This window comes from Citrobacter sp. RHBSTW-00859, assembly GCF_013729795.1.
Lineage (GTDB): Bacteria > Pseudomonadota > Gammaproteobacteria > Enterobacterales > Enterobacteriaceae > Citrobacter > Citrobacter braakii.
Genome location: NZ_CP056284.1, coordinates 2,977,245 through 3,034,915, shown reverse-complemented (window position 1 = coordinate 3,034,915; position 57,671 = coordinate 2,977,245). Strand labels below are relative to the sequence as shown.

The 57,671-nt window shown below is 51.6% G+C and carries 50 protein-coding genes, 3 tRNA genes and 2 pseudogenes (1 of these 55 only partly in view); 33 read left to right on the top strand and 22 right to left on the bottom strand.

Going from position 1 to position 57,671, the window contains the following annotated elements:
* Positions 1-492, bottom strand: partial view of a fimbria/pilus periplasmic chaperone gene (locus HV302_RS15245; protein WP_181598346.1) — the 5' portion only. 207 nt of this gene lie to the left of the window's left edge; only the first 492 of its 699 coding nucleotides appear in the window; the start codon lies at positions 490-492; its stop codon lies beyond the left edge, outside the window.
* A 110-nt stretch (positions 493-602) separates the two neighbouring features.
* Positions 603-1,178, bottom strand: a complete 576-nt coding sequence (locus tag HV302_RS15240) for a fimbrial protein (protein WP_181598345.1) — start codon at positions 1,176-1,178, stop codon at positions 603-605.
* 540 nt (positions 1,179-1,718) lie between these two features.
* On the opposite strand from HV302_RS15240, the gene pabC reads away from it, so the two are divergent.
* The 6 genes from pabC (at position 1,719) to ptsG (ending at position 7,719) form a co-directional block, all read left to right on the top strand.
* Positions 1,719-2,528, top strand: a complete 810-nt coding sequence (gene pabC, locus HV302_RS15235) for an aminodeoxychorismate lyase (protein WP_181626230.1) — start codon at positions 1,719-1,721, stop codon at positions 2,526-2,528.
* A 1-nt stretch (position 2,529) separates the two neighbouring features.
* Positions 2,530-3,552, top strand: coding sequence for a cell division protein YceG (gene yceG / locus HV302_RS15230; RefSeq protein ID WP_046274793.1), 1,023 nt, complete (start codon positions 2,530-2,532; stop codon positions 3,550-3,552).
* Positions 3,542-4,183 carry a dTMP kinase gene (gene tmk, locus HV302_RS15225; RefSeq protein WP_016156195.1) on the top strand — a complete coding sequence of 214 codons (642 nt, stop codon included), beginning with the start codon at positions 3,542-3,544 and terminating at the stop codon, positions 4,181-4,183. The genes yceG and tmk overlap by 11 nt, the downstream gene beginning before the upstream one ends.
* Positions 4,180-5,184, top strand: a complete 1,005-nt coding sequence (gene holB, locus HV302_RS15220) for a DNA polymerase III subunit delta' (RefSeq protein WP_016152653.1) — start codon at positions 4,180-4,182, stop codon at positions 5,182-5,184. Before tmk ends, holB begins: the two co-directional genes overlap by 4 nt.
* 10 nt (positions 5,185-5,194) lie before the next feature.
* Positions 5,195-5,992, top strand: coding sequence for a metal-dependent hydrolase (locus HV302_RS15215; protein WP_016156196.1), 798 nt, complete (start codon positions 5,195-5,197; stop codon positions 5,990-5,992).
* Positions 5,993-6,285: 293 nt separating this feature from the next.
* On the top strand, positions 6,286-7,719 hold the full coding sequence (gene ptsG / locus HV302_RS15210; RefSeq protein ID WP_016152655.1) for a PTS glucose transporter subunit IIBC: 1,434 nt from the start codon (positions 6,286-6,288) through the stop codon (positions 7,717-7,719).
* Between the two features lie 55 nt (positions 7,720-7,774).
* Here the strand turns inward: ptsG and HV302_RS15205 are convergent, their stop codons facing one another.
* The 5 genes from HV302_RS15205 to HV302_RS15185 form a co-directional block, all read right to left on the bottom strand.
* Positions 7,775-9,553, bottom strand: a complete 1,779-nt coding sequence (locus HV302_RS15205; RefSeq protein ID WP_181626228.1) for an aminopeptidase P family protein — start codon at positions 9,551-9,553, stop codon at positions 7,775-7,777.
* Positions 9,554-9,568: 15 nt separating this feature from the next.
* Positions 9,569-11,023 (bottom strand): AMP nucleosidase, encoded by a 1,455-nt coding sequence (locus tag HV302_RS15200; RefSeq protein ID WP_016152657.1) that lies wholly within the window; start codon positions 11,021-11,023, stop codon positions 9,569-9,571.
* Positions 11,024-11,141: 118 nt separating this feature from the next.
* Positions 11,142-12,458, bottom strand: a complete 1,317-nt coding sequence (gene shiA, locus HV302_RS15195; RefSeq protein ID WP_016156198.1) for a shikimate transporter — start codon at positions 12,456-12,458, stop codon at positions 11,142-11,144.
* A gap of 208 nt (positions 12,459-12,666) precedes the next feature.
* A tRNA-Asn gene (locus HV302_RS15190) sits at positions 12,667-12,742 on the bottom strand.
* A 113-nt stretch (positions 12,743-12,855) separates the two neighbouring features.
* Positions 12,856-13,008 carry a hypothetical protein gene (locus HV302_RS15185; protein WP_016156199.1) on the bottom strand — a complete coding sequence of 51 codons (153 nt, stop codon included), beginning with the start codon at positions 13,006-13,008 and terminating at the stop codon, positions 12,856-12,858.
* A gap of 60 nt (positions 13,009-13,068) precedes the next feature.
* On the opposite strand from HV302_RS15185, the gene nac reads away from it, so the two are divergent.
* Complete coding sequence (nac, locus tag HV302_RS15180; protein ID WP_016156200.1) at positions 13,069-13,986, top strand: nitrogen assimilation transcriptional regulator NAC; 918 nt, start codon at positions 13,069-13,071, stop codon at positions 13,984-13,986.
* Positions 13,987-14,087: 101 nt separating this feature from the next.
* Entirely contained in the window at positions 14,088-15,038 is a 951-nt protein-coding gene (gene cbl, locus HV302_RS15175) for an HTH-type transcriptional regulator Cbl (protein ID WP_016152661.1), read from the top strand.
* 42 nt (positions 15,039-15,080) lie between these two features.
* Here cbl and HV302_RS15170 read toward each other — a convergent pair.
* The 3 genes from HV302_RS15170 to HV302_RS28620 form a co-directional block, all read right to left on the bottom strand.
* Positions 15,081-15,156: transfer RNA gene (locus tag HV302_RS15170), tRNA-Asn, on the bottom strand.
* 99 nt (positions 15,157-15,255) lie between these two features.
* Positions 15,256-16,743, bottom strand: coding sequence for an EmmdR/YeeO family multidrug/toxin efflux MATE transporter (locus HV302_RS15165; RefSeq protein WP_049040618.1), 1,488 nt, complete (start codon positions 16,741-16,743; stop codon positions 15,256-15,258).
* Between the two features lie 46 nt (positions 16,744-16,789).
* Positions 16,790-16,897, bottom strand: coding sequence for a DUF5951 family protein (locus tag HV302_RS28620; protein WP_353622525.1), 108 nt, complete (start codon positions 16,895-16,897; stop codon positions 16,790-16,792).
* A gap of 6 nt (positions 16,898-16,903) precedes the next feature.
* On the opposite strand from HV302_RS28620, the gene HV302_RS15160 reads away from it, so the two are divergent.
* Positions 16,904-16,979 (top strand) — tRNA-Asn (locus HV302_RS15160).
* 98 nt (positions 16,980-17,077) lie between these two features.
* Here HV302_RS15160 and fhuE read toward each other — a convergent pair.
* Positions 17,078-19,264, bottom strand: a complete 2,187-nt coding sequence (gene fhuE / locus HV302_RS15155) for a ferric-rhodotorulic acid/ferric-coprogen receptor FhuE (RefSeq protein WP_181626221.1) — start codon at positions 19,262-19,264, stop codon at positions 17,078-17,080.
* Positions 19,265-19,612: 348 nt separating this feature from the next.
* Between fhuE and hinT the strand changes: the two genes are divergently transcribed.
* The 8 genes from hinT (at position 19,613) to HV302_RS15115 (ending at position 25,656) form a co-directional block, all read left to right on the top strand.
* The gene (gene hinT / locus HV302_RS15150; protein ID WP_016156204.1) at positions 19,613-19,972 is read left to right on the top strand and encodes a purine nucleoside phosphoramidase; all 360 of its coding nucleotides are present in this window, start codon (positions 19,613-19,615) and stop codon (positions 19,970-19,972) included.
* Between the two features lie 2 nt (positions 19,973-19,974).
* Entirely contained in the window at positions 19,975-20,349 is a 375-nt protein-coding gene (locus HV302_RS15145; protein ID WP_016152672.1) for a YcfL family protein, read from the top strand.
* 13 nt (positions 20,350-20,362) lie between these two features.
* Positions 20,363-21,004 (top strand): penicillin-binding protein activator LpoB, encoded by a 642-nt coding sequence (lpoB, locus tag HV302_RS15140; RefSeq protein WP_016152673.1) that lies wholly within the window; start codon positions 20,363-20,365, stop codon positions 21,002-21,004.
* Positions 20,985-21,809, top strand: coding sequence for a thiamine kinase (gene thiK, locus HV302_RS15135; protein WP_053390188.1), 825 nt, complete (start codon positions 20,985-20,987; stop codon positions 21,807-21,809). Before lpoB ends, thiK begins: the two co-directional genes overlap by 20 nt.
* A 10-nt stretch (positions 21,810-21,819) precedes the next feature.
* Positions 21,820-22,845: a beta-N-acetylhexosaminidase gene (gene nagZ, locus HV302_RS15130; protein WP_016152675.1), complete on the top strand. Its 1,026-nt coding sequence runs from the start codon at positions 21,820-21,822 to the stop codon at positions 22,843-22,845.
* Between the two features lie 21 nt (positions 22,846-22,866).
* Positions 22,867-23,409, top strand: coding sequence for an alpha/beta hydrolase YcfP (gene ycfP, locus HV302_RS15125; protein WP_003030817.1), 543 nt, complete (start codon positions 22,867-22,869; stop codon positions 23,407-23,409).
* 235 nt (positions 23,410-23,644) lie between these two features.
* Positions 23,645-24,949 (top strand): NADH-quinone dehydrogenase, encoded by a 1,305-nt coding sequence (gene ndh, locus HV302_RS15120; protein ID WP_181626219.1) that lies wholly within the window; start codon positions 23,645-23,647, stop codon positions 24,947-24,949.
* 167 nt (positions 24,950-25,116) lie between these two features.
* Positions 25,117-25,656 (top strand): glycine zipper 2TM domain-containing protein, encoded by a 540-nt coding sequence (locus HV302_RS15115; protein ID WP_003030814.1) that lies wholly within the window; start codon positions 25,117-25,119, stop codon positions 25,654-25,656.
* A 57-nt stretch (positions 25,657-25,713) separates the two neighbouring features.
* Here HV302_RS15115 and HV302_RS15110 read toward each other — a convergent pair.
* Both HV302_RS15110 and comR read right to left on the bottom strand, forming a co-directional pair.
* Positions 25,714-27,894 (bottom strand): annotated as a pseudogene (locus HV302_RS15110) (TonB-dependent siderophore receptor).
* Positions 27,895-28,149: 255 nt separating this feature from the next.
* A complete protein-coding gene (gene comR, locus HV302_RS15105; protein WP_016156207.1) occupies positions 28,150-28,785 on the bottom strand; it encodes a TetR family copper-responsive transcriptional repressor ComR in 636 nt (211 codons plus the stop codon).
* A gap of 243 nt (positions 28,786-29,028) precedes the next feature.
* On the opposite strand from comR, the gene bhsA reads away from it, so the two are divergent.
* Positions 29,029-29,286, top strand: coding sequence for a multiple stress resistance protein BhsA (gene bhsA, locus HV302_RS15100; protein ID WP_029139491.1), 258 nt, complete (start codon positions 29,029-29,031; stop codon positions 29,284-29,286).
* Between the two features lie 84 nt (positions 29,287-29,370).
* Here bhsA and ldtC read toward each other — a convergent pair whose 3' ends face one another.
* The 3 genes from ldtC to HV302_RS15085 all read right to left on the bottom strand — a co-directional run bounded on the left by ldtC (position 29,371) and on the right by HV302_RS15085 (position 35,113).
* A complete protein-coding gene (gene ldtC / locus HV302_RS15095; protein WP_016156209.1) occupies positions 29,371-30,336 on the bottom strand; it encodes a L,D-transpeptidase LdtC in 966 nt (321 codons plus the stop codon).
* Between the two features lie 148 nt (positions 30,337-30,484).
* Positions 30,485-33,931 carry a transcription-repair coupling factor gene (gene mfd, locus HV302_RS15090; RefSeq protein ID WP_191212326.1) on the bottom strand — a complete coding sequence of 1,149 codons (3,447 nt, stop codon included), beginning with the start codon at positions 33,929-33,931 and terminating at the stop codon, positions 30,485-30,487.
* Positions 33,932-34,048: 117 nt separating this feature from the next.
* Positions 34,049-35,113: an acyltransferase family protein gene (locus tag HV302_RS15085; protein WP_181626214.1), complete on the bottom strand. Its 1,065-nt coding sequence runs from the start codon at positions 35,111-35,113 to the stop codon at positions 34,049-34,051.
* Positions 35,114-35,374: 261 nt separating this feature from the next.
* On the opposite strand from HV302_RS15085, the gene lolC reads away from it, so the two are divergent.
* The 5 genes from lolC to cobB all read left to right on the top strand — a co-directional run bounded on the left by lolC (position 35,375) and on the right by cobB (position 40,402).
* The gene (gene lolC, locus HV302_RS15080; protein ID WP_003030806.1) at positions 35,375-36,574 is read left to right on the top strand and encodes a lipoprotein-releasing ABC transporter permease subunit LolC; all 1,200 of its coding nucleotides are present in this window, start codon (positions 35,375-35,377) and stop codon (positions 36,572-36,574) included.
* On the top strand, positions 36,567-37,268 hold the full coding sequence (lolD, locus tag HV302_RS15075; RefSeq protein WP_003832278.1) for a lipoprotein-releasing ABC transporter ATP-binding protein LolD: 702 nt from the start codon (positions 36,567-36,569) through the stop codon (positions 37,266-37,268). Before lolC ends, lolD begins: the two co-directional genes overlap by 8 nt.
* Positions 37,268-38,512, top strand: a complete 1,245-nt coding sequence (gene lolE, locus HV302_RS15070) for a lipoprotein-releasing ABC transporter permease subunit LolE (protein ID WP_016152683.1) — start codon at positions 37,268-37,270, stop codon at positions 38,510-38,512. Before lolD ends, lolE begins: the two co-directional genes overlap by 1 nt.
* A gap of 141 nt (positions 38,513-38,653) precedes the next feature.
* Positions 38,654-39,565 carry an N-acetylglucosamine kinase gene (gene nagK / locus HV302_RS15065; protein WP_181626212.1) on the top strand — a complete coding sequence of 304 codons (912 nt, stop codon included), beginning with the start codon at positions 38,654-38,656 and terminating at the stop codon, positions 39,563-39,565.
* Between the two features lie 15 nt (positions 39,566-39,580).
* Entirely contained in the window at positions 39,581-40,402 is an 822-nt protein-coding gene (gene cobB / locus HV302_RS15060) for a Sir2 family NAD+-dependent deacetylase (protein WP_181626210.1), read from the top strand.
* Between the two features lie 51 nt (positions 40,403-40,453).
* Here cobB and potD read toward each other — a convergent pair whose 3' ends face one another.
* The 3 genes from potD to HV302_RS15045 are packed head-to-tail and all read right to left on the bottom strand — an operon-like array spanning position 40,454 to position 42,512.
* Positions 40,454-41,500: a spermidine/putrescine ABC transporter substrate-binding protein PotD gene (gene potD, locus HV302_RS15055; RefSeq protein ID WP_046274797.1), complete on the bottom strand. Its 1,047-nt coding sequence runs from the start codon at positions 41,498-41,500 to the stop codon at positions 40,454-40,456.
* Between the two features lie 27 nt (positions 41,501-41,527).
* A complete protein-coding gene (gene potC, locus HV302_RS15050; RefSeq protein WP_003030794.1) occupies positions 41,528-42,307 on the bottom strand; it encodes a spermidine/putrescine ABC transporter permease PotC in 780 nt (259 codons plus the stop codon).
* A 55-nt stretch (positions 42,308-42,362) separates the two neighbouring features.
* Positions 42,363-42,512: a hypothetical protein gene (locus tag HV302_RS15045; RefSeq protein ID WP_181626208.1), complete on the bottom strand. Its 150-nt coding sequence runs from the start codon at positions 42,510-42,512 to the stop codon at positions 42,363-42,365.
* Positions 42,513-42,545: 33 nt separating this feature from the next.
* On the opposite strand from HV302_RS15045, the pseudogene HV302_RS15040 reads away from it, so the two are divergent.
* Positions 42,546-42,653 (top strand): annotated as a pseudogene (locus tag HV302_RS15040) (antitermination protein Q); the annotation flags it as partial.
* A gap of 139 nt (positions 42,654-42,792) precedes the next feature.
* On the opposite strand, the gene HV302_RS15035 reads toward HV302_RS15040, so the two are convergent.
* The gene (locus tag HV302_RS15035) at positions 42,793-43,005 is read right to left on the bottom strand and encodes a KTSC domain-containing protein (protein WP_016152687.1); all 213 of its coding nucleotides are present in this window, start codon (positions 43,003-43,005) and stop codon (positions 42,793-42,795) included.
* 552 nt (positions 43,006-43,557) lie between these two features.
* Between HV302_RS15035 and cspE the strand changes: the two genes are divergently transcribed.
* From cspE to HV302_RS15020, 3 genes are all read left to right on the top strand, one after another.
* Entirely contained in the window at positions 43,558-43,770 is a 213-nt protein-coding gene (gene cspE, locus HV302_RS15030) for a transcription antiterminator/RNA stability regulator CspE (RefSeq protein WP_005127641.1), read from the top strand.
* Between the two features lie 428 nt (positions 43,771-44,198).
* Positions 44,199-44,387, top strand: coding sequence for a cold shock small protein YmcF (gene ymcF / locus HV302_RS15025; protein ID WP_071600303.1), 189 nt, complete (start codon positions 44,199-44,201; stop codon positions 44,385-44,387).
* A 342-nt stretch (positions 44,388-44,729) separates the two neighbouring features.
* Positions 44,730-44,900 (top strand): hypothetical protein, encoded by a 171-nt coding sequence (locus tag HV302_RS15020; protein WP_223949811.1) that lies wholly within the window; start codon positions 44,730-44,732, stop codon positions 44,898-44,900.
* A 203-nt stretch (positions 44,901-45,103) separates the two neighbouring features.
* Here HV302_RS15020 and HV302_RS15015 read toward each other — a convergent pair whose 3' ends face one another.
* A complete protein-coding gene (locus HV302_RS15015; RefSeq protein WP_181626205.1) occupies positions 45,104-46,189 on the bottom strand; it encodes an FUSC family protein in 1,086 nt (361 codons plus the stop codon).
* Positions 46,190-46,408: 219 nt separating this feature from the next.
* Between HV302_RS15015 and HV302_RS15010 the strand changes: the two genes are divergently transcribed.
* The 4 genes from HV302_RS15010 to HV302_RS14990 all read left to right on the top strand — a co-directional run bounded on the left by HV302_RS15010 (position 46,409) and on the right by HV302_RS14990 (position 48,068).
* Positions 46,409-47,106 (top strand): IS1 family transposase gene (locus tag HV302_RS15010; RefSeq protein ID WP_223429336.1). Its coding sequence is split into 2 segments (ribosomal slippage): positions 46,409-46,658 and positions 46,658-47,106, totalling 699 coding nucleotides; the frame shifts between segments, so codons are not numbered across the junction.
* Positions 47,107-47,195: 89 nt separating this feature from the next.
* The gene (ymcF, locus tag HV302_RS15000) at positions 47,196-47,384 is read left to right on the top strand and encodes a cold shock small protein YmcF (RefSeq protein ID WP_181627471.1); all 189 of its coding nucleotides are present in this window, start codon (positions 47,196-47,198) and stop codon (positions 47,382-47,384) included.
* 73 nt (positions 47,385-47,457) lie between these two features.
* Positions 47,458-47,688 (top strand): hypothetical protein, encoded by a 231-nt coding sequence (locus tag HV302_RS14995; protein ID WP_019076503.1) that lies wholly within the window; start codon positions 47,458-47,460, stop codon positions 47,686-47,688.
* Between the two features lie 206 nt (positions 47,689-47,894).
* On the top strand, positions 47,895-48,068 hold the full coding sequence (locus HV302_RS14990) for a GnsA/GnsB family addiction module toxin (protein ID WP_016152691.1): 174 nt from the start codon (positions 47,895-47,897) through the stop codon (positions 48,066-48,068).
* Between the two features lie 262 nt (positions 48,069-48,330).
* Here the strand turns inward: HV302_RS14990 and HV302_RS28615 are convergent, their stop codons facing one another.
* Positions 48,331-48,396, bottom strand: a complete 66-nt coding sequence (locus HV302_RS28615; RefSeq protein ID WP_367397984.1) for a hypothetical protein — start codon at positions 48,394-48,396, stop codon at positions 48,331-48,333.
* 369 nt (positions 48,397-48,765) lie between these two features.
* Here HV302_RS28615 and HV302_RS28045 point away from each other — a divergent pair, with 369 nt between their 5' ends.
* Positions 48,766-48,930, top strand: coding sequence for a YnfU family zinc-binding protein (locus HV302_RS28045; RefSeq protein WP_175299807.1), 165 nt, complete (start codon positions 48,766-48,768; stop codon positions 48,928-48,930).
* A gap of 156 nt (positions 48,931-49,086) precedes the next feature.
* Positions 49,087-57,669, top strand: coding sequence for a GH36-type glycosyl hydrolase domain-containing protein (locus HV302_RS14985; protein ID WP_181626204.1), 8,583 nt, complete (start codon positions 49,087-49,089; stop codon positions 57,667-57,669).
* Positions 57,670-57,671: the final 2 nt, after the last annotated feature.

Genomic DNA, 57,671 nt, shown 5'->3' with positions numbered 1-57,671 from the left:
GTTGTCGCGGCGGAACTGCAACATCCCCGGCGCATCGCTAAACTTCACTGACAGATCATGTGGACGAACTAGCAGACGAATACGGTTCTGAATGGCAATTTTCAGTGAGTTTCCCTGTTTTTCGCTTTCAGAGGAGGGAATTGCTTTTACATTAATCCAGTAAAGCGTTTCGCGATCGTCCGGGAGTTTTTTCCCGGTATAAATGATGCGTAAACTGTTTTCATCTTGCGGATTCATAACAAATAAAGGCGGTGTGATAATAAAATCATTAACTTTATTTCTGGAAAAGTCTTCAATAAAGGATTGCACCAGGAAGTGTTGTTTGGGGCTGGTATTACGCACTCCGAGCATTGTTTGTTTTTCACCCGACGCGATGACAATTCGTGAACTATTTAACCCAATGCCGCCGACGAGTGATGTATCCGCTGAACTGGCATTTGGGAGAGAGAACAAAATAAATAGGAAAATGAGAAGGCGATGTAAAATAAGCATAGTCCTGTGCCTTAATATATGTAATCCGTTACTTAACAGTTGAGGGTGATGAAATAAATCCCCCTTCGCAACAAGTGGCCCTCTGATGCTCTGTCATGAAGGGGGGGGCGTTAGTTAAACGTTACGTCGAAAGTGGCGGTAGCTAATACATCTCCGATACTTACCGTTGATTCCGTTGCAATATAGTCGGCTTTAAAGGTTTGCTCGCCAGTTGCTGCTCCCACTGGAATAATGAGCGGGGTTGTAGTGCTTTCGTTAATTTTAACGGGAGTTGTGCCATCGTTTTCGAAGAGCGCCACGCCGACGCCAGTTGCTGCATCGCTGGCCGCGATATTTTTCAGCACCTCGCTATTACTGGTATCAGTCTCGCCTTTAAATTTAAAGGTTACATCTTGCGCCTGACTGGTATCACACTGCTCCAGATGAATCGTAAACTCAGCCGGTTGGCTGCCGACCTGTCCTACAGAGGCAATTGAAGCGCCAGAGCCATAGAACTGGTTTTTTGCAACGTCATTCAGTGTAACGTTTTTGCTATTATCGCTCTGTGCTACTACGCAAGGTGGAGAGACAACTTTACCATTAAAATTAATGGTTCCGGCATTTACTTCAGTAACCGAAGCATTTGCTAGTGACGCAGAACCAATTAAAGCGATACCTAATAAACTATTTAAATGTTTCATTTCCATTTGACTAATCCTTATCGAGTGGAGTAATAGGTTCGGTTTTGAGCATAACAATACATGGCTTACATATAGGCATGGTAGGTGCTAATGATAATATTATATATCGTGCTGCTTCGGTAATACTATAGTGACTTGTTTTTTTGTTTTCAATTTGTTTTTTTCTTTCTGAATGTTAATGACTTGGATTGTATTTGTCGTGATTATATCTTGTTGTTTGATTATTAGTTGTTTGGATTAATTTTAATTATTAATTGGTTCTGCAAATGTGATTTGGAATGCCTTGTTTTCATTCAAATAAAAAGCGGGGATCTGGGGTGTTTGATTTAAATGGAGAGTCGTTTTGCTTTATGATTTTTAGCGAGATAGGGAGAAATATAAAGGGGGGTTTTTAATGTTCATAATTTTTGTGAATGTATATTTATGGTTCTTGCATGCCAAAATCAGTCTTTCCTATTAGGTCAGTCACGATGCGCAATGGACCAGGCGATGCTTGCATAAAATGGTCATGAAAGGCACTCTTGACGAAGAGAACGAGGAGAAAGCATGTTTGTAATTAACGGCCAGCCTGCTGAAAATCTTGCTGTAACTGATAGGAGCATTCAGTTTGGTGACGGGTGCTTCACCACGGCTCGCGTGGTGAACGGGCGTGTTCAGTTGCTGGAAATGCATCTGCAAAGGCTGCAGAAAACGTGCGACGTACTGATGATCCCTTTTACGGCATGGTCTGATTTGCGCCAGGAGATGCAGACGATTGCCAGGGCTGATAATACCGGAGTGGTCAAGGTCATCCTAACCCGCGGAGCCGGATCACGGGGCTACGGCCTGGCGGGATGCCATACCCCTACGCGAATTGTTAGCGGAACCCCTGCTCCGACGCATTATGCCACCTGGCGTCAGCACGGAATAACTCTGTCGCAAAGCTTGGTGCGATTAGGACGAAATCCGTTACTTGCTGGCCTGAAACACCTTAATCGACTGGAGCAGGTGCTGATCCGCGCTCATCTTGAGCAGACAAACGCCGATGAGGCGCTGGTCCTTGACAGCGAAGGGTGGCTTACGGAATGCTGTGCCGCGAATTTATTCTGGCGCCGGGGAATGGATGTGTTTACCCCGTGTCTTGATCAGGCGGGCGTTAACGGTATTATGCGCCAGCACATTATCAGGCAGCTCGCCGCTTCGCCATATCGGGTGGCGGAAGTTACCGCTCGCCTTGAGACGCTGGTCGATGCGGACGAAGTTTTTATCTGCAATGCACTGATGCCGATTGTTCCGGTGCAAAAATTTGAGGGCCAACGCTGGCCGTCGCGCGAACTTTACCAATATTTAGCCCCACTGTGTGAGTTGTCTGATTAGCATGAAGAAATTGTTAGGCGTTTTATTATTGTTGCTGGTAGTGATGGGTATCGCTGCCGGGTTCGGCGCGTGGAAAGTTCGCCAACTGGCGAACAGTACGCTACTCATCAAAGAAGAGGCTATTTTTTCCCTGAAGGCAGGCACCGGGCGTCTGGTGCTGGGCGAGCAACTTTATCGCGAAAAAATCATCAATCGTCCGCGTGTGTTCCAGTGGCTGCTGCGTGTGGAGCCCGAACTGTCGCATTTTAAAGCCGGAACCTACCGTTTTACGCCCGACATGACGGTACGGGACATGTTGCAGTTGCTGGAAAGCGGTAAAGAGGCGCAGTTCCCGTTACGTCTGGTTGAAGGGATGCGTCTGAGCGACTACCTCAAACAGCTGCGTGATGCGCCGTACATCAAACATACGCTGAGCGATGATAATTACGAGACCGTTGCTCAGGCGCTGAAGCTGGAAAACCCGCAATGGGTGGAAGGCTGGTTCTGGCCAGATACCTGGATGTATACCGCCAATACAACTGACGTGGCGTTACTAAAACGCGCACATCAGAAAATGGTTAAAGCGGTAGACTCCGTCTGGGAAGGGCGCGCTGAAGGCCTGCCTTATCAGGACAAAAATCAGCTGGTAACCATGGCCTCTATTATCGAAAAAGAGACTGCGGTTGCCAGCGAGCGTGACCAGGTGGCTTCCGTCTTTATTAACCGCTTACGGATTGGCATGCGTTTACAGACCGATCCGACGGTGATTTACGGGATGGGGTCACGGTATAATGGCAAGTTGTCGCGTGTGGATTTAGATACCCCGACCGCCTATAACACCTATACCATTACAGGGCTGCCGCCTGGCCCGATTGCCATGCCGGGAGAGGCCTCATTGCAGGCCGCGGCGCATCCGGCAAAAACGCCGTACCTCTATTTCGTGGCTGACGGTAAAGGCGGTCACACGTTTAACACCAATCTTGCCAGCCACAACCGGTCCGTGCAGGATTACCTGAAAGTGCTTAAGGAAAAAAATGGGCAGTAACTATATCGTCATCGAGGGCCTGGAAGGCGCCGGAAAAACCACTGCGCGTAACGTGGTGGTAGAGACACTTGAGCAACTCGGTATTCGTGACATGGTTTTTACCCGCGAACCGGGGGGAACTCAGCTCGCTGAGAAACTAAGAAGTCTGGTGCTGGACATTAAGTCGGTGGGTGACGAGGTCATCACTGACAAAGCTGAAGTTCTGATGTTTTACGCCGCGCGCGTACAGCTGGTCGAAACCGTTATTAAACCTGCGCTGGCAAAAGGCGCATGGGTAATTGGCGACCGTCACGATTTGTCGACCCAGGCGTATCAGGGGGGCGGACGCGGCATCGATCAAAACATGCTGGCAACCCTGCGCGATGCTGTGCTCGGTGATTTTCGCCCGGACCTGACGCTCTATCTGGACGTGACTCCAGAAGTCGGATTGAAGCGTGCCCGTGCGCGCGGCGAGCTGGATCGTATTGAGCAGGAATCTTTCGATTTCTTTAATCGCACCCGCGCGCGCTATCTTGAACTGGCTGCCAAAGATGCCAGCATTCGTACCATCGACGCTACGCAGCCGCTGGAAGCTGTGATGGCTGATATCCGCAATACCATCACTCAGTGGGTGCAGGAGCAGGGCGCATGAAATGGTACCCATGGTTACGACCAGATTTTGAAAAACTGGTAGCCAGCTACCAGGCGGGTCGTGGTCACCATGCGTTACTGATTCAGGCATTACCCGGAATGGGTGACGACGCGCTGATTTACGCGCTCAGTCGCTATTTAATGTGCCAGCAGCCGGAAGGGCATAAAAGCTGCGGACACTGCCGGGGCTGTCAATTGATGCAGGCGGGGACGCATCCTGATTACTATTCGCTGCTGCCGGAAAAAGGCAAAAGCACGCTGGGGGTTGATGCGGTACGTGAAGTGAGTGAAAAGCTGTACGAGCATTCACGCCTTGGCGGTGCGAAAGTGGTGTGGATCCCTGATGCTGCCCAGTTAACTGATGCTGCTGCCAATGCTCTGCTAAAAACGCTGGAAGAACCGCCAGCACAAACCTGGTTTTTCCTCGCCAGCACAGAGCCTGCGCGATTGCTGGCGACATTGCGCAGCCGCTGCCGGTTACACCATCTTGCGCCGCCGGCTGAGTCGTACGCAATCTCCTGGCTCGCCCGCGAAGTGACCGCATCTCCAGAAGCTCTGTTGAGCGCATTACGCCTGAGCGCGGGTTCGCCTGGTGCGGCACTCTCGTTGTTACAGGCTGAAAGCTGGGCGCATCGCACAGATTTTTGTGCGGCACTGGCAAACACATTAAACGCAGGTGACTGGTATATCCTGCTCGCGGCGTTAAACCACGATCAGGCCGCCGCCCGTTTACACTGGCTGGCAACGTTGTTAACGGATGCCTTGAAGCGTCCGTATGGGGTTTCCCATTTAACCAATCCTGACGCGCTGGACCTGATATCTTCTATCGCAGAACGGTTATCCGTCGCCCGGATACAGGCGATACTCGGTGACGTTTGTCATTGCCGTCAGCAGTTGCTGAACGTAACAGGCGTAAACCGTGAACTGGTGTTAACCGATCTTATCCTGCGTATTGAGCATTACCTGCAACCAGGCACCGTACTGCCTGTTCCCCATCTTTGAGAGAGACATTATGTTTTTAGTCGACTCACACTGCCATCTTGATGGCCTGGATTATCAATCTCTGCATAAGGACGTGGATGACGTGCTGGCGAAAGCAGCCGCACGCGATGTGAAATTCTGTCTTGCCGTCGCGACCACTCTGCCAGGATACCGCAGTATGCGCGAACTGGTCGGTGAACGTGACAATGTGGTGTTCTCCTGCGGCGTGCATCCGTTAAATCAGGATGAAGCCTATGATGTTGAAGACCTGCGCCGTTTTGCCGCCGAAGAGGGCGTTGTGGCGATGGGGGAAACCGGGCTGGACTATTTCTATACGCCGGAAACAAAGGTGCGCCAGCAGGAATCTTTTATCCATCATATTCAGATTGGTCGTGAGTTACAAAAGCCAGTTATCGTACATACCCGCGATGCGCGGGCCGATACGCTGTCTATTCTGCGCGAAGAAAAAGTGACGGATTGTGGTGGCGTACTACACTGTTTTACAGAAGACAGAGAAACGGCGGGCAAATTGCTGGACCTCGGATTTTATATCTCGTTTTCCGGCATCGTCACGTTCCGTAACGCAGATCAGCTCCGTGATGCCGCCCGCTATGTTCCTCTGGATAGGTTGCTGGTTGAGACGGATTCTCCCTACCTTGCGCCTGTTCCGCATCGTGGAAAAGAGAACCAGCCTGCCATGACCCGTGACGTTGCGGAGTATATGGCCGTAGTGAAAGGTGTTGCCGTTGAAGAACTGGCGCAGGCAACCACTGATAACTTTGCCCGCCTGTTTCACATCGACGCTTCTCGCCTGCAATCCGTTCGTTAACTGACTTTTTTTAAAGCTCGTAATTAATAAGCAAAGCGAGTAAAGTTCACCGCCTCAAAATGGGCGGTGGATAACAGGTTTGACACATTCAGATACGCATTTTATCGGAATGTGCGGATTTTACGGCCATCCACGACTGAATTGTGATAGCCGTCAAACAAAAACAAACTGAATTATTTTACTCTGTGTAATAAATAAAGGGTACTTAGATGCCCTGTACACGGCGAGGTTCTCCCCCCTCGCTAATGCGTGAGAACGTAGAAAAGCACAAATACTCAGGAGCACTCTCAATTATGTTTAAGAATGCATTTGCTAACCTGCAAAAGGTCGGTAAATCGCTGATGCTGCCGGTATCCGTACTCCCGATTGCAGGTATCCTGCTGGGTGTCGGTTCCGCTAACTTCAGCTGGCTGCCAGCCGTTGTATCGCACGTAATGGCAGAAGCAGGCGGTTCTGTTTTTGCAAACATGCCGCTGATTTTTGCCATCGGTGTCGCGTTAGGCTTCACCAATAACGACGGCGTATCTGCACTGGCATCCGTTGTTGCCTACGGCATTATGGTTAAGACCATGGCTGTTGTTGCGCCGCTGGTTCTGCATTTACCTGCTGAAGAGATCGCAGCTAAACACCTTGCTGATACGGGTGTTCTCGGGGGGATTATCTCCGGTGCGATTGCAGCGTATATGTTCAACCGTTTCTACCGTATCAAATTGCCTGAGTATCTTGGCTTCTTTGCGGGTAAGCGCTTCGTTCCTATCATTTCTGGTCTGGCCGCTATCTTCACCGGTGTGGTTCTGTCCTTCATTTGGCCGCCGATCGGGACTGCTATTCAGACGTTTTCCCAGTGGGCTGCATACCAGAACCCGGTCGTAGCCTTCGGTATCTATGGCTTCATTGAACGCTGCCTGGTGCCGTTTGGTCTGCACCATATCTGGAACGTTCCATTCCAGATGCAGATCGGTGAATACACCAACGCTGCGGGCCAGGTATTCCACGGCGATATCCCTCGCTATATGGCGGGTGACCCGACTGCGGGCAAACTGTCTGGTGGCTTCCTGTTCAAAATGTACGGTCTGCCGGCTGCCGCTATCGCTATCTGGCACTCTGCTAAACCAGAAAACCGCGCGAAAGTGGGCGGTATCATGATCTCCGCGGCGCTGACCTCGTTCCTGACCGGTATTACCGAACCGATCGAGTTCTCGTTCATGTTCGTGGCACCGATCCTGTACATCATCCACGCAATTCTGGCTGGTCTGGCATTCCCGATCTGTATCCTGCTGGGTATGCGTGACGGTACGTCGTTCTCCCACGGTTTGATCGACTTTATCGTTCTGTCCGGTAACAGCAGCAAACTGTGGCTGTTCCCGATTGTCGGTATCGGTTATGCGATTGTTTACTACACCATCTTCCGTGTGCTGATCAAAGCGCTGGACCTGAAAACTCCGGGTCGTGAAGATGCTACCGAAGACACCAAAGCGGGTGCGTCCGGCGAAATGGCTCCGGCCCTGGTTGCGGCATTCGGCGGTAAAGAAAACATCACTAACCTCGATGCGTGCATCACTCGTCTGCGTGTCAGCGTCGCTGACGTTGCCAAAGTGGATCAGGCTGGCCTGAAGAAACTGGGTGCGGCGGGCGTTGTAGTGGCGGGTTCCGGTGTTCAGGCTATCTTCGGTACTAAGTCCGATAACCTGAAAACTGAAATGGATGAGTACATCCGTCACAGCTAAGCAGTAAAAAGTTGGGGAGAATTAAGGCAGCCTGCGGGCTGCCTTTTTTAATGCATTAATTGGCCTGAACGCGAATCGGCGCAGTGGCGGCGAACAACCACGGACGAGCCTCTGCGTTCACGCGTGGGGATAACGTCTCTCTGACCTGCTGGTGGTAATCATCAATCCACTGCTTTTCAGCCTCACTTAGCAGATGCAGTTCAACCAGACTTAAATCAATTGGCACCAGCGTCAGCGTTGAGAAGCGACAGAAGCCAGGACGACTGTTGATAATCTCCACCTGATTCTCAATACGGATCCCATATTCTCCGGCCAGATAATAACCCGGCTCGATGGTAATGATATTGCCAGCAACCAGAGGCCAGGGGTTTACTTTTTTGGCAATGCGATGGGGCTGCTCATGGATCAGGAGCTGATGGCCTACGCCGTGTCCCGTACCGTGATCAAAATCCAGACCCAGATCCCACAGCGCTCGACGGCTAAAGGCATCCAGTTGATGACCCTGAGTGCCGCTGGGAAATTGCAGCGAGATAAGCGACAAAAAGCCTTTCAACACAGCGGTGTAATGCAGACGACGCTGCGGATCCTGTGGACCAAACGCGAGGGTGCGCGTTGTATCCGTCGTACCATTATGGTACTGGCCGCCGGAATCATTCAGATACATGGCCTGAGAGGTAATGGGCGTATTGGTTTTTTCGCTGGAATGGTAATGGCACATTGCGGCATTGCTGGCTGAGGCCGAAATCGTGTTGAAGCTTTGCTCGATAAATCCCGGCTGCTGCTGGCGAAATTCCAGTTGCCTGGCCTGCGCTTCCAGCTCAGTGACCGGATTGCCTGCCGCTTCGCGCAAGGGAACTTCATGCGTAAGCCATGCCAGAAAGTTAACCCAGGCCGCGCCATCTTGTTCATGGCATTCCCGATAGCCCGCCAGTTCAACGTCATTCTTGTGCGCTTTCATCAAGGTGATGGGATCGGGTGCCCATAAGACTTCGCCACCGTGTTCTACAATGGCAAAATGCAGCGCGACCGGGGCGTAGTCTTTATCGACCAAAAAGCGTTTCCCTTTGGCCAACTGCTGGCAGCGGGCAAGAAAACTCTCTTGTGGGGCCAGCGTGAGCGTATTCAGCAGTGCAGCAGGGAGCTGCTGGGTTTTGTTGCTATCCACAAACCATTCCAGCTCGCCGCTGCGATGGAGCAGGGCGAACGAAAACGGCACTGGCACCATTGGCAGATCGGAACCGCGCACATTCAGCAGCCAGGCAATGTTATCCGGCAGCGTGATCGCCAGAACGTCGGCCTGTTGTTGCGTGAGCAGATCCACGACGCGGGCTCGTTTTTGTGTGCTGCTTTCCCCGCTGATTTCAATGGGCATTTCACGAATGATGCCGCAGGGTGCTGCCGGGCGGTCAAGCCAAACCTGGTCGAAAGGATCTTGCTCAAGAGACACCAGCTCGCAATGGGTCGCCGACAGTGCTTCAAACTGGCTGTTGACCATCAGCAACGGTTCAAAACCGATACGCGCGCCCGCAGCAACGTGAGACTGCAAATAGTCGGCCAGCGGTTCGTCATGTAAATGGTGAATTTCAAAATCATCCAGCGAGACTTCATTGCGCACCTGGACCTGATAGCGTCCATCGACAAACATTAATGCGCGGTCGCGCAGGACCAACGCGAGACCAGCGGAGCCGCTAAAACCGGTCAGCCAGGCCAGCTTATTGTCATGCGGTGTACAATCTTCGCTTTGGTGAGCGTCGGCGCGCGGAACAATCATGCCATCCAGCCCTTGCGCTAACAGCAGGTTGCGCAGAGCGGAAAGAGGAGTTGAGTTGTGCATAGTTACCTTCAGGCCTTAACGGAACGGCGGTTCGTTGAACGTACGTAATTTACGGGAGTGCAGTCGATCGCCTTCAGCACGCAGACGATCGATTGCCCGGATACCTATTTGCAGGTGCTCGGAAATGGCACCTTCATAAAAACGGTTGGCCTGACCAGGCAGTTTGATCTCGCCGTGCAGCGGTTTATCGGAAACGCACAGCAGCGTGCCGTAAGGGACGCGGAAGCGGTAGCCCTGGGCGGCGATAGTGGCGCTTTCCATATCAATAGCCACCGCGCGACTGAGGTTAAAACGCAGCGCAGAAGCGGAATAGCGTAACTCCCAGTTGCGATCGTCGGTGGTGACGACGGTACCGGTACGCAGGCGCTGTTTAACCTCTTCGCCGGGCATGCCGCTGACTTCTTTGGTGGCGTCATACAGTGCGCGTTGTACTTCCGCAATGCTCGGAATCGGAATATCCGGTGGTAGTACGGCATCCAGCACATGGTCGTCACGCAGATAAGCGTGGGCCAGAACATAGTCGCCAATCGCCTGACTTTCACGCAGGCCGCCACAGTGTCCAATCATCAGCCAGACGTCAGGGCGCAGGACGGCCAGATGATCGCAAATGGTTTTGGCGTTAGACGGGCCAACGCCGATATTGACCAGCGTGATCCCCTGACCGTCGGCGGTGATTAAATGCCAGGCGGGCATCTGATGTTTCTTCCAGGCGAGATCGGAGATGGCCTCTTCCGGAGCTTCCGTTTCAGCGGTGATCCAGATCCCGCCCGCGCATGACAGCGCGATATAGGGGCTGTTCGGATCGAGGATCTGGCTGCAACCCCAGCGCACGAACTCATCGACATAGCGGGTGTAGTTGGTGAACAGCACAAATGGCTGGAAATGTTCAACCGGCGTTCCCGTGTAGTGACGCAGTCGTGCGAGCGAAAAATCTACTCGTCGGGCGTCGAAGTGCGACAACGGGGAGAATTCCGCCGGATGATAGGTACCATCGGCTGTTTCATCGCCAATTTGTGACAACTCGGTAGTGGGGAAATGGCGCGTTAATCCGGCGCTCATTGAGCGGTCGAGCGTCAGTTCAGAACCGTCGATCACATAGGGATAAGGGATTTCATGCTGCGACGGTTCGACGGAGATATGCGCATCATAATCCTGATACAGCAGCGTGAGTTGTTCTTCAAGATAGGGACGAAAAAGCGACGGACGGGTGATCGTAGTGGTATAGCTGCCCGCATGGGTAAAACGGCCATAGGCGCGGGTTTTCGGGGGATTGGTGGCGCTGCCATCCCAGGTGACACAAAGCGATGGGTAAACAAAAAGACCATTATGGCGGGCGATTATGTCAGGGAGCGTCCCTGTTTCAATGTACTTACCAATGGCGCTACGCAGTGCTTTAACCGACTGCTCGTACAGTGCGTCCAGTTTATCCAGAGCCTGAGTTGGGGTCAGGCTGGAGCCCTTATTGTTCATGTCTGTCTCCTTGTTCCACAGATGTACTGCTCTCCCGATAGTATGTCACAGGAATATGAAACAAAAGTCAGACGTTGAGGAAGATTGTGCGAAGGCCGAATGACCTTCGCATCAGGGCTTAACTGTGCTGCTTATCCCGCATCAGCAATGCAGTGGCGGCGGAAATAAGACACCCGGCCATCAGATAAATGGCCACGCTGTGCCAGTCTCCGCCCGAGAATGTCACCAGTGCCGCAGCAATGAAGGGGGTAAAACCACCGCCAACCACACTTGCCACCTGATAGCCAACGCCTGCGCCGCTGTAGCGATAACTTGCGCCAAACAAACCGGTAAACATAGGCTGCTGTACGCAGACCACCATATCGTGCGCAATATTGGCCAACATAATCGCGAAGAACACGATCCAGAAAATAGACTGTGCTTCCAGCGCCATAAAGAACGGGAAGGCGCTCAGCGTACCGACCAGTGCACCGGTAATGTACACGCGCCGTCGACCAAAGCGGTCGGCAAGCCAGGCAAAGCAGGGGATGGTCAGACAGCTCAGTCCTCCCACTAACAAACCGATATTCAGAAACAGCTCGCGCGGTAGGCCCAGGTTCTGCGTAGAGTAATTAAGGGCAAACGCGGTGACGATATACATCGTCAGCAGTTCACATAAGCGCAAGCCGATAATTTTTAAGAATGCGCCCGGATGACGGATTAACGCCTCGACCACCGGTAACCGCTTTTTCTCTGGTTGCGCTGCCTGTTGCTGCTGTTCGAATTCGGCTGATTCATCCATTCTGTTACGCATCCACAACGCGCCCAAAACCAGTACGATGCTGAACAGGAACGGAATACGCCAGCCCCAGCTCAGGAACTGCTCATCGGTAGTTTGCGAGCTAATCAGTGAGACCAGACCGGTAGAAAGCAGCAGTCCGACGCCGTAACCGACCTGAACGCCACTGCTGTAGAAGGCTTTTTTATTTTTCGGCGCGCTTTCGACCGAGAGCAACGCCGCGCCGCCCCATTCACCACCAACGGCGAATCCCTGAATGGCGCGTAGCGTCACCAGCAGCACAGGGGCCCACCAGCCAATAGTGTCAAAAGAAGGAATAATCCCTATCAGCGCAGTGGCAATCCCCATCATCCAGACGGTGAGCATCAGCATGCGTTTACGGCCAAGGCGATCGCCAAAGTGGCCGAAGATAACCCCGCCTAACGGACGGAACAAAAATCCGACGCCAAAGGTGGCAAATGCGGCAAGTGTTCCCATTGCCGGGCTAACCTGCGGGAAGAACTCGCGATTAAAGACCAGTGCGGCGGTGATGCCATAAAGCAGAAAATCATACCAGTCGACCACGGCGCCAGCGAAGCTACCAAGCGCAGCGCGTCGGGCACGATGAAGCGAAGAGACGTCCTCTTGGGGACCCGCGGAGGTGAGAGTGGAATCCATAGTTATCCTGTCTGTACTGTCTTTTAGTTATTAGTATTTGAATTGGGCTACACACATTGCAGTCGATATATTAACGACCGTTATGAGATTACCGCGACAGACGGGAAGAGAAAACGATTATCTCCCTCACCAGAGGGTTACATGAAAAATAAGACGAATGAAAAACAGAAAAGCAAAAAGCCCGCTTAAAAGCGGGCTTCTCTAAATTTGGCTCCTCTGACTGGACTCGAACCAGTGACATACGGATTAACAGTCCGCCGTTCTACCGACTGAACTACAGAGGAATCGTTTGAACGAGGCGCATATTAGCGAGGGCGATGAGGCTTGTCAAAGGGGGAAATACATTTGTGCGTTCGTTTGCTGACAAAATCAGCAAAGCGGCGATCTTTCCGTCTTTTTATGCTTTTGCCCCATTCTGGTGCGCGTCTACCTCTTCCAGGGCAGCCAGAATGAGAGATTCAGGTGTGCAAAAAGTCCATTCTTCACCTTTGAGCCTGACTTTACGCGGTTTTAACCGTAAAACACGGCTGCTGACTAAACTGGCAAGCATCTTGCAATCCTGAATTTAATGACTGCCAGCACGGGTTCTGGTATTCCGACAGGAGGCAAAATGAACTTCAGACGACTGAAATATTTCGTGAAAATCGTCGATATTGGTAGCCTGACCCAGGCAGCGGAAGTGTTGCATATCGCGCAACCCGCGCTGAGCCAGCAGGTTGCTACGCTGGAAGGCGAACTGGATCAGCAACTGCTGATTCGCACCAAACGCGGCGTCACACCGACGGAAGCGGGGAAAGTGTTGTATGCCCATGCGCGGACGATTTTACGTCAGTGCGAGCAGGCGCAACTTGCGGTCAATAACGTGGGTCAGACCCTGGGGGGACAGGTCTCTATTGGCCTGGCACCGGGGACGGCGGCGTCAGCCATCACTATGCCGTTATTACAGACAGTACGAGCAGAGCTGCCCGATGTGCTGGTCTATTTGCATGAAAACAGTGGGGCGGTGCTGAATGACAAGCTGCTCAGCGGGCATTTAGACATGGCGGTGCTCTACGAGCGCTCACCCGTGGCGGGTATCAGCAGTCAACCGTTGCTTAAAGAGGATCTGTACCTGGTCGGGACGCGTGATTGCCCGGGGCAAAGCGTCGATTTAGCCGCGGTGGCGCAGATGAATCTGTTTTTGCCACGGGATTACAGCGCAGTTCGCCTGCGTGTAGATGAAGCTTTTTCGCTTCGTCGCCTGACGGCCAAAGTGATTGGCGAAATTGAATCTATCGCCACCTTAACGGCTGCCATCGCCAGTGGGATGGGCGTCACAGTGTTGCCTGAGTCGGCGGCCCGTTCATTATGTAATGCCGCTAACGGCTGGATGGCGCGGATAACAACCCCATCGATGAATCTGCCATTATCGCTGAACGTCTCAGCCAGAGGGAGCTTATCGCCGCAGGCACAGGCCGTGAAGGAGATCCTGTTGTCGCTGGTAAGCCGTCCGGCACTGGAAAACCGCGAGCTACAGCTGGTCAGCTAAACCTTATTCCCTCCAGGAATAAGATGCGGGTTTTTATTATTTGTTACGCCGGGCATCAGACTTTAACAATAGCGTAATGTCTGATGCGCCCGGAGCGAAAAGTGAATTTCCAGCAACTTAAAATAATCCGCGAGGCGGCCCGTCAGGATTACAACCTGACGGAAGTCGCGAATATACTGTACACCTCGCAGTCGGGAGTCAGCCGACATATTCGTGAACTTGAAGATGAACTTGGCATTGAGATTTTTATCCGTCGCGGTAAACGCCTGCTGGGCATGACCGAACCGGGCAAAGCCTTGCTGGTTATTGCCGAGCGTATTCTGAATGAGGCCAGCAACGTTCGCAGACTGGCGGATCTGTTTACCAATGACACGTCCGGTGTACTGACGATTGCCACCACGCATACACAGGCACGCTATAGCCTGCCCGCGGTGATTAAAGCCTTTCGTGAGCTCTTCCCTGAGGTGCGTCTGGAACTGATCCAGGGTACACCGCAGGAGATTGACGTACTGTTGCAAAACGGTGGGGCAGACATCGGGATTGCCAGCGAGCGACTTAGCAGCGATCCGCTGTTGGTAGCTTTTCCCTGGTTTCGTTGGCACCACAGCCTGCTTGTACCTCACGACCATCCCTTGGTGAAAACGTCTCCTCTCACACTGGAATCTATCGCCCACTGGCCATTAATTACGTATCGTCAGGGGATTACGGGGCGTTCCCGTATCGATGAGGCATTTGCCCGTAAAGGGTTAGTGCCGGATATTATCCTCAGCGCCCAGGACTCGGATGTGATTAAAACCTATGTGTCGCTGGGGCTGGGAATCGGGCTGGTGGCAGAACAATCCAGTGGAGAGCAGGAGGAGGGGAGCTTAACCCGTCTGGATACCCGGCACTTATTTGATGCAAATACCGTCTGGCTGGGCCTGAAACGCGGGCAACTGCAGCGCAACTATGTCTGGCGATTCATTGAGCTATGCAACGCAGGGTTATCCGTCGATGAAATCAAGCGCCAGGCGATGGAGCCAGATGAAGCCGTGATTGATTATCAGATATAATGCAAAAAGCCTGCTTAGTTTCCTAAGCAGGCTTCTTAAATATGGCTCCTCTGACTGGACTCGAACCAGTGACATACGGATTAACAGTCCGCCGTTCTACCGACTGAACTACAGAGGAATCGTGTGAACGAGGCGAATATTAGCGATGCCACTCAGCGTTGTCAAAGCCTGAATAGATAAATGCGATCGTTTGCTGAAATATTCCCCATTTCGCCGCTTATTCAGACGCAACCGGTTGTTTTATGCACTTTTCACGCTCGGGGCGAGGATATTTCCATAACCAGCGGCCTGTGACCATACGCCAGTAAAATAACGCGGCGCGCACGGCCCAGTCGAAGAACATCCCTAACCAAACGCCGACTACGCCCCATCCTAATACAATTCCCAAGGTGTAACCCGCCACAACGCGACAGCCCCACATGCCCAACATCGATACCCACATCGCAAAACGCACATCACGCGCGCCCTTAAACCCTGATGGTAGCACCCAGGATGCTGCCCATATCGGCATAAACGCTGCGTTGAGCCAAATTAGGATGACTATGACCTCTTTTACATCCTGATCGTGGGTATAAAATGAGGCCATAACGCCGGCAAAAGGGGCGGTTAGCCAGGCGATGGCGGTTAAGCCGATTGTTGATAGCCAGAATATATGGCGTAACTGGATTTCCGCTTGGGCAATCTGACCATTTCCCAGACGCCTGCCGGTAATGATTGTCGACGCGGAGCCTAAAGCATTCCCCGGCAGGTTGATGAGCGCGGCGATGGAAAATGCAATGAAGTTTCCGGCAATTACGCTGGTTCCCATGCCGGAGACAAACATCTGCGTTAACAGTTTACCGCCATTAAATAGCACTGACTCAATACTTGCCGGAATACCGATCCCCATAACTTCCCAGATAATGGCGAGATTGAGCGGCTTAAAATAGCTTTTGAAGGGAATACGCAGCGCCGGATTAAAACCAATCATCAGCACCCAGATAATGGCGAACGCACCGATGTAGCGTGAAATGGTCAGCCCGAGTCCTGCCCCCACAAATCCCAGCCCTTGCCAGGAAAAGACCCCGTAGATCAGGATGCTACTGATGATGATATTTAGGATATTCATACCGCCATTAATCAACAGCGGAATTTTGGTATTACCGGCTCCGCGGAGTGCGCCGCTACCGATCAAAGCAATAGCTGCCGCCGGGTAGCTGAGCACCGTTAGCTCCAGATAGGTGAGTGCCAAAGCCTTAACATCGGGGGTTGCTTCACCGGCGACAACGTCAATAATCTGTTCACCAAAATAGTGAATGACCGCTGCCAGCACGGTAGCAAAAATCGTCATGATCACCAGCGATTGTCTGGCTGCTGCCCTTGCCCGTCGACGATCTCGTTTTCCCAGGCTAAATGCTACCACCACCGTGGTTCCCAGATCGATGGCGGCAAAAAACGCCATGATGACCATATTGAAACTGTCGGCGAGACCAACGCCAGCCATTGCTTCTTTTCCCAACCAGCTAACAAGGAAGGTACTCAGTACGCCCATCAACAGTACACAGGTGTTTTCCAGAAAAATGGGGACCGCAAGCGGAGTGATTTCGCGCCAAAAGAGAACCTTATAACTCTTGCGTTTGGCATACCAGGGCGTGCGGGAAGCGACCTGGCGTAAGGCAGCGGAGACGTTCAAAGTGGACCTTAAAGAAGAAAGTTGAAACCTCATTTCAAATGATGAGGGAGAAACCAAAAAGCTGCAAAGTTTTTTCCATTTAAAATGTCTGGAAATGCAACAAACTGTCGAGAGAAGCATCAATTGAAACTTTTTCGGGGAAATGGGGTTTGACAAAATTTTTTTCGCCGCTAAGATAAGCCTCCACAACGATTCCTCTGTAGTTCAGTCGGTAGAACGGCGGACTGTTAATCCGTATGTCACTGGTTCGAGTCCAGTCAGAGGAGCCATATTTAAGAAGCTCGCTTAAGGAAACTTAAGCGAGCTTTTTGTTTTCTCAGTCCAGTGCATCCACCTGACGAGCAGGTGGAGCGTGATGGGTTTCGAATCAGAACTGATAGCTGGCGGTGACGCTGACGTTGCGCGGCTCGCCATAGACGATAGATCCGTCGACATTGGTGTCGTAGGTTTTATCGAACAGGTTATTGAGGTTACCCTGCACAGAGAAGTTTTTCGTCACCTGATAGCGGGTGAATAAATCGACCAGGGCGTAGCTTCCCTGTTCCGCGCGGAATGTGCCATACGGCGTGACCGTATTGCTATAAACACGATTCTGCCAGTTAACCCCACCGCCCACGGTCAGTTCCGGCATGGCTGGCAGGCGATAACGGGTAAACAGTTTTACTGTGGTACGCGGTAGGTTCGGGTTTACCGCATTGCCTTCGTTGTCTTCAGCAACATAGCGTGTCGCGCCGAACGTCATCTGCCAGTTATCGGTGATCGCACCGTTAACTTCGAATTCGACCCCTTTGCTGACCGTTCCATCCATCGCTCTATAGGCCGTGTCGCCATTGCTACCGGCAATTGGTACGCCGGTTGATTGGCCCACGTTATCCTGTTCAATGCGGAACACCGCGAGGGTGGTGGTTAAACGGCTGTTCATCCAGTCGGACTTCAGGCCAAGTTCATAGTTATTGCCGGTAATTGGGGAAAGATATTTACCGGAACTGTCGCGCTTGTTCTGCGGCTGAAAGATTGAGGTATAGCTGGCGTACGTAGACCAGTTATCGTCAATGTCATACACCAGGCCCGCATACGGCGTGGTGTGGTTTTGTTCCATGCTGTAGGCGAGGGTGTCGATACGCCAGTTGGTATAACGCGCGCCGACAATCAAATGCAGTGGGTCGGCCAGCGAAATACGTGTTGCGGCGTAGAGCGATTTCATGTGCGTGGTATCGTCCTGGGCCAATGACTGCGGGATCCAGTTGGTTTCCGGGAAGTTACCATCGAAGGTATAGAAACTGCCGATTTCGTTGGGGAATACGTTCGCCCACGCGGTTTCGTAACGGTTATTCTGTTTGCTGTAGCTGCCGCCCAGCATCAGATTATGCTGACGACCAAACAGGTCGTAACCGCCGTCGGCGAACAGATCGACGGCATCTACCTTACGCTTGCCGCTGTTCCAGCCGGTACCTCCGACGTAGTCATAGCCCGGACCATAGCTGCCATACGGGCCAATCAGCGTACCATCGGCTTTATTGACATAGGCATCGACGTACATCATTTTACTGTCGAACTTGACCTCGGAGTGGGTGGCATTCATGGTCGCCTGCCAGGTATCGGCAAAACGTTGCTTGATGGTGACAAACACTTTGTTGAAGTCTTTATCGTTGTACGCCCAGTCCGGCGCAGTGCTGCGCGAGCGGTCATAGCTGTTTTTGCTGCCGTCGGTATTCCAGCGCGGCAATCCACCCCATGTTGGGCTGTTGATATCAATGCGCTGGTATTCATAACCCACAGACAGGCTGGTGGTGTCGCCCAGATCGGCATCGACAATCCCGGAGAAGAACATTTTTTCGCTATTGTAGCGATCAAGCCAGGCGTCGTTATTCTGGTAGCCTGCCACGATGCGCCCGCGCACGTTGCCCTCTGCCGTGAGCGGGCTTTGAAGATCGGTCACATATCGTTGTTTATTCCAACTGCCATATTCCGCAGAAACATTACCGGTGAACTCGCGGCTGGTGGCATGCTTACGGATCATATTAATCGACGCTGAGGGGTTACCCGTCCCGGTCATTAGCCCGTTTGCGCCACGGACCACTTCGACACGCTCAAAAAGGGCCGTGTCGGAAAGGGCATCACCGAGATTCCAGCGGGATTCAAAATAGGTCGGAATCCCATCGACCATATAGTTATCAATCTGAAATCCGCGAGAGTAATAGCTACTGCGATCTGAATCCGCCTGACTTCTGCTTATCCCCAACGTGTTGTCCATCACATCGCCCAGCGTTTGCAGTTGCTGATCTTCCATGCGCTGCTGACTGATAATGCTGACCGATTGCGGAATATCGCGCTGCGTCATCTGCATTTTGGTGCCAGCAGTCGTTGATTTAACGCTGTAATCCTGCTCCTCGCTGGTTGTAGCTGGAGCAGAACCCTCAACGATAACCGTCTCCTCAGCAGGGGCTGCGAGGCTGGTGGAAGGCAATAGTGCTAACGTGATGCAGGCTGCCAGTACAGAAGGGGCAAGCCCCGGTTGGCGTTGGTCATCCCCGTTGTGTGTTGTGAAAGACATCGAAAAGTCCTTGATAATTATTAATATTAAGTTCGAATCACTGAGGTTGTGATGAACCCTTTGGTTGTAAATTATTAAGTTTGCATATGAATGCAAATGCGAAATATACGCATTCACATTCAATGTGTAAACAGATGCTACGGCATAAATGAAATGTTGTTTCAGTACTATGCTTCAGCAATAGCGACGGGAAATGGTTATAAGAACAGCAGTGGCAGGGCTTTTTGCTTAAAAAATCGAGGGTTAAAGTTGAAAGAGCGTGAGTAACTCGCTCATACTCTATACTCGCAGAGTGACCCGGCGTAGCATGGCATAACGCTTGGGCTGTTAATGAAAAAGGAAAACGTCGTGGCAGAAGAAACTATATTCAGCAAAATTATCCGTCGTGAAATTCCGTCAGATATCGTGTACCAGGATGAACTGGTCACTGCGTTTCGTGATATTTCCCCTCAGGCACCTACGCACATTCTGATCATTCCTAACGTCCTGATCCCGACCGTCAACGATGTGACAGCGGAACACGAGCAGGCGCTGGGTCGCATGATCACCGTAGCGGCGAAAATCGCCGAGCAGGAAGGCATTGCTGCGGATGGGTATCGTTTAATTATGAATACCAATCGTCACGGCGGTCAGGAGGTGTATCACATTCATATGCACCTGCTGGGCGGGCGGGCGCTTGGTCCAATGCTTGCGCATAAAGGTCTGTAAGCATGACCAGAGGATGCATTGCACTTTCACTGAGCTTGCTGCTACTGGCTGGCTGTCGGGCACATCCTGAAATTCCGGTAAGTGATGAACAGTCGCTGGTGATGGAATCAACGATTCTGGCGGCGGGCATTACAGCAGAACAGCCGACGTTAACCACGTCTGATATTCAGGCCTCAGCATCCTCGCGACTTTATAACGAAAGACAAGAACCCGTTACCGTTCATTATCGGTTTTACTGGTATGACGCCAGAGGACTGGAAATGCATCCTCTGGAAGCGCCACGCAGCGTGACTATCCCGGCTCATTCGTCGGTGACGCTGTACGGCAGCGCCAATTTTTTGGGGGCGCACAAGGTTAGACTTTATCTTTATTTGTAAGGGGTGAATCTTGATGATCAAAATGAATCGCTACGCACTGATTGCCGCGCTGGCGATGTTTCTCTCTGGCTGTGTGGCGCAACGTGAGCCCGCCCCCGTAGAGGAAGTGAAGCCGGTGCCGGAACAGCCCGCGCAGCCGCAACAGCCGGTGCCGGTTGTACCAACGGTGCCAAGCATACCGCAGCAGCCGGGTCCGATTGAGCACGAGGACCAAACGGCGCAGCCGACGCCACGTCAACGTCACTATGACTGGAACGGGGCTATGCAGCCGATGGTCGGTAAAATGCTGCAGGCTGACGGCGTCAAAGCGGGAGGCGTTCTGCTGGTTGATAGCGTGAATAACCGGACCAACGGCTCGTTGAACGCCGGTGAAGCCACCGAGACCTTGAGGAACGCGCTGGCGAATAACGGCAAGTTTACCCTGGTTTCCGCCCAGCAGTTGGCTGTCGCCAAACAGCAGTTAGGTCTGTCGCCGAACGACAGTCTGGGAACGCGCAGCAAAGCGATTGGTATCGCCCGTAACGTTGGCGCACAGTATGTGCTCTATTCCAGCGCCTCCGGCAACGTCAATTCGCCGGCGCTGCAAATGCAATTAATGCTGGTACAAACTGGCGAGATAATCTGGTCAGGTAAAGGTGCCGTACAGCAACAATAACCGGCTGACGCGCGACGAGGTGTTGTCGCGCTATTTCCCGCAGTATCATCCCGTCGTAGCCAACCAGAGCGGCCTGAGCGGCGGGAGCTGCATCATCGAACACGATACCCACCGCTTAGTGTTGCGCTGTCATCACGACCCTGACGCGCCGGAATCGCATTTCTTACGCCACTATCACGCGTTAAAGCATCTGCCTGAAAGCCTTGCGCCGCGCCCCCGCTTTTATATACGTGGGTGGATGGCGGTCGACTTTTTTCACGGTAAGGTTGAATCCAGATTACCGGACGCCGACGAACTCGCTGGCTTATTGTATCATCTGCACCAACAACCCCAATTGGGCTGGCGAATCAGTCTGCTGCCGCTACTCGAACAGTACTGGCAGTGTGGCGATCCGGCGCGTCGCACGCCATGCTGGTTGCGAGCGTTGAAGCGGCTCAGGAAAAGCGGTGAGCCTCGACCTTTGCGTCTGGGGCCTCTGCATATGGATGTCCACGGTGACAACATCGTACGTACAGCATCAGGGCTGCGGCTGATTGACTGGGAATATGCCGGAGACGGTGATATCGCTCTGGAGCTGGCGGCGGTTTGGGTCAACGACGAATCTCAGCACCAACGGCTGGTTAGCGCCTACGCCCAACGAGCGCACATTGAACAAAACGCGCTGTGGCGGCAGGTCAGACGATGGCGGCCCTGGGTCATAATGCTGAAAGCGGGGTGGTTTGAGTATCGCTGGCGACAAACCGGCGATCGACAATTTATCAGGCTGGCCGATGAAACCTGGCGGCAGCTAATAATGAAAGGATAAGGAGAGCAGTGTGGGCCCAGTAATGTTGGATGTCGAAGGGTATGAGCTGGACGCTGAAGAGCGTGAGATTCTGGCGCATCCGCTGGTAGGTGGGTTGATCCTCTTTACCCGAAATTATCATGACCCGGAACAGTTGCGTGAATTAGTGCGCCAGATTCGCGCGGCATCACGCAATCATCTGGTGGTGGCGGTAGATCAGGAAGGCGGTAGGGTACAGCGTTTTCGCGAAGGATTTACGCGTCTGCCCGCGGCCCAATCCTTTGCTGCGCTGCACGGTCTGGAAGACGGCGGCAATCTGGCTCAGGACGCCGGATGGCTAATGGCCAGCGAAATGATCGCAATGGATATAGATATCAGTTTTGCGCCGGTGCTGGATGTGGGGCATATCAGCGCGGCGATTGGCGAACGCTCTTACCATGCCGATCCGCGGAAAGCGCTGGCTATGGCGACCCGCTTCATTGACGGTATGCATGCTGCTGGCATGAAAACTACCGGTAAACATTTCCCCGGGCATGGGGCAGTGACGGCGGATTCGCATAAAGAAACCCCAACCGATCCACGTTCAGAAGCCGAAATTCGTGCAAAAGATATGTCCGTGTTCCAGACGTTGATTACGGAAAACAAACTCGATGCCATTATGCCTGCGCACGTCATCTACAGTGACGTGGACCCGCGTCCGGCGAGCGGTTCGCCACACTGGCTGAAAACGGTGCTGCGTCAGGAGCTTGGTTTCGATGGCGTCATTTTCTCCGATGATTTGTCGATGGAAGGGGCGGCGATTATGGGAAGCTATGCGGAGCGTGGTCAGGCATCGCTGGATGCGGGTTGCGATATGATCCTGGTCTGCAATAATCGTAAAGGCGCGGTCAGTGTGTTAGATAATCTGTCGCCGATCAATGCAGAACGTGTTACACGTTTGTATCATAAAGGTTCATTTTCACGTCAGGAACTGATGGACTCGGCACGCTGGAAGACGGTAAGCGCCCAGCTCAACCAGCTTCATGAGCGCTGGCAGGAAGAGAAAGCAGGTCATTAACGCAAGTTTGGCGAGGATGCGATGATTATCTATTTACACGGTTTTGACTCTAACAGCCCGGGCAACCACGAAAAGGTGTTGCAGCTGCAGTTCATCGACCCGGATGTCAGGCTGATTAGCTACAGTACGCGGCATCCTAAACATGACATGCAGCATCTACTGAAAGAAGTGGACAAAATGCTGCAGCTTAATGTGGACGACCGTCCGCTGATTTGTGGCGTGGGGCTCGGGGGATATTGGGCTGAACGGATTGGTTTCCTGTGTGATATTCGTCAGGTAGTGTTTAATCCCAACCTGTTCCCGTATGAGAACATGGAAGGAAAAATCGACAGGCCTGAAGAGTATGCCGATATCGCGACAAAATGCGTGACCAATTTCCGCGAAAAGAATCGCGATCGCTGCCTGGTGATCCTGTCACGTCATGATGAAGCGCTCAATAGTCAGCGTTCGTCAGAAGAGCTGCATCATTTTTACGAGATAGTCTGGGACGAAGAGCAGACGCACAAGTTTAAGAATATCTCCCCGCATTTGCAGCGCATCAAAGCGTTCAAGACGTTAGGTTAATCCTCAATGAACGTGTAAAAAACCAGCCTCCGGGCTGGTTTTTTGTTCTTAAAGTTCGTGTTGTCTATCTTTTCAGCATCAAAACTTGATACACATCAATTTTGGTATGACCAATGCACCGTTCGTGTTATTCTCACTCTCGAAGAACATTTTCATTATCGTAACTTGTTGTTAATTAAAGGCTATACCTATAACTTTTAATTAACAATTGGTTAATAAATTTAAGGGGGTCACGTTGACTACACCATTAAAAAGAATCGTGATTGTCGGCGGCGGTGCTGGCGGACTGGAAATGGCGACGCAGCTGGGTAAAAAGCTGGGGCGCAAGAAAAAGGCCAAAATCACGCTGGTGGACAGAAACCACAGCCATTTATGGAAACCGTTGCTGCATGAAGTCGCGACGGGTTCCCTGGACGAAGGCGTGGATGCGCTGAGCTATCTGGCGCATGCCCGTAACCACGGTTTCCAGTTTCAGTTGGGTTCGGTGGTGGATATCGATCGCGAAGCGAAAACCATTACTCTTGCCGAGCTGCGCGATGAGAAGGGCGAGCTGCTGGTTCCTGAGCGCAAAGTCCCGTATGACACGCTGGTGATGGCGTTGGGTAGTACCTCCAACGATTTCAATACGCCGGGTGTCAAAGAAAACTGCATTTTCCTGGATAACCCGCATCAGGCGCGTCGTTTCCACCAGGAGATGCTGAATCTGTTCCTGAAGTATTCCGCGAATCTGGGCGCTAACGGCAAAGTAAATATCGCCATTGTCGGCGGCGGTGCGACGGGGGTTGAACTCTCAGCCGAGCTGCACAATGCGGTAAAACAGCTGCACAGCTATGGTTACAAAGGGCTGACCAACGAAGCGCTGAACGTTACGCTGGTAGAAGCCGGTGAGCGTATTCTGCCTGCGTTGCCGCCGCGTATTTCCAGTGCTGCGCATAATGAGTTAACCAAACTGGGCGTACGCGTACTGACCCAGACGATGGTAACCAGCGCTGATGAAGGCGGACTGCATACCAAGGATGGCGAGTACATTGAAGCCGATCTGATGGTGTGGGCTGCGGGGATCAAAGCGCCAGACTTTATGAAGGACATTGGCGGTCTGGAAACCAATCGTATTAACCAACTGGTGGTTGAGCCGACTCTGCAGACCACGCGCGATCCCGACGTGTACGCGATTGGCGACTGCACTTCCTGCGCTCGCCCGGAAGGTGGTTTTGTGCCGCCGCGCGCTCAGGCTGCGCACCAGATGGCAAGCTGCGCAATGAACAACATTTTGGCGCAGATGAACGGCAAGCCGCTGAAAGCGTATCAGTACAAAGACCACGGCTCTCTGGTTTCACTTTCTAACTTCTCTACCGTGGGTAGCCTGATGGGCAACTTGACCCGTGGTTCGATGATGGTAGAAGGGCGTATTGCGCGCTTTGTGTACATCTCACTGTACCGCATGCACCAGATTGCTCTGCACGGTTACTTTAAAACCGGTCTGATGATGCTGGTTGGCAGCATTAACCGGGTGATCCGCCCGCGTCTGAAACTGCATTAATACGGCTTATGGCGTCGGATGATTGTACTTATCCGGCGCCTTCCTTCAGAGTTCTCCGAATCATCCTGCCTTCGCTCCTCCTCGTGCTATTTTCATCCGTAATCTGATTGGCATTCCTTACCTTCTGTTGCAAAGTTGTTGCTAATAGCAAAAAAGGAGGAAGTCCCGTGAATAAATCTATGTTGGCGGGTATAGGGATTGGCGTAGCTGCTGCGCTGGGTGTTGCAGCGGTGGCCAGTCTTAACGTTTTCGAGCGTGGCCCACAGTATGCACAAGTTGTCTCTGCAACACCGATTAAAGAGTCGGTAAAAACACCGCGCCAGGAGTGTCGGAACGTGACGGTCACGCACCGTAAGCCGGTACAAGATGAAAACCGTATCGCGGGTTCCGTGCTGGGTGCGGTTGCTGGTGGCGTTATCGGCCATCAGTTTGGCGGCGGACGCGGTAAAGATATTGCTACCGTGGCCGGTGCTTTAGGCGGCGGTTATGCAGGTAACCAGATCCAGGGTTCGATGCAAGAAAATGATACGTACACTACTACGCAGCAGCGTTGTAAAACGGTGTATGACAAATCTGAAAAAATGCTGGGCTACGACGTGACGTACAAAATTGGCGATCAGCAGGGGAAAATCCGTATGGATAAGGACCCCGGCGCGCAAATTCCGTTGGATAACAACGGACAGTTGGTACTAAATAACAAAGCGTAAAATAGCATTATCCTGAACATTAGCCCCCCATTCGCTCAGGCTGGGGGGCTTTTTTTATCAGAAGGTTAAGGCGTAGTTCAGACCAAACGTGCGGCCCCGGCCCTTGTATTCATACAGTGACGGGCTACCGTAGGTTGGGCTGTACAGCAGTGGCGCACGTTGTCCCCACAGCGTGGTGTACTCTTCATTCAGCAGGTTTTCCACGCTAAAGGTCAGTTTACCCAACGGGAGCTGATAGCTGCCGATAAAGTCCATCGTGTTATAGCCGTCCAGCTTATTGCCGCTGGCGTCCGTCAGATCAAATGTTTGCTGGCTCTGTACGCGCAATGTCCACGGTTCAGGTGCCCAGCCGACCCACGCGGTGGCTTTGGACGGGGAAGCCAGGGTGACATCCCATTTCTGCCACTTACCGTTTTGCTTCACTTCCGATTTAATGACGTTGAAGTTGCCGCCCAGACTCCAGTCCGTATCCGCAATGAAATAATCCACCGCACCTTCAAGGCCATAAATGCGGCGATCGTCGGGCTGGACGTTAATGGTCATATCGCTGCGGTTGATAACGATCGATTTATCCGAAGTGGAGTAGTAAGCGGCCAGCTGCGTGCGCAGACTGTCGCCAGTGTAGCGCCATCCCAGTTCGTAGGAGTTAACTTTAATCCCCTCCAGGCGTGAGTCCGCCACGTTGACGCTGCGCTGGAGCTGGTAATGATCGCCAACCAGGGAATAGGTGCCGTTACCGTAATATTTCCCCGGGTCCGGAAGCTCCACGCCCTGAGAGAAGTTAAACCATGTCTGCTGACGGTCGGTCAGGTGGGCGAGGATACCGGCGTTAAACAGGAAATTATCGTAATCGGTTTTACCGCCAGGAATGGTATCGGCGGAGTTTGCCAGGCCGGTGGCAATTCCCTGTTGTTGGGCATAGCCAACGAAATCATCCACCCTGTTTTCGGTCCATTGATAGCGCACACCGCCGCTGAGGGTAAAAATGTCGTTAATGTCATAGCTGTTCTGCAGGAAAGGCGCGAAGTTGGTGATGCTGTAACCGGGGTAACGCCCGGTGGTATAAGCGGTTCGGTTGTCCATACCGCCGGAGGGCAGGGACCAGGCCAGATCGAAGAATTTCTGATTGGAATCGAAGGTTTCGTGATCGGCATCGACACCCCACGTCAGCTCCCAGTTATCCATCAGCTGGCTGTTGAGGGTGATTTTGGCACCAAACTGGTCTGTGTCCTGCTGCGATGCGGAGAAACTGGTGACCTTGCCTTTGCTTAGCGTAGGGAAGGGGTAGAATTTCAGCGATTCGTCACGGTAATAGATTTGGCTGACCAGGTTCTGGCCGAAGAAATCTGCGTCTGAATACTGCAGGCTGATCAGATGACGCTCGGTGCCGGGAATACGATCGGAATTCAGTCCGCTGCTGGTATAAGCCTTACCGTTTCCCGTCACGGCGGACATGTTCTCGCCAAGATCCAGTCCGTAATCGTCATCCCCCTGGCTCTTATAATACTGCGTAACCAGTTGTAACTGACGGTTGTCGTCAAGCTCAATCGTTCCGGTGCCCATCACGTCCAGACGATCGGAGTGCTGCAGGCCGGTTTGGGTGTTATCCAGCAGCAGGGCATCGTGATTGCCGTCATACCAGCCGCCAAACCGTTGATACGCGACGGACATGCGCCCGGAAGCGCGATCGGTTCCTCCGCTCACCGCCGCGGCAACGCGTTCATCATGATCGTTACTGTTATTGAAGCCGCTTTTACTCCCCAGTTCGAGTTCTACTTCACGCTCCGGCTGGCCTTTTTTGGTGACAATGTTGATTAACCCACCGGTACTGCCGCCACCATACAGTGAGGTAGCGCCTGAGATGACTTCAATGTGTGCGATGTTAAACGGATCAATAGAATCAAGTTGACGACTGTCAGTACGCTAGGAGTTCAGACGGACACCGTCTATCAGTACTACGATGGCACGACCGCGCATATTCATGCCGTAGTTTGTGCGCCCTTGGCTGCTGACATCGATTCCTGGGATTAACTGAGCAAGAACATCTTTGAACTCTTTCCCCCCCTGAACCTGCTGTTCAATCTCGCTTCCTTCAATAACCCAGGTCGTTTGCGCCATTTCTGCCACGGTGCGTTGACTACGGTTGGCACTGACGATGAGGTTATCTTCCTCAGCCGCGATGGCTGGGAGAGTTAAAGACAACAAGAGAGGATTGAGCACCCAGAGACGCTTATGCATTTGTATTCCTTTTAAAAAAGAGTCGAGCTGTTTTTGTTATGGCGGTAGAGAAACCGATGGTTACATTGTGAAACAGGCGTTAAAACAAATGCGAATATTGCTGATAATAATTGTTGTTATCAATACATTTTACAAAAAATGATCGGATAAGATGATGAAAACACTGAATAATGTAGGGGTAATCCGCGGGAATCTAACCGGGGGCTTAATCAGCTCCCGGTGGTGTCAGTACTGCGGGGAAATAGCGGGAAAGGGTTAAACTTTGATAAGTTCAGGCCACAGTCGCAGAGTCGTGTGTGCGATCTGCATCAGTTTTTCAAACGTCGCGCCTTCACGGGCGCTGATCGACATACCCTGTAAAATACAGTTCAGGTATTCGGCCAGTTTTTGTACGTCGCAATGGGCCGGAATTTCGCCTCGTTGCTGGCGCTGGTGAAGGAACTGGGTAAGTGTCTGTTCCTGCATGGCATGGCGGGATTTCACCGTGTGCGCAATATCCCGGGAAGAGGCCGCCAGTGTCGCAGATGTGTTAATCATGAAACATCCCGCCGGGGTGTCTTTACTGGTAAAGCAGGTCGCTATTGCGGTGAAATAGTCTTCCAGCGCGCACTCAAGACTTTTTTCTTCACAAAATAACTGGGCTTCATGTTTCGCCGCGAAGCGAGTGATGTAGCGGTCCAGTACGGCACGAAACAACCCCTCTTTATTGGTGAACTCCGCATACAGCGTGGGCGCTTTTGCGCCGGTTGCTTCTACCAGATCGGCGAGCGATGTCGCTTCATACCCGTGCTGCCAGAAGAGTGTCATGGCCTTATCAAGCGCGGCTTCCCTGTCGAACACTTTTGGTCGGCCACGGCTTTTTTTAGCACAACCTGTCATTTCAGTTGTCATGGCGCCGATGTACCTTTGTTGGGTTTATTGAATAACCATTATAAAAATATTCGACTGCACACTCCAGCGGATTAACGATAAAAATAATTTAACGCTATTGATATGAAAAATAAGGTCTTTGTATTTTATATAACGATCATTATAAAAAAATGTTGACGTGTGACCTGGATCACATCTATGATTTACCTATCGATCGTTAAGTTAATCTTTGCGACACACATTCATCTGCTAAAGGTCACTATCATGAAAAACGTAAAAACTCTGTTTGTTGCTGCTGTTCTTAGCTCACTCTCATTTGCAAGCTTTGCTGCCGTTGAAGTTCAGGCCACACCTGCGGGCCAACAGAAAGTCGGTACTATTTCTGCGAATGCGGGGACTAACTTAGGTTCTCTGGAAGATCAACTGGCGCAGAAAGCGGATGAGATGGGGGCGAAGTCTTTCCGTATTACTTCCGTTACCGGTCCTAACACCCTCCACGGGACTGCAGTTATCTACAAATAAGATTTAACCCATCGCAATGCCACTGCGAGTTAAATAAAAAACCCCCGAGGAATAAAATCCAGCGGGGGTTTTTTATGCGCTGAATTACAGCGGTTGTTGAGCAACGTCGTGATGACGGGTGACATCGACCGGCATGCCTGAGCGAATCTCCATCGCATGTTCCATGACGGCAGAGTCCGTTTGCGCCGCATTCTTAAACGTCTGCATGGATGCGTTCAGCACGATCGGCAGCAATTGCGGGTCGTCATTGATTTTTTCGGACAACGGCTGATGTACTTCAACCAGGCGCACGCCGTTAGGTTCAACAGATGCTTTGATTGGCGTATTGATAATATTGACCTTGGTTCCTGGCTTCACCTGACGGAACAGAGTTTCGATATCACCGTCGCGTAGACGAATACAGCCGGAACTGACGCGCATTCCGATGCCAAAGTCAGCATTAGTTCCGTGCAGCAGGTACACACCGCCGTATGCCGCTAAGCGAATGGCATGATGGCCCATCGGGTTATCCGGCCCGGCAGGCACCACGGCAGGAAGGTCGATCCCGTTCGCTTTGTATCGCGCGCGGATATTTGCCGTAGGCGTCCAGGTCGGGTTGGCACGTTTATCAGAGATGGTGGTTACCATTGTGGGCGTCAGCGTGTCACCGCCTAACTGGCCAATACCAATAGGATACACGGTCACCGAATTTGTCCCTGGCTGGTAATAATAAAGACGCAGTTCGGCGAGGTTGATAACAATGCCTTCGCGTGGCGCATCCGGCAGCAGGGTTTGTAACGGAATAGTCAGCACGCTGCCCGGGCGTGGTACGTAAGGGTCAACGCCGGGGTTGGCCTGTAGCAGCGCCAGAAAGCCGACATTGTATTTTTTCGCAATCGCTTCCAGAGAACCGCCATTGTCTTCGACAACGTGAACGGCATTCTGACCCACCACGCGGCTTCCCGGTGGCGGCAGCGGCCAGGTATTTGCCTGGGCCGGAAGTGCTAACGCGAAGGTCGCGGCAAGCGTAAAAAATGCTAACCAGCGAGAGAGTCGTTTATTGTTTAACATCACCATAAATCCATTGTTTTTACGTGGTTTTTATTATGTAAAAGTAAACAAGAATTATGGCGGTTTGCAGTGTCGGGAAGTGCAGGGAAGTGCAAAGAGTTTGTAAATTCATCAGGCCGGGTGAGTGGAGGACTCACCCGGCTTGACGCTAGGCTACGGCGTTCTCTTCAAGCTGGCGCATAAACTGGCGAACCCAGTCGATCCGTGCTTTACGCTCGCCCAACTCCTGCATGAATTTCAGGCGTGTTGGACCATCCAGACGGAAGTGTTGCGGTTGTTTTTGCAGTAAACCAATTAGCCAGACCGGGTTAACGTGGTTTTTCTCGGCAAACTCAATAGTACCGCCTTTTTCATTGCCTTCGAGCTTTCTGATCCCCAGTTTCTGTGCCTGCTGGCGTAAACGGGCAATATCCAGCAACGTCCGGGCCGGGTCGGGCAGCAGGCCAAAACGGTCTATCAGCTCGACCTTAATTTCTTCCAGCTCGGTTTCGCCTTTCGCACTGGCAATGCGCTTATAGAACGACAGTCGCGTGTTGACATCCGGGATATAGTTATCCGGCAGAAGCGATGGCATGCGCAGTTCGACTTCGGTTTGCTGGCTGGTGAGATCTTCCAGCGACGGTTCACGCCCTTCTTTGAGCGCATCGACAGCGTTTTCCAGCAGCTCCATATACAGTGAGAAACCGATGCTTTCCATGGAGCCACTTTGATCTTCGCCCAGCAGTTCCCCAGCGCCACGAATTTCGAGGTCGTGGGTCGCCAACGCAAAACCTGCACCTAAATCTTCCAGCGAGGCGATGGCTTCCAGACGTTTTTGTGCGTCGGTGGTCATCGCTTTTGGATGCGGCGTTAGCAGCCAGGCGTATGCCTGATGGTGTGAGCGTCCCACACGACCCCGTAGCTGATGCAATTGCGCTAAACCGAAGTGGTCAGCTCGTTCAATGATGATAGTGTTGGCAGTGGGAATGTCGATCCCGGTTTCGATAATGGTGGTACACACCAGCACGTTAAAACGCTGATGGTGGAAATCGTTCATCACGCGTTCCAGTTCGCGCTCGCGCATTTGCCCGTGGCCGATACCAATGCGCGCTTCCGGCACCAGTTCCGCTAATCGGTCAGCGGTTTTCTGGATATTTTCGACGTCGTTAAAGAGATAATAAACTTGTCCCCCGCGCATAACTTCACGCAGGATAGCCTCGCGTACCACCAGGTTGTCATATTCGCGCACGAAGGTTTTGACCGCCAGACGACGAGCGGGCGGTGTGGCGATGATCGACAGATCGCGCATGCCGCTCATCGCCATGTTGAGCGTGCGCGGAATTGGCGTTGCCGTCAGAGTCAGAATATCTACATCCGCGCGCATTGCCTTGATACGCTCTTTGTGGCGAACGCCGAAACGGTGCTCTTCATCGACAATCAGCAGCCCCAGATCTTTTAGCTTCACATCCGCTTGCAGCAGTTTGTGAGTGCCGATGAGAATATCGATTTTACCTTCGGCAACCTGCTCCAGAATCTGCGCTTGCTCTTTGGCGCTACGGAAACGGGACAGCATCTCAATGCGTACCGGCAAGTTGGCAAAGCGGTCGCGGAAGTTGTCGAAGTGCTGCTGAGCGAGCAGAGTGGTCGGTACCAACACGGCAACCTGCTTGTGATTCTCTACGGCGAGGAAGGCGGCACGCATCGCGACTTCGGTTTTACCAAAGCCGACATCGCCACACACCAGGCGGTCCATGGCCAGCGGTTGACACATATCGCTGAGTACCGCGTTGATCGCCTGCGCCTGGTCCGGCGTGGTTTCAAACGGGAAGCTGTCGCAAAACAGCTGGTACTGTTCACGGTCATGCTTAAAGGCAAAGCCTTCTTTCGCTGCGCGCTGGGCATAAATATCCAGCAGCTCTGCCGCGACATCGCGGACTTTCTCAGCGGCTTTCTGTCGGGCGCGTGACCAGGCATCACCGCCCAGTTTATGCAGCGGCGCATTCTCTTCCGCGCCGCCGGCGTAGCGGCTTATCAGATGCAGCGACGACACCGGCACATACAGTTTGGCGTCGTTGGCATAGGTGAGCATCAGGTATTCACCGGTAATGCCGCCTGCTTCCAGCGTGGTCATACCGGCATAGCGACCCACGCCGTGCTCCAGATGCACCACTGGCTGACCGGGATGCAGCTCCGCGAGGTTACGAATTAACGTATCCGGGTTGATGGTGCGACGAGAATCCTGGCGGCGGCGCGCCACGCGTTCACCGAGCAGATCGCTTTCACAAATCAGCGCCAGATTGCGTTTGCTATCGATGAAGCCGTGCTCGGCTGAGCCAATCATCAGATAACGACCGTTGCCTACGGCTTCGTCGAGTCGCAATATCCGCTTCGGCGCGACTTTGATGCGGGCGAGCAGTTCGCCTAGTGCTTCCCGGCGTCCTTCACTTTCCACCGAGAAAATTACCGGACCGGTAAAGCCTTCAAGGAATTTACGTAATGCATCTAACGGTGCTTTTTGCTGTGCCTGAACGGCGATATCCGGCAGTTTCTGGAACCCGAGGTTGGTATTCGCCGCTTTCTTCGGCAGACTCTCGGTTTTCAGCTGAACACGCGGCCAGCGTTTAAGTTCAGAAAACAGCTCATCAACCCGCAGCCACAGCGATTCCGGTGGCAGAAGCGGGCGCATCGGATCAACGCCGCGATTCTCAAAGCGTGACAGGGTATCGGCCTGGAAGCGTGCAGCGCTGGTCTCGATATCGCCAGTATTTACTAATAACGTATTGGCGGGGAAGTAGCTGAACAGCGGCGGCAGCGGCTCGCTGAAAAACAGCGGCTGCCAGTATTCAATCCCCGTAGGTAACGTGCCTTTGCTGACCTGTTGATAAATATGCTCGGCGTCGCGTTTTACCTCAAACGTATCACGCCACTGACTACGGAACAGCTCGATGGCCGTTTTGTCAGTCGGGAATTCGTGTGCGGGCAGCAAATTAATGGCATCGACTTCTTCCAGCGTGCGCTGAGTGTCAGTATCAAACAAACGCAGGCTGTCGATTTCGTCATCAAAGAAATCCAGACGATAAGGCAATTCGCTGCCCATCGGGAACAGATCTAACAACGCGCCACGCGTGGCGTATTCGCCGTGTTCCATGACCTGATCAACATGGCGGTAGCCAGCACTGTCCAGTTGTTCGCGCAGGGCGTCGCGCGAAAGCCGCTGGCCTTTTTTCATGACCAGCGCATGACCGTGCAGATAGTTGTGCGGACAGACACGCTGCATCAGCGTATTTACCGGAACGATCAGCACGCCGCGCTGCATGGCGGGCAGTTGATACAGCGTGGAGAGCCGTGAGGAGATAATCTCCTGATGGGGAGAAAAGCTGTCATAGGGAAGCGTTTCCCAGTCGGGCAGGTTCATCACCATCTGGTCAGTAAACTGACGAATTTCATCATGCAGACGCAAAGCATTTTGCATGTCCGGCGCGATCAGCACCACTGGACCCGCGTGACGTTCGGCGATTTCGGCGACCAGCGTTGCGCAGGCTGCACCCGTAAGCTCACCCAACTGGCGCTGATCGGAAGCGCCCGTTGGGAGCGTGTAACGATGTTGTTCAGGCATTCGGTTGTCAGGATCTCGTTTAGATATACATCTGATAAGCAATGTTCTTTATTATCCGTGATCGTTTCTCATAAGCAAATTGATTCGCCCCCAAATGGGGGCAAAAGCGCGTAGGGGTTAGCGCGAGGCGAGCGATAAAGAGGGCGGGGAAAAGAGCAGATCGGCCACGGTTTTTTGTGAAATCTTACGCACCAGCAGGCCAAACAGGGTGCACAGCAGCATACAGGCGAACGGATACACCAGTAGCAGGGCCAGCTCCGCGTATGCAGGCCAGGTGGCATGATTGATTTTGGGGATAAGCGTTAAGCTGAACAGCTCAACCAGAATACGGTGTGTGGTGTAGATGGCGATGGTATTGGCGCCAATCACGCTTAACGGACTGGACGCGCGTATACCAAAGTGGAGCTCGAACTGATAAAACAGCTTCATGATCAACACAATGGAAAGGAGAGAAAGCAATAGCGAGACATTTGCCAGCCACGCGACGACGGCGACGATTGTGCAACCCAGAACAATGACCGCATGACGGCGCAGGGGCACCTCCTTGATCCACGCCATCAGCGTTGCGCCAAACCATGCGCCGAGGCTATACCAGGGCAAATTGCGAATCACGCTGTTCATTCCCCACCACGGGGTCGGGAAAAAATTGATCGCCACGCTCAGCGCCACAAATAATGCTAACAACGGCATCGCCCAACGGCTGAAAATTTTACACAGAACAAAATAGACAATCAGCGCGTACAGATACCACAGGCTGGTGCTGGCGGTCAGCATCCCGTGGGTAAAATCCGCAATCGAATCCGCATAAGCGGCGTTGGCGGCATGGGTCAGATCGCGCTGCGGGGCGAGCCAGTTATTGAGCGCCACCAACGCCAGCCATTGCACCACTCCCCAAAGCACCAGCACCCAGGCGATACTCCAGATCCGTTTATCCACGCAGGTTGTCCACGGGACGTTATCGATGTAGCGGCGGATCAGATACCCCGAAATAAAGAAAAACACCGGCATGCGAAACGGTGCCAGGTACAAATTGAGGTAAATCCAGCATTTGCTCAGCACCTCTGACAGTGGATGCTGAAAAGTGGTGAGGTGCGGGTAAAATGTGATCACCGAGTGGTAAATCACCACCAGGCAAATGCATAACCCCTTGATTTGATTAATCCATAGTTCTTTTTTATTCATTGAGACGGCGCATCCATATTGATTGCAATAGCCTGCCATCCTGCGCAACCCGCTGTGCGCTGTAATGCGTAACTGTCTGCATTTTGTTTTTTTAGGATAAAGGTCAGGGATCGGGGTTGTAGGGAAGAGGGACAACTTTAGCGGTTTGATTTATTTATACTTTTAAGAATAGTGCTGACGAACACTTACGGTTCAGTCATTTACCCATTCCGCTTTCGCTTATATACTCGTGACTTTGCTAACAGCAACCAGACGGATTTCATGTACCAACCTGTCGCTCTATTCATCGGCCTGCGTTATATGCGTGGGCGTGCAGCAGATCGCTTCGGTCGCTTCGTTTCCTGGCTCTCCACCATTGGCATTACTCTCGGGGTAATGGCGCTGGTTACGGTGTTGTCGGTGATGAACGGTTTCGAGCGCGAGCTGCAAAACAATATTCTTGGCCTGATGCCTCAGGCCGTCCTCTCGTCTGAACAGGGTTCTCTAAACCCGCAACAGCTACCGGAAAAAGCGGTGGTGTTGAACGGCGTCAACCGCGTTGCACCGATAACCACGGGGGATGTGGTACTGCAAAGTGCGCGTAGCGTGGCAGTCGGCGTGATGCTGGGTATTGACCCGGCGCAAAAAGATCCATTAACGCCATATCTGGTCAATGTGAAGCAAACAGATCTGCAGCCGGGTAAGTATAATGTCATCCTCGGAGAGCAGCTTGCCGGGCAACTGGGTGTTAATCGTGGCGATCAAATTCGCGTGATGGTGCCCTCAGCCAGCCAGTTTACCCCGATGGGGCGTCTGCCGAGCCAGCGTCTGTTTACGGTAATTGGCACCTTCGCCGCCAACAGCGAAGTCGACGGCTACCAGATGCTGACCAACATCCAGGATGCGTCACGTTTGATGCGTTACCCGGTGGGCAATATTACCGGCTGGCGTCTGTGGCTCAACGAGCCGTTAAAGGTTGATACGCTGAGCCAGCAAACGCTGCCGCAAGGTACCAAATGGCAGGACTGGCGCGAGCGCAAAGGGGAATTGTTCCAGGCCGTGCGTATGGAGAAAAACATGATGGGGCTGCTGCTTAGCCTGATCGTGGCGGTGGCGGCATTTAATATTATTACCTCGCTGGGTCTGATGGTAATGGAGAAGCAAGGGGAAGTGGCGATTCTACAAACGCAGGGGCTGACGCCGCGGCAGATAATGATGGTGTTTATGGTTCAGGGGGCCAGTGCCGGGATTATCGGCGCGCTGCTGGGCGCGGTGCTGGGCGCATTACTCGCCAGTCAACTGAACAACCTGATGCCAATTATCGGTGTGCTTCTGGATGGGGCTGCGCTGCCGGTCGCCATTGAGCCGCTGCAGGTTATCGTCATTGCGCTGGTGGCGATGGCCATCGCGCTGCTGTCTACGCTTTATCCTTCCTGGCGCGCTGCCGCCACTCAACCCGCTGAGGCTTTACGTTATGAATAAGATCCTGTTGCAATGCGACAACCTGTGCAAACGCTATCAGGAAGGCACAGTGCAGACCGATGTACTGCACGATGTCAGTTTTTGCGTCGGTGAAGGTGAGATGATGGCGATTGTCGGCAGCTCCGGTTCCGGTAAGAGTACGTTGCTGCATCTGTTAGGCGGGCTGGATACGCCAACTTCCGGCGATGTCATTTTTAGCGGTCAGCCGATGAGCAAACTCTCGTCGGCGGCGAAAGCGGAACTGCGCAATCAGAAGCTGGGCTTCATTTATCAGTTCCACCATCTGCTGCCGGACTTTACCGCGCTGGAAAACGTGGCGATGCCGTTGCTGATCGGCAAGAAAAAACCGGCTGAAATCACCGAGCGCGCACGGGATATGCTGAAAGCAGTAGGGCTGGACCATCGTGCCAGCCATCGTCCGTCTGAACTGTCAGGCGGTGAACGCCAGCGCGTGGCCATCGCTCGTGCGCTGGTGAATAACCCGCGCCTGGTACTGGCGGATGAGCCAACGGGTAACCTTGATGCGCGTAACGCGGACAGCATTTTCGAGCTTCTGGGTGAGCTGAACCGCTCTCAGGGCACGGCATTTTTGGTGGTGACACACGATCTGCAACTGGCGAAGCGCATGAGCCGCCAGCTTGAAATGCGCGATGGTCGCCTGACGGCTGAACTGAGCCTGATGGGAGCTGAGTAATGGCTTCGCCTTTATCGTTATTGATTGGTCTGCGTTTTAGCCGTGGTCGGCGGCGCGGCGGCATGGTCTCGCTGATTTCCGTGATTTCCACCGTTGGCATTGCGTTGGGCGTAGCGGTGTTGATCGTCGGCTTAAGCGCCATGAACGGATTTGAGCGTGAGCTTAACAACCGTATTCTGGCCGTGGTGCCGCACGGTGAGATTGAAGCCGTGAATCAGCCGTGGAACAACTGGCAGGAAGCGCTCGACAAGGTACAGAAGGTACCAGGCATTGCTGCTGCGGCGCCTTATATTAACTTTACCGGGCTGGTGGAGAGTGGGGCGAACCTACGCGCAGTGCAGGTGAAGGGCGTTGACCCGCAGCAGGAGCAGCGTTTAAGCGCGCTACCCTCGTTTGTGCAAAACCACGCATGGGATAATTTCAAAGCGGGTGAGCAACAAATCATTATTGGTAAGGGAATTGCCGATGCGCTGAAGGTGAAGCAGGGCGACTGGGTATCGATTATGATCCCTAACGCCAGTGCGGATCATAAGTTACAGCAGCCTAAACGCGTGCGTTTGCACGTCACGGGGATCCTGCAACTGAGCGGTCAGCTCGATCACAGTTTTGCCATGATCCCAATGGAAGATGCGCAGCAATACCTGGATATGGGATCCAGCGTTTCCGGGATCGCGCTGAAAGTGAACGACGTGTTTAACGCCAATAAGCTGGTGCGAGACGCGGGTGAAGTCACCAATAACTATGTGTACATTAAGAGCTGGATCGGTACTTACGGTTATATGTATCGCGATATCCAGATGATCCGCGCCATTATGTATCTGGCGATGGTGCTGGTGATTGGCGTGGCCTGTTTTAATATCGTTTCCACGTTAGTGATGGCGGTAAAAGACAAGAGCGGCGATATTGCGGTATTAAGAACCCTGGGGGCTAAAGATGGCCTTATCCGTGCCATTTTTGTCTGGTACGGCCTGCTGGCGGGGCTGTTCGGTAGCCTGATAGGCGTCGTCATTGGGGTGGTTGTCTCGCTGCAATTGACGCCGATCATTAACGGGATTGAGGCGCTTATCGGCCATCAGTTCCTGTCCGGCGATATCTATTTCATTGACTTCCTGCCATCGGAATTACACTGGCTGGATGTGATTTACGTGCTGGTGACAGCACTCGTGCTGAGTCTTTTGGCAAGTTGGTATCCGGCGCGTCGCGCCAGCAATATTGATCCTGCGAGAGTACTTAGCGGCCAATAACAATATATACACGAAAGCATTCATGCGGCGGTAAGGCGGCAAACCGAAATCTCCATGAGCATAGACAACGATGTGACTGGAGGGTGAGTGCGCAGCCAACCCCAAGGCATCTTGAAGGATGACGTGTATCAAGGAGCGGTGATGTATTACGGATTTGACATCGGCGGAACCAAAATTGCGCTGGGCGTGTTTGATAAGCAACGTCGTTTGCAATGGGAAACACGCGTCCCTACGCCTCGCGACAGCTATGACGCTTTCCTTGATGCGGTCTGCATTCTGGTGACGGAAGCGGACCAGCGGTTCGGCGTTAAAGGTTCGGTAGGCATCGGCATTCCTGGCATGCCGGAAACGGAAGACGGCACGCTGTATGCGGCCAACGTTCCTGCTGCCAGTGGTAAGCCGCTCCGCGCCGATCTCAGCGCTCGCCTTGACCGCGATGTGCGTCTGGATAACGATGCTAACTGTTTTGCTCTTTCCGAAGCCTGGGATGACGAGTTCACCCAATATCCACTCGTGATGGGGTTGATCCTCGGCACCGGTGTTGGCGGCGGTCTGGTGCTTAACGGGAAATCTATCACCGGGCGCAGCTATATCACCGGCGAGTTTGGTCATATCCGTTTGCCAGTCGATGCGCTGACGTTGATGGGCTTTGATTTCCCATTGCGCCGCTGCGGGTGCGGTCAACTGGGATGCATCGAAAGCTATCTTTCCGGCGGTGGATTTGCGTGGTTGTATCAGCATTACTACCATCAATCGCTGGATGCCCGTGAAATTATCGCGCTGTGGGAGCAGGGTGATGAACAAGCACGTGCCCATGTTGAACGCTATCTGGATTTGCTGGCGGTGTGCCTTGGGAATATCCTGACTATCGTCGATCCTGATTTGGTGGTGATTGGCGGAGGCTTGTCGAATTTTACCGCTATTACGACGCAACTGGCGGACCGACTGCCACGTCATCTGCTGCCGGTTGCCCGGGTGCCGCGTATTGAGCAGGCGCGGCACGGTGATGCGGGCGGGATGCGCGGAGCCGCTTTCCTACATCTTACCGATTAATACAAAGAGGTTGTTATGCTGTCGCGCCGGGGTCATCGGTTAAGCCGCTTTCGTAAAAATAAACGCCATATGCGCGATCGCCTGCGTCAACGAATCTTTTTCAGAGACAGAGTGGTGCCTGAATTGATGGAAAAACCAAGAGTGCTGGTACTGACGGGAGCGGGAATCTCCGCTGAGTCAGGAATTCGAACCTTTCGCGCGGCGGATGGTCTCTGGGAAGAACATCGGGTAGAGGACGTTGCGACTCCGGAAGGATTTAGTCGTAATCCGCAACTGGTCCAGTCGTTTTATAACGCCCGTCGTCGTCAGTTGCAACAATCAGAAATCCAGCCTAACGCGGCGCATATCGCGCTGGCAAAACTCGAAGCCGAGCTGGGCGACCGTTTTTTACTGGTGACGCAGAATATTGATAACCTGCATGAACGTGCGGGCAGCCAGAACGTAATCCATATGCACGGCGAACTGCTCAAGGTTCGCTGTTCTCAAAGCGGGCAGATTCTGGAGTGGACTGGCGATGTGACAGCGGAAGATAAATGCCATTGTTGCCAGTTTCCGGCGCCACTGCGCCCGCACGTGGTGTGGTTTGGTGAAATGCCGCTGGGCATGGATGAAATTTATATGGCACTGGCAATGGCCGATGTGTTCATTGCGATTGGTACATCGGGCCATGTATACCCGGCAGCGGGGTTTGTGCATGAAGCTCGACTACATGGGGCGCATACGGTAGAGCTAAATCTCGAACCGAGCCAGGTAGGAAGCGAGTTTGAAGAGAAGTATTACGGTCCGGCAAGCCAGGTGGTGCCTGAGTTTGTTGAGAAATTATTGAAAGGACTGTGATTTTTATGCCCGATACGCGCAGCGCCATCGGGCATTCCTTACAACGCTGAATTAACGTCCTGCTTTCAGCTTCTGATAATACTCTTCATAGATAGCGCTGGCGGAACCGACATCGTTCTGCCATTCCCCTTTGTTGATGGTTTCTGCATCAGGGTAGAGGGTTTTATCGTTCGCGACTTCAGGGCTTAACAGCTTACGTGCTGCCAGGTTTGGCGTCGGATAACCGATGGTTTCCGCGACTTCTTTCGCCACGTCCGGGCGTAGCAGGAAGTTAATCAGCTTCAGCGCAGCTTCTTTATTTTTTGCGTTCGCTGGAATAGACAGGCTGTCCATCCAGAAAATCCCACCTTCTTTCGGCCATACCACTTCCAGCGGAGTACCTGCCTGACGCGCAACATACGCGGAGCCGTTCCACACCATCCCCAGATTGACTTCGCCTTCCATATACGGGTTGGCCGGGTTGTCAGAGTTAAATGCCGCGACGTTAGGCATCAGCTTCTTCAACTCGTTATAGGCGGCTTCAATCTCTTTAGGATCGGTGGTATTGCCGGAGTATCCCAGCTTGCGCAGCGCCATCTGGAACACTTCACGCGCATCATCCGTTAACAGCAGGCTACCTTTGTACTCCGGTTTCCACAGATCGGCCCAGCTGGTTACTGTTTTCGGGTCGATGGCATCGCTATTGATGCCAATGGCCGTCGCACCCCAGATATACGGGATAGAGTAGTCATTGTTGGGGTCGAATGGTTTGTTGAGCATTTCCGGATCGAGGTTGTGGAAGTTGGTCAACGTCGACTTGTCGATCTTCTGGATCATGCCTTCTTTGCGCATTTTATCGACGTAATAGGTGGACGGAACCACCAGATCGTATGCGCCGTCTTTATAGGTTTTGAGCTTGGCGTACATGGTTTCGTTCGACTCGTAGGTCGAATAGATAACCTTAATGCCAGTCTCTTTGGTGAACTGCTCCAGCAGTCCAGGCGGGACATACTCGGTCCAGTTATAGAAATAGAGCGTGTTGTTGTCATTAGCGTGAGCGGCGCTCATGCCCAGTGCCAGAGCACCCGCCGCGAGCAGGTGGCGTGACCATTTTTTCATCATTTAACGTCCCCTGAATTAAGGGCCTTAGCGGCCCTTGGTTTTATCACGTGCAATAAGCTGGCTGGCAATCACCATAACCAGCGACAGAACCAACAAAATGGTCGCCAGCGCGTTCACCTCTGGTGATACGCCGACTTTTACCATTGAGTAGATTTTTAACGGCAAAATTTCATAACCAGGCCCGGTGACGAAGGACGACACGACGACATCATCCATCGACAACGTAAAGCTCAGCAACCAGCCGGCAGCCACTGCAGGCATTGCCAGAGGCAGTATAATCTTGCGCAGAATAGTCACTTCACTGGCGCCGAGATCTTTGGCGGCTTCAAGCATTCGTACATCAAAACCTTTCAGACGTGAGTAAACCGTCACCACCACAAAAGGTAGACAAAAAGTGATATGCGAGAACAGCAGTGACCAGAAACCCAGTTGAATGCCGATCAGCATAAACAGCACCAGCAAAGAAATCGCCATTACGATATCCGGCGACATCATCACCACGAACAGCATGCCGCTGACAAACGGTTTACCGCGAAAACGGTAGCGGTACAGTGCAACCGCTGTGAGTGAGCCGATCAGCGTGGCAAACGTGGCGGATAGCACTGCCATCGTCAGCGAGTGTTGCGCTGCCTGTAGCAGGCTATCGTTGTTCATCAGCAGGCCGTACCATTTGGTGGTAAAACCTTGCCAGTTGATGCCAAAGCGCGAGCTGTTAAAGGAGTTCACAATCAAAATAATGATTGGAATATACAGATACGCGTAGATGGCGGTCATAAAACCGCCTCTGAGCAGCCGACCGATCATTCGCGTTTCACCTTCTTGTTCAGAAGGCGCGATGTTTTCAGAGTATTGAAAATAATCAACTTTTTCTCTTCTCCAAAATCTCTCCAAAACTTCCCGCCAAAACAGATAGCCAAAAAGAAGCAGCTATCACTAAGGCCGCGAATTTTACAACAATTTTTAGGATGATCGGGAAAAAAAGGCCATTTAAATGACCAGCTTTACTCATTGCTGACTGCGAGTGGCGGTATAGCAATCGGTTCAGGGAACTATTAGCGCACGCTGCCGCTGTGGTGGTAAAGAGGAGGTACTTGACTGCAAAGCCACGAAAGAGCATGGCGTCCCAGTGTTTGAAACCTGTGAACGCTGCAGGGAGCATGCTTAACGAAGGGTAACGAAATTGACGGGAATAGTGGTTTTTTGGATATCAATTTCCTGGCCCGGTGGTAACAAAAAACAGAAAACACCAGAACGGCGTTTTACGCTATCTACAGCGTAAATTTCTTGAATCACCCTGTTTTACGACACAAGAATTTACCTTTAATGACACCGTCAAAGAAACGGCCTTTAGATTGCACTGTGAGAAAAGAGTTATAGATGCTTTCAGGAACGCCCACATACTGGAAAGTTGAAGAATTTACGAACCCAATCTCCAGTATCTTTTCTAATGGGTAGTAACCAATAAATTTTATTTTTGATGAAATCATTGCCTGTCGTTGCATTTTTTCTCCTTCAAATTTTTTAATTTTCCTTCTCTGATAATACACTGATATGAAACAAAAGGAGCATAGTTTTGTAAATGTTATGGCTATTTCAGAATTTACTGGTTGGATGAAATGATTTTCTTTGTTGCTTTAATTTCCTGAACTGCGAAAAATAGCACGAAAATTTGTTGCTGGATTTTTACGGATTGAAATGAGATTTCCTTTAAGTGACTGATAAATATATTCTATTTTATTTTTCGTTATCCAGGGGACGACCGGCTGTATGTTATTGCTGGTGAACAGAACTCATTGATTATGCTGTCTCAGTTTCCATTTCTAAGATTTTGCGAAAAATTAAATGAAAAAATAACTTGCTATTGTTTGTGGGGTGTGTGATTAATGAGGGGTTGGTTAGGTACACAGACCCATTAAAGCGGTTTAGTAAAGCAGTTCTCATCTCAAGCGTTATCCACAGATAATCCTTTCTTTTGAGCCTTCTTATCGTTACTAATTAGATTGTGTGCGAAGCCCTTTTCGCCGTAAGGCTACATAGAATTTAAGGAATTACCTGTGTCTAATAAAATGACTGGTCTAGTAAAATGGTTTAACGAGTCTAAAGGTTTTGGTTTTATTACCCCTGACAATGGTAGTAAAGATGTGTTTGTACACTTCTCTGCTATTCAGAGTGGTGGCTTCAAAACGCTGAATGAAGGCCAAAAAGTTGAGTTCAGCATTACTGCTGGTGCAAAAGGGCCGTCAGCTGAAAACGTTGTAGCTGCCTGATATTTCTCCTGATGTAAACTAATATACGATAGCGAAGACGGTGAATGCCTGAGTAGATATATTAGTTTTTCAGAAACTCAACATCTGTCAACATAAAGCTGAACAGATGTCTGAGTCTAATCATTGGGTAGAACAGTTGAAATGATTATTTTATGAATGTCATTTGTTGTTTTACCTCAGTAGTTTTTCTTGCACGCTTAAGTGCATTCGTAAAAGCTAACAACATCCAAAAAATCGCTGGTGCTATAATATAAAGAAAATTATATTATTTTAGATTCCTCATGTGAACTGATAAGAAATATTTATTTTTTATTGCTTTTAATAGTGAGTTGTAACCTGATACTGAAAACCAAGAGAAATTATTAGTTAAATAGATCTTTTGGATATCACTGCGGTAGTGAGTGTTGTAGCAAATAAAGGCTAACATCATGACCGACCATATTTATTTTAAGTGCCCTTGTTGTCATGGGTCACAGTACAGAACTTCCCATTTTGATGTGACTGAGAAAAATCCCTTTGGTGCAAAGTGTATTTTTTGTAAATCATCAATGATCACACCTGATAACTATGCGCCATATACTTCCAGTAAATCAAATGAACAGGTGTTGCGAAAGTAACATTTGGCTCTGACCTTCCAGTTAAGGCGGCAAGATTCATTATCATTGCCAGGCACTGGTTTAAGTCCAACAAGGGCCGTCAGTCAGCTACTACCTCATCGAATTGAGCAGGCGACTTTTGAACTTGCAGGAGACGAGGGTTTGATCCTCTATGGTTACACCATGAATAAAAACCTCGTTCTAACGGGGTTTTGTCATTTCAGGGTTATCCGTGCAACATACAAGTAAGTTGGGCAAAGAATTGTATTTTTTGTTTTGCTATTAACATCATGTCTGATATGTAACGGTATTACTAATAACCATATAAAGGGCAACGCATTGAGAATCATACAAAACCATATTATGGCCCAGGAAATTGGTGAAACAGTTATCCAGCTACTTGAAAATGGAAAAAGGGTTACGACAGGGAATATCATTGATTTGCTCGAACGGAAAAGTCATGCCTTGCACGGTCAAGAGGCCGATGAGATAAGAGAAATATTGATATTTATCAGGAAAAAATCTGTTCTGTAAACGAGTTATAAATCACGTACGGTGCTCACGGATTATGGTTTCTCAATCAAAGACCTACTGAGAGGCATCCAGCCTGGTAGTGCAAAAATCTTCTTTTCTGGCCCACACAATAAAATAGGCCTTTTTCATTACTAAAAGATAGGTTGTGATATCTGGACGGTGTGAGGCAATAATGATTACATATTTGTCGATTGACATTGAAATTAATTTTTTTCTGTAAGCGCTTTTGTGATTAGGGTTGATAGTGCTTCAAGTTGGATAGCAAGCTGAATGCTCAACCAAACATATCCGTGAACGGCGCTTTCAATGATTTCCTCGCCCTCATTGGCGAGTAAAAGACAATGCAACTCTTTAGTAATTTCGAGAAGATGCTCGCTATTTGATGCTATCGGCGTTGGGTTTCCTTCATGCAAGGCATGTGCGAGGGTGTTGAGGGTGCTACGGGTCATTTGTTCCATATCTGACAGCGTGTGAGTATTCAATATGAGAAATCGACTGCCACGGGATGCCCAGTGGGCATTTATCTGAAATTTTTGCGCCGCAATCATATCGCGGGTTATCGATTGAATTTCTTCAAGTAGACTCTTCGCAATCTTTGTTTCTTTATTTACTGGTGTAATAAGGCTGCGCATTTTTACTACATTATTCAACGCACGTGTTTGAAGTTTGGTCATTCTCGGGGGCGCAAGAACGTTTCGGGAGACTCCCGCAGTTGTTATTTTTAGATAATCAGAAAGAAAGTCGGCAAGTTGTATACGCCAGTTAATGAATGCTCTTTGGGGAAAAATGCTGGTAAACAACATCGCCAGAATGCATCCTATAATAATGTTGGTGCTTCGCCACAATGCTGTTTGTAAGTCTCCTGCAGGAGCGCTGCTGACAACCGCTAGCGTGATACCAATCAATAATGCGGCATAGGGACGTTTACTCATGGCCAGAAAACCACAAAGGAAAGCTGCGCATCCACACCACAGCATCATCATAGTGAGAGAATACATTTCAATGTGTAATGCGATGATCCCCAAAATCGCACCCCCTACAGTTCCCGCCATACGTTCAAGTGCCCTGGGTATCACATTGCCCATGTAACTAATTGGTCCCATGACCACAACCAGTGTAATCAGGGGCCAGGAGTGGTCTGGTAAATTCAACATTCTTATCAATAAGAAAGTTATAACAAATGCTAAAGCAATACGGATCCCATGAACTACGCGATAGTTGCGGTAAATCTTAAGTTCTAAAGGACTTATCGGTTTATTCCGTTCAATGGAAAAAATATTGTTTTTCATTGGTTAAAATCTTTAACATAGACAGAATTATAAAGAATGTTCAGATATACACTGAAAAAATAATCTCGTCTTACTTTTTTAACTTATAAAAAAGGAGGGCGATGCCTGACATAGGTTATTGTTAATCAATTGCTAATGCAGTAGCGAAAGAAGACGTAATTTTTGGTGATGCTGCCAACTTACTGATTTAGTGTATGATGGTGTTTTTGAGGTGCTCCAGTGGCTTCTGTTTCTATCAGCTGTCCCTCCTGTTCAGCTACTGACGGGGTGGTGCGTAACGGCAAAAGCACTGCCGGACATCAGCGCTATCTCTGCTCTCACTGCCGTAAAACATGGCAACTGCAGTTCACTTACACCGCTTCTCAACCCGGTACGCACCAGAAAATCATTGATATGGCCATGAATGGCGTTGGATGCCGGGCAACCGCCCGCATTATGGGCGTTGGCCTCAACACGATTTTACGTCACTTAAAAAACTCAGGCCGCAGTCGGTAACCTCGCGCATACAGCCGGGCAGTGACGTCATCGTCTGCGCGGAAATGGACGAACAGTGGGGCTACGTCGGTGCTAAATCACGTCAGCGCTGGCTGTTTTACGCGTATGACAGGATACGGAGGACGGTTGTGGCGCACGTCTTCGGTGAACGCACTCTGGCCACACTGGAGCGTCTTCTGAGCCTGCTGTCGGCCTTTGAGGTCGTGGTATGGATGACGGATGGCTGGCCGCTGTATGAATCCCGCCTGAAGGGAAAGCTGCACGTAATCAGCAAGCGTTACACTCAGCGCATTGAGCGACATAACCTGAATCTGAGACAACATCTGGCAAGGCTGGGACGGAAGTCACTGTCGTTCTCAAAATCGGTGGAGCTGCATGACAAGGTCATCGGGCATTATCTGAACATAAAACACTATCAGTAAGTTGGAGTCATTACCAGTTGAGTTTAGTGCTGAACAGGGACCTAAAGGCCCCTCAGCAGTTAATGTCGTGGCTGTATAAGGTAACTGTTATTACACATCATATTCACTTCAGATGCCCGTATTGCCACGGATCTCAGTACAGAACGTCGAGCTTTGATGTTACTGAAAAAAATCCTTTCGGAGCAAAATGTATTTTTTGCAAATCGGTAATGATTACATTTGACAATGTTGCGCTATACATTCGTTCTGGTCAGACTTCGTTAGATTTTAGAAAATAAAGTTCAGGTTCCTTATGGAGCCTTTTTTGTATGCTAAACCGTTCATCTTTGTACGAACCATCACGGTATCATTATGAAAAAAGTAATCGTTTTTTTTAACTCAGAACCGGCAGTTGTTGTATCCGTAATGAAGGGAATTACTTCGATAATGCGTGAGTTTCCCAATGGGGAAAAAGCACACCTGTCCGTGATGTCAGCAGGATTTCCATCTCTGACAGGAGACCATAAAATAGTTTATGTTGCCTCTGATCGCGATGTCAGTTCCGAAGAGATTCTCGAGGCAGCATCGAAGCTTTTGAAGTGACATCTGATTGTTTCTTTACCGACCGAGATAGTAGTCCAGTGGTTTGCAGATGTTTTGCGCTTTACTTGTATGAAGATTGTACTGCAACCTCTTGATTATTGAGTCTTTCCATTCTATCTTTTAAACATGTCAGCGCTGTTATAAGTGCTCCACGGGGAATGTTACATACTTGGCGTTGATACGTTAGAGATCAAGAGAGGTAAATAATGAACGTCGAAGAGTTAAAAACAAAAACTGAAGCGGATATTTCTGAATTCATTACAAAAAAAATTGTTGAACTCAAAAAAAAGACAGGAAAAGAAGTTTCCGACATCCAGTTTACTGCTCGTGAAAAAATGACTGGGCTTGAAAGCTATGATATTAAAATTACATTGATCTAATTGTTAAAAGACCCAGCTTGAATGAAAAGCATTATCTTAAAAGGTAATGCTTTTTTATTACTGTCAAAAAATTTGGATGTTGTCAAAACCTTCATTTTTAACCATAGAGACAAGGCCTGACTTTTTAATGGGGCCTTTCCGATGCCAGCCCGCGCTATCGGGCTACTGCTGGCTCAGGGCAGGGAATGCACTTGTCGAATATTTCGTGGTCAGTGTGTATCACATTGAGGGGAGTGGGGTGACGTAGTAGCCTGCGAATGGGTTAATTATCATTTCGGTCGGGATTGTTAGATAACCCAACTCCTACTTTTACCGCAGCAAACAACATAATGCACAGAGCGGTAATGACGGTAAATACCAATGAAAGGCTGGTAATCATAAATTTTCTTCATTTCAGATGGATTTGATTATTAGACTAAGACATAAAGGAAAAGTTCAGGGTAAATATAATAGTATTTCCCGGAAAAAATATCGAAGCGGGTCATTGTATACCAGAGCGGGCTGCAGGGAGCCGTATCCAAGAGTGGCGGGTCAACGGTCTCAACGGCCCCTGTGGCTGCAAATATCTATCTTGGCAAACGTCGTCACCTACCCTGTGATATCCCCCTTTTGGATAAAAAATAGGAAGATAAATTAAATGGTTAAATTTTATCCAAACGTGGTACAGTGAATCTCATTCATCGAAAGGGTAATCATCATGTCTCTCATCGATTACGCAATGAAGTACCTCGGCGGCGTATCGACGACTACTGTCATCTGCCCGGCCTGCGGCTTACGTTCATCCCAATCTATTTCTAAAATTCGCCTTAAGCAGACAATGCTGTGCCCTGGCTGTAAAACACTGTTTGTTTCACCACGATAACCCTGACACTTAGTTGCACCTAAACCCGGTGTTCTATACTTAAGTCAAATCCCGGCAGCTGTTAAATCCCTGATGCCTTACGCCCATCCTGAGAGAACGTTTCTGAACTGATTTCGCAACTGCTCCTGCATGCTAACTCTGCATCAGAGCAATGCTATGAAAATGAACCCCAGGGCGTGGTTTAACCGCTCCCATATTTCGATGAATGCTACCGAAAGCGTAACGTTTTCGGCGAACGATCCTGCCGGTGAAAGCACGCTGCAGTCAGAACTCTTTTCGACCGCCCAGATGGAACGCTACGGTCAGAAGCTCGCACGGACCCATAAATTATCGCCGGATAAACATCCTTATTATCTTCTAAAAAGACTCGGCGAGAATGAGGCCATCATCACCCAAAGCTGTTATGAGCTTAACGCGGGTAAAAAGACCAGCATCATGCCTGCCGGGGAGTGGTTGCTGGACAATTATTATCTGATTGAGGAACAAATCCGCACTGTCCGCCAGCACTTGCCGAAAAGCTTTGGTAAAGGTCTCCCGTCGCTGATGTCTCCGCTGAATTGCCCACGAATTTACAATATTGCATCAGAGGCCATTGCTCACGGTGACGGGCGCTGGGATGCCGCCAGCCTGACCAGCTATCTCACCGCCTATCAACAGGTGACCCCGCTGACATTAGGTGAAGTCTGGGCGTTACCGGGAATGCTGCGCCTGGCGCTGATTGAAAATCTTCGTCGTATCAGTATCGAAGTGATCAAAGCGCAGCAGGACAGAACGCTGGCTGATATGTGGATAACAAAGATTTTCGGATGTGCAGAGAATGCCCCTGGCGATTTAATCATGGTGGTTGCCGATATGGCACGCTCCCGACCTACGTTAACCAGTGCGTTTGTCGCAGAGCTGGTGCGGCGCCTGCAGGGGCATGGCAATGCGCTGTCGTTACCTCTGACCTGGGTTGATCAGTGCCTTCGGGAACAGGGGATCACCACCGACGTTCTCATACATAATTTCAATCAACAGCTTGCCGCCAGCCAGCTATCTGTCAGTAACAGTATCGCGGGTCTGCGATTACTGAGTGAAACGGATTGGGCTGATTTTGCCGAAACGATAAGTGTCGTCGAACAGGCATTACGCAATGATCCTGCCGGTATCTATCCTCGGATGCACTTCAATACCCGGGATCATTACCGGCACGTTGTTGAGGTACTGGCCAGAGACAGTGGTCTCAGCGAGCCTGACGTTGCTGACAGGGTGCTGACGCTTTCAGGAAACAGTGCTCCCGATACACTGGAACATCATATTGGTTATTATCTCGCAGGCGAAGGTCGGCAGGCGCTGGAAATTCATCTGTTAGCAGACACCTCAAGGCTCATGCGCTTGCGGCACAGTTTCAACAGAATAACCCTGCTGTCATGGCTTGGAAGCCTGGCGTTGTTGACAACCGCAACGACCGCGGCAATTTTGCACGAAACAGCCATGCAGGGCGCAGACTGGCTGCTGATCGCGGTGATATTCCCTCTGATTATCGCTGTAACTCAGTTGATGAGCGATTTACTCAGTGACGCCACCACCCGTTTTCGCGTTCCTCGCCCCTTGCCGCGGATGGATTTCTCAACCGGCATTCCCCTTGACAGCGCCACTCTGTTAGTCATCCCCTGCATGCTGACCAGCCACGCAAGTTTCAGCCAACTCCTCACCAGTCTTGAAGTCTGCTGGTTGGGGAATGAAAACGAAAATCTCAGGTTTGCGCTGCTCACTGATTTCGCTGATTCTGCAAATGAACCCTCGCCGGAAAGCCAGATGCTGCTCAGACAGGCGATCGCTGATACGCAGGCGCTGAATCGCCGCTATCCCTCCAGCCGCCCACGTTTTTACCTGCTACACCGCCAGCCTGAATGGAACCCCGCTGAAGGAACGTGGATGGGCTATGAACGCAAGCGGGGAAAACTGGCGTTACTGAACAGCTGGTTGCGCCATCCGGGGACACAATTCGTCAGCATTGCAGACATGCCTGCTAACCTTTTACCGGGCCACATTAAATACGTCATTACCCTGGACAGTGATACGGTGCTGCCGCGCGATACGGCGCACAAACTGGTCGCGACGATGGCGCATCCGCTGAATACGCCAGAGTATGATCCGGTACGCCAGAGGGTTGTCAAAGGATTTGGCATTTTACAACCCGGCCTTGCGGAGGAGATACCACGCAACGGTCAGGGACGTTACGCCGCCATGCGCAGCAGCATACCGGGCAATAATCCCTATTCGATGATGTCTTCGGATATCTATCAGGACCTTTTTGGGGAAGGATCGTTCGTGGGGAAAGGGATTTACGATGTTGACATTTTTATGCAGGCCACGGCCAACACCTGCCCGGAAAACCTGGTTCTCAGCCATGATCTACTCGAAGGATGCTATGCACGTTCGGGTCTGCTGAGTGAGGTGTTACTCTATGAACAGTACCCGAATAATTATCTGTCGGATGTTGCACGCCGTTCACGCTGGATCCGGGGTGACTGGCAACTGCTTAACTGGCTGAAACCACGTGTCAGAAGAGCCGATGGAACCCGGACCAGGAATCCGCTGACTGCGCTTTCTTACTGGAAATTACTCGATAATCTGCGTCGCAGTCTGGTCGCCCCCTCATTACTGGTATTGCTGTTCTTCACCCTGCTCGGGGTACCTAATCCGGTTTACTGGCTGGGCGTACTGTCGCTGATATGGCTGTTGCCAACCATCCTCTGCATCACCCATGACCTGCTGCATAAACCTCTGCGTCGCCGCCTGAAGCCGCATCTGTTACTGGTAGGGGCGGGCGCGCTGAAGCGTTTGTCAGGTATCGGCCTTAATTTTGCGATACTGCCGCATGAAGCCGGATATTCGCTAAAAGCGATCGCCGTGACGTTATGGCGATTGGGGATCAGCAGGCGTCACCTCAGCCAGTGGGTCAGCCACAGCCAGGACAGCAATCAGGCCGGACCCACTGTCGCGCGTTTTTATCAGGCGATGTGGCTGAATGTTGCATGTGGTGTGATGCTGATAATACTGACCGGACAATTTGCTCCACAACTGCTGGGGATTGCGTTGCCGATCGGTTTGTTATGGTGTGTGGCACCGCTGCTGATGAGCTGGCTGAGTCGCCAGCCTGCGCGTAAGGTGTTTTCGCCCAATCCGGAACAAAAACAGCTGTTGCGCCAGACAAGCCGTGAAATCTGGGCGTTTTTTGAAACCTTTGCCACAGAAAAAGAGAACTGGCTTCCGCCTGATAACTACCAGGAAATACCGCAGCCGACGGTGGCCCATCGAACTTCTCCTACCAATATTGGTCTTTCCCTCATGGCTAACCTGACGGCATGGGACTTTGGCTACCTGCCCGGCGGGGAAGTGCTCCGGCGCGTGTCGCTCACGCTCGACACAATGGATAAAATGGAGCACTACCGGGGCCATCTCTACAACTGGTATGACACTCGTACGCTGGCCCCCCTCAGCCCACGCTATATCTCAAGCGTTGACAGCGGCAACATGGCAGGGCATTTGTTGACACTGCGTGCAGGGCTGTCCGCCATGCGTCATCAGCCAGTTTTAAATCGCCAACAGATACTGGCAGGGCTGAACGATACGCTGGATATTCTGGAAAAACAGTGGGGTCAGAACCCGCCTGACAGCTTGCGGTTGCTGCGAAAACACTGTCTGAGCGCGGTGTCGCTCTCTCCGCAGACATTTTTCAGCGAGCTGAAAAATATGCGCACCCAGTGCAATCACCTGAACACGCTATGCCATCAGGGATCTCCTCTTCAGATGCGTTGGGCAGGACATCTGGAGCATCAACTGGTTCAGCTTTGCCATGAGTGGTCGCTGCTGCTTGGTTGGTTACCTGCATCCTGGAACGAACAGACGCTGCCGACTTTGTGCGAGCTTGCGCGCGCAACATTTACTGGTGTAGGAACCCCCCCGGCGTCAGCGACGGAGCAGGCCCGGATGCGACTCAATATTATCACTGAACTTGAACAACGGCTGGATGAGCATGCCCGGATGGATTTCGCCTTTCTGTACAGCGAAGCAACCAGTCTGCTCAGTGTTGGCTATAACTGTGACACGAATATGCCTGACAAGAGCCACTACGATCTTCTACCGTCTGAAATCCGCCTGACCAGCTTTCTTGCCATTGCCACTAATCAACTGCCTCTTAAAAGCTGGTACGCGCTTGGGCGACTGTTCACCACCATTGACAATGAAACAGCCCTAATGTCATGGAGCGGGTCAATGTTTGAATACCTGATGCCGAATCTGGTAATGCCCACCTGGCCTGGCAGCCTGCTCGATGAAATGAGTCAGTCGGCGGTAATGCGCCAGATTCATTGGGGGAAAGAACGCGGAGTACCGTGGGGCGTTTCAGAGTCTGGTTATCATGCTTTTGATGTTCAGCATAATTATCAATATCAGGCATTTGGTGTGCCGGGTCTCGGCCTGCGCAGGGGGCTTGCCGATGACATGGTTGTCGCCCCTTACGCCACACTGCTGGCGTTGATGGTCTCCCCACAGAAAGCCTGTGAGAACCTTTTCAGGCTGCAAAAAAATGGCGCACATGGTGAATACGGTTTTTATGAAGCGCTGGACTATACTCCCTCACGCCTCGCAACCGGTCAGCTCTATGCGGTGGTTCAGTCCTGGATGGCGCATCACCAGGGCATGGCGTTTCAGGCGCTGGCTCATGTGCTACTTGACGCCCCGATGACTGAACGCTTCATGTCCAGTACGGTCTTCCGATCAGCGAGCCTGCTGTTACAGGAACGCGTGCCGGATGCGGTCGATCTGTACAGCCCACGCCGTCATTTTGAATCTCATGAGGGCAGGGTCAAACCCGTTCGCTATGAACCCCGTATTTTCTATGGCGTGGACACGCCGGCCCCGGATATTCAACTGCTGTCCAACAACCATTATCATCTGATGTTGACCACGGGCGGCGGCGGCTATAGTCGCTGGAATAATATTGCGCTCACGCGCTGGCGCAGTGATACCACCCGCGATAACTGGGGAGCCTTTTGCTATATCCGCGATATACAGACGGGGAATGTGTCGAGCAATACCTGGCAACCGACAGCCCACACCAGCGGGCATGACGAGGAAGTGATATTCACCGATGCGAGTGCTGAATTCAGACGCACTTTCGATGGGCTCAGCGTCAAAACTCAGGTTGTGATCTCCCCGGAGGATGATATTGAGTTGCGACGACTCACACTGATTCATCGTGGTCGCCAGCCCCGCTCTCTGGAACTGACAACCTATGCCGAAGTAGTACTGGCGCCTGAAGCCAGCGATCTGGCACACCCGGCATTTAGCAATTTGTTTATTCAGACGGAACTGGATCCTGAGCGTGACGCTATTCTTTGCCACCGGCGCCCGCGTTCACCGGGTGAAGCGAGTCCCTGCCTGTTTCACATGATGGTGGTGCATGGCGATAACCGTCATAACGTTTCGTTTGAAACAGACAGGGCAAAATTTCTTGGTCGTGGCAGAAACCCTGCGGATGCCCAGGCAATAAAGGCAGGCGGGGCGCTCAGCAACACGTCGGGGTCAGTGCTGGATCCGATCCTGGCAATACGCCACACCATCACTCTGCAGCCGGGGCAGCCGGTCACGATTGATATCATTTATGGCATCAGCGAGACCCGCCAGCAGAGCCTGGCGTTGCTGGAAAAATACCGCGATTACCCTATCGCTGATCGCGTCTTTGAACTGGCCTGGTCTCACAGTCTGGTGGTGTTACGCCAGATGAACGCCAGTGAAGATGATGCCACTTTGTTTAATCGTCTTGCCAGCGCGGTGCTTTACCCTGTCCAGGAGCTGCGCGCCGAAGGCCAGGCGATCAGCCGCAACCGGCGTGGTCAGTCCGGTCTGTGGGGCTGGGCAATTTCAGGCGATCTGCCGATAGTGCTGATCAGTATTACCAGCGAGGAAAGTATTGCTTCAGTGACCACACTGATTCAGGCGCACCGTTACTGGAGACAGAAAGGACTGGATGTTGATTTGGTTATCCTGAATAACAGTCCCGGCGGCTACCAGCAGGGCTTACAAAATCAGATTATGGACTTAATTTATGCCGGGTCTGAAGCCAGCCTGCTGGACAAAACGGGCGGTATTTTTGTTCGTAATGGCGAGCATCTCTCTGCTGAGGATAAGTTGCTTTTGATGAGCGTGGCCTGTCTTTATCTTGATGACCGCACAGGCAGTATTAATGAGCAGCTTAATCAGCGTACTCATACCCTGAAACCTCAGGCCAGAGCACTCATTCCACGAGCTGTGCGCGAGCGTAATCAACATACGGACTGGAGCCCCGATATCAGTCAGTTATGCCATTTCAATGGGTACGGTGGATTTTCTCAGGATGGTCGGGAATATCAGATTGTCCTGCGGGAAGATGCGCAGACACCGGCTCCCTGGTCAAACGTACTGGCAAATGCCCGTTTTGGCACTGTGATTTCAGAGGCGGGACAGGCCTACTCCTGGTATGAGAATGCACATGAATACCGGTTGACACCGTGGGAGAACGATCCGGTGAGCGATCGCAGCGGCGAGGCGTTTTATCTGCGCGATGAAGAGAGCGGTGAGTGTTGGTCACCGACGGCTTTACCTGTTCGCGGACATGGTGATTACCTGACCCGCCATGGTTTCGGTTACAGCGTGTTTGCCCATCGAGAGAATGGTATAGACAGCGAGCTGACGGTCCTGGTTGCCGAAGAGACGCCGGTTAAACTGGCGCTCCTGACGCTCAGTAACTCTTCGGGGCGGACACACAAACTTTCCGTCACCGGCTATGTGGAGTGGACGCTCGGAGGAACACGAACTCGCTCAGCCCCTCACATTGTGACACATGCGGCCAGACCGCCTGGCGGCTGCGGAGTGCTGGCGAACAACTTTTATGGTGATAACGGTAGCGGTCGTACTGCCTTTTTTGCCGTCAGCGGTAATGACTGTTCGTTGACCGGGGATCGCCGGGAGTTTATCGGTCGTAATGGTTCTCTACACGCCCCGTCGGTCATGAAGCTACGCAGGCTTTCAGGTAAAACGGGCGCCGGTCTGGATCCCTGCGGGGCAGTACAATCGGCGGTAACATTAATTGATGGCGATCAGAGGACGTTTATTTTTATCCTCGGCGCAGAGGAGAATCATATTCGAGCTCAGGAGACGCTTGCCCGTTATATGAATGAGGAGACGGTCCGCGAGGAGCTGAACCGGGTTCACAACCACTGGCACAATATGCTCGATAAAATCGTGGTTAACACCCCCGACACATCGGTAAATTTACTGGTGAATGGCTGGCTATTGTACCAGACGGTAGTCTGTCGCCTGATGGCTCGCAGCGGTTACTACCAGTCCGGCGGCGCATTTGGTTTTCGCGATCAACTGCAGGATACGCTGGCGCTGAGTCATGCTGATCCGAACCGGATGCGAGAACAGATAATCCTGTGTGCATCACGGCAATTTATTGAGGGTGATGTACAGCACTGGTGGCACCCGCCACACGGCAACGGGGTGCGCACCCGCTGTTCCGATGACTATCTGTGGCTTCCGCTTGCCGTTTGCCACTATGTTGAAACGACGGGGGATATGGATGTACTGGAAACACGTATCCCTTATCTGGAGGGACGTCCGCTTCAGCCTGGTGAAGAGTCTGCCTATGATACGCCGGTGATCAGCGGTACCGAAGAGACACTCTGGTTACACTGCGTCAAAGCCATTAAGTATGGACAACAGTTCGGGGAGCATGGTCTGCCGCTGATGGGGGCGGGTGACTGGAATGACGGCATGAACCGGGTGGGGATCGAAGGCAAGGGTGAAAGCGTCTGGCTGGGCTTCTTCCTGTTCGACATTTTGCAGCGGTTTGCGGCGCTGGCTGATCGCAGGCTGGATGAAAGTGTCACCTCAATGTGCCGTTCACAGGCTGTGCGCCTGCAAAGTAATCTCGAAGCCCACGCCTGGGATGGGGAATGGTACCGGCGTGGATATTTTGACGATGGTACTCCCCTGGGGTCGAAAGCCTCACAGGACTGCCGGATTGATGCGATTGCCCAGAGCTGGTCAGTATTGTCCGGGGCCGCTAGCCCGGGACGGTGCGCAAAGGCCATGCAGGCGCTGGACAAACACCTTGTGGATAGCGAGGGGGGACTGATAAAACTATTAACGCCGCCTTTCGATGGGCACGGTCCAAATCCGGGTTACATACAGGGCTACCTGCCTGGTGTGCGGGAAAACGGAGGGCAGTATACACATGGCGCTATCTGGGCTGTGATGGCATTTGCCCGAATGGGGAATGCCGAACGTGCCTGGCAACTCTGGTCCATGCTCAGCCCGATAAATCATACTCTGAATGCGAACTCAGTCGGGATTTATAAAGCCGAGCCTTATGTCATGAGCGCTGATGTCTACAGCGTCGCTCCCCATATCGGACGTGCCGGATGGAGCTGGTATACCGGTTCATCAGGCTGGGCCTGGCGTTTACTTACCGAGGAATTACTGGGGATAAAACGTTCCGGTGCTGACCTTACGGTTCATGCCCGGTTGCCGGATGGGTGGCCGTCTTTTTCTATGACTTATCAATATGGCGAAAGCCATTATCAGATTAGTGTCTCACACGGCGATGCAGAATATCGCGTTACATTGGATGGTGTTCTCCTCCCTGATGACAGAATACCGCTGCGGGATGATGGACAAAACCATACGGTTGAGATTATTCAGAACTGACA

Excerpts from the sequence above, each read along its gene's own strand:
- nac (WP_016156200.1), top strand. The coding sequence starts at position 13,069 with ATGAACTTCAGACGACTGAAATATTTCGTGAAAATCGTCGATATTGGT.
- cobB (WP_181626210.1), top strand. The coding sequence starts at position 39,581 with ATGCTGTCGCGCCGGGGTCATCGGTTAAGCCGCTTTCGTAAAAATAAA.
- HV302_RS28045 (WP_175299807.1), top strand. The coding sequence starts at position 48,766 with ATGTCTCTCATCGATTACGCAATGAAGTACCTCGGCGGCGTATCGACG.
- lolE (WP_016152683.1), top strand. The coding sequence starts at position 37,268 with ATGGCTTCGCCTTTATCGTTATTGATTGGTCTGCGTTTTAGCCGTGGT.
- yceG (WP_046274793.1), top strand. The coding sequence starts at position 2,530 with ATGAAGAAATTGTTAGGCGTTTTATTATTGTTGCTGGTAGTGATGGGT.
- HV302_RS15185 (WP_016156199.1), bottom strand. The coding sequence starts at position 13,008 with ATGCTTGCCAGTTTAGTCAGCAGCCGTGTTTTACGGTTAAAACCGCGT.
- HV302_RS15205 (WP_181626228.1), bottom strand. The coding sequence starts at position 9,553 with ATGCACAACTCAACTCCTCTTTCCGCTCTGCGCAACCTGCTGTTAGCG.
- HV302_RS15020 (WP_223949811.1), top strand. The coding sequence starts at position 44,730 with ATGGCCCAGGAAATTGGTGAAACAGTTATCCAGCTACTTGAAAATGGA.
- HV302_RS15035 (WP_016152687.1), bottom strand. The coding sequence starts at position 43,005 with ATGCAACGACAGGCAATGATTTCATCAAAAATAAAATTTATTGGTTAC.
- lpoB (WP_016152673.1), top strand. The coding sequence starts at position 20,363 with ATGATCAAAATGAATCGCTACGCACTGATTGCCGCGCTGGCGATGTTT.
- ldtC (WP_016156209.1), bottom strand. The coding sequence starts at position 30,336 with ATGTTAAACAATAAACGACTCTCTCGCTGGTTAGCATTTTTTACGCTT.
- HV302_RS15165 (WP_049040618.1), bottom strand. The coding sequence starts at position 16,743 with ATGAGGTTTCAACTTTCTTCTTTAAGGTCCACTTTGAACGTCTCCGCT.
- lolD (WP_003832278.1), top strand. The coding sequence starts at position 36,567 with ATGAATAAGATCCTGTTGCAATGCGACAACCTGTGCAAACGCTATCAG.
- HV302_RS15045 (WP_181626208.1), bottom strand. The coding sequence starts at position 42,512 with ATGAGTAAAGCTGGTCATTTAAATGGCCTTTTTTTCCCGATCATCCTA.
- HV302_RS15240 (WP_181598345.1), bottom strand. The coding sequence starts at position 1,178 with ATGGAAATGAAACATTTAAATAGTTTATTAGGTATCGCTTTAATTGGT.
- HV302_RS14990 (WP_016152691.1), top strand. The coding sequence starts at position 47,895 with ATGAACGTCGAAGAGTTAAAAACAAAAACTGAAGCGGATATTTCTGAA.
- HV302_RS15215 (WP_016156196.1), top strand. The coding sequence starts at position 5,195 with ATGTTTTTAGTCGACTCACACTGCCATCTTGATGGCCTGGATTATCAA.
- nagK (WP_181626212.1), top strand. The coding sequence starts at position 38,654 with ATGTATTACGGATTTGACATCGGCGGAACCAAAATTGCGCTGGGCGTG.
- ptsG (WP_016152655.1), top strand. The coding sequence starts at position 6,286 with ATGTTTAAGAATGCATTTGCTAACCTGCAAAAGGTCGGTAAATCGCTG.
- comR (WP_016156207.1), bottom strand. The coding sequence starts at position 28,785 with ATGACAACTGAAATGACAGGTTGTGCTAAAAAAAGCCGTGGCCGACCA.
- HV302_RS14995 (WP_019076503.1), top strand. The coding sequence starts at position 47,458 with ATGAAAAAAGTAATCGTTTTTTTTAACTCAGAACCGGCAGTTGTTGTA.
- pabC (WP_181626230.1), top strand. The coding sequence starts at position 1,719 with ATGTTTGTAATTAACGGCCAGCCTGCTGAAAATCTTGCTGTAACTGAT.
- mfd (WP_191212326.1), bottom strand. The coding sequence starts at position 33,931 with ATGCCTGAACAACATCGTTACACGCTCCCAACGGGCGCTTCCGATCAG.
- holB (WP_016152653.1), top strand. The coding sequence starts at position 4,180 with ATGAAATGGTACCCATGGTTACGACCAGATTTTGAAAAACTGGTAGCC.
- HV302_RS15085 (WP_181626214.1), bottom strand. The coding sequence starts at position 35,113 with ATGAATAAAAAAGAACTATGGATTAATCAAATCAAGGGGTTATGCATT.
- ymcF (WP_071600303.1), top strand. The coding sequence starts at position 44,199 with ATGACCGACCATATTTATTTTAAGTGCCCTTGTTGTCATGGGTCACAG.
- tmk (WP_016156195.1), top strand. The coding sequence starts at position 3,542 with ATGGGCAGTAACTATATCGTCATCGAGGGCCTGGAAGGCGCCGGAAAA.
- potC (WP_003030794.1), bottom strand. The coding sequence starts at position 42,307 with ATGATCGGTCGGCTGCTCAGAGGCGGTTTTATGACCGCCATCTACGCG.
- HV302_RS14985 (WP_181626204.1), top strand. The coding sequence starts at position 49,087 with ATGAAAATGAACCCCAGGGCGTGGTTTAACCGCTCCCATATTTCGATG.
- HV302_RS15200 (WP_016152657.1), bottom strand. The coding sequence starts at position 11,023 with ATGAACAATAAGGGCTCCAGCCTGACCCCAACTCAGGCTCTGGATAAA.
- fhuE (WP_181626221.1), bottom strand. The coding sequence starts at position 19,264 with ATGTCTTTCACAACACACAACGGGGATGACCAACGCCAACCGGGGCTT.
- potD (WP_046274797.1), bottom strand. The coding sequence starts at position 41,500 with ATGAAAAAATGGTCACGCCACCTGCTCGCGGCGGGTGCTCTGGCACTG.
- bhsA (WP_029139491.1), top strand. The coding sequence starts at position 29,029 with ATGAAAAACGTAAAAACTCTGTTTGTTGCTGCTGTTCTTAGCTCACTC.
- HV302_RS15015 (WP_181626205.1), bottom strand. The coding sequence starts at position 46,189 with ATGAAAAACAATATTTTTTCCATTGAACGGAATAAACCGATAAGTCCT.
- lolC (WP_003030806.1), top strand. The coding sequence starts at position 35,375 with ATGTACCAACCTGTCGCTCTATTCATCGGCCTGCGTTATATGCGTGGG.
- shiA (WP_016156198.1), bottom strand. The coding sequence starts at position 12,458 with ATGGATTCCACTCTCACCTCCGCGGGTCCCCAAGAGGACGTCTCTTCG.
- HV302_RS15145 (WP_016152672.1), top strand. The coding sequence starts at position 19,975 with ATGACCAGAGGATGCATTGCACTTTCACTGAGCTTGCTGCTACTGGCT.
- ycfP (WP_003030817.1), top strand. The coding sequence starts at position 22,867 with ATGATTATCTATTTACACGGTTTTGACTCTAACAGCCCGGGCAACCAC.